This is a genomic window from Pseudomonas sp. UW4, from assembly GCF_000316175.1.
Classification (GTDB): Bacteria; Pseudomonadota; Gammaproteobacteria; order Pseudomonadales; family Pseudomonadaceae; genus Aquipseudomonas; species Aquipseudomonas laurylsulfatiphila.
Genome location: NC_019670.1, coordinates 3,429,273 through 3,486,072, shown reverse-complemented (window position 1 = coordinate 3,486,072; position 56,800 = coordinate 3,429,273). Strand labels below are relative to the sequence as shown.

The 56,800-nt window shown below is 61.3% G+C and carries 49 protein-coding genes and 1 pseudogene (1 of these 50 running past the window's edge); 28 read left to right on the top strand and 22 right to left on the bottom strand.

The window, feature by feature from the left end:
* The 3 genes in view from PPUTUW4_RS15070 to PPUTUW4_RS15060 are tightly spaced (at most 1 nt apart) and all read right to left on the bottom strand, a layout consistent with a single transcriptional unit that may run on beyond the window.
* Positions 1-1,221 carry the 5' portion of a dihydrolipoamide acetyltransferase family protein gene (locus PPUTUW4_RS15070; RefSeq protein ID WP_015095445.1) on the bottom strand. Its footprint begins 51 nt before the window's first position, so only the first 1,221 of its 1,272 coding nucleotides appear in the window; it begins with the start codon at positions 1,219-1,221; its stop codon lies off the left edge, out of view.
* Positions 1,222-2,280, bottom strand: a complete 1,059-nt coding sequence (locus PPUTUW4_RS15065; protein ID WP_015095444.1) for an alpha-ketoacid dehydrogenase subunit beta — start codon at positions 2,278-2,280, stop codon at positions 1,222-1,224. It lies immediately after the preceding gene.
* Between the two features lies 1 nt (position 2,281).
* Positions 2,282-3,517, bottom strand: coding sequence for a 3-methyl-2-oxobutanoate dehydrogenase (2-methylpropanoyl-transferring) subunit alpha (locus tag PPUTUW4_RS15060; RefSeq protein ID WP_007976592.1), 1,236 nt, complete (start codon positions 3,515-3,517; stop codon positions 2,282-2,284).
* Between the two features lie 185 nt (positions 3,518-3,702).
* Between PPUTUW4_RS15060 and bkdR the strand changes: the two genes are divergently transcribed.
* Positions 3,703-4,191: a Bkd operon transcriptional regulator BkdR gene (bkdR, locus tag PPUTUW4_RS15055; protein WP_007976593.1), complete on the top strand. Its 489-nt coding sequence runs from the start codon at positions 3,703-3,705 to the stop codon at positions 4,189-4,191.
* 117 nt (positions 4,192-4,308) lie between these two features.
* On the opposite strand, the gene PPUTUW4_RS15050 is transcribed toward bkdR, so the two are convergent.
* Positions 4,309-5,172, bottom strand: coding sequence for an MBL fold metallo-hydrolase (locus tag PPUTUW4_RS15050; RefSeq protein ID WP_015095443.1), 864 nt, complete (start codon positions 5,170-5,172; stop codon positions 4,309-4,311).
* Between the two features lie 96 nt (positions 5,173-5,268).
* Here PPUTUW4_RS15050 and PPUTUW4_RS15045 point away from each other — a divergent pair, with 96 nt between their 5' ends.
* The 6 genes from PPUTUW4_RS15045 (at position 5,269) to nahK (ending at position 13,315) form a co-directional block, all read left to right on the top strand.
* Entirely contained in the window at positions 5,269-5,610 is a 342-nt protein-coding gene (locus PPUTUW4_RS15045) for a metalloregulator ArsR/SmtB family transcription factor (protein ID WP_007976596.1), read from the top strand.
* Between the two features lie 165 nt (positions 5,611-5,775).
* Positions 5,776-7,020 (top strand): FAD/NAD(P)-binding oxidoreductase, encoded by a 1,245-nt coding sequence (locus PPUTUW4_RS15040; RefSeq protein WP_015095442.1) that lies wholly within the window; start codon positions 5,776-5,778, stop codon positions 7,018-7,020.
* A 9-nt stretch (positions 7,021-7,029) separates the two neighbouring features.
* Positions 7,030-7,836 (top strand): sulfite exporter TauE/SafE family protein, encoded by an 807-nt coding sequence (locus tag PPUTUW4_RS15035; protein ID WP_015095441.1) that lies wholly within the window; start codon positions 7,030-7,032, stop codon positions 7,834-7,836.
* Between the two features lie 209 nt (positions 7,837-8,045).
* Entirely contained in the window at positions 8,046-9,230 is a 1,185-nt protein-coding gene (locus tag PPUTUW4_RS15030; protein ID WP_015095440.1) for a porin, read from the top strand.
* A 364-nt stretch (positions 9,231-9,594) separates the two neighbouring features.
* Positions 9,595-10,752, top strand: a complete 1,158-nt coding sequence (gene nosP / locus PPUTUW4_RS15025) for a nitric oxide-sensing protein NosP (protein WP_007976600.1) — start codon at positions 9,595-9,597, stop codon at positions 10,750-10,752.
* Positions 10,721-13,315 carry a hybrid sensor histidine kinase/response regulator NahK/ErcS' gene (gene nahK / locus PPUTUW4_RS15020; protein ID WP_041474888.1) on the top strand — a complete coding sequence of 865 codons (2,595 nt, stop codon included), beginning with the start codon at positions 10,721-10,723 and terminating at the stop codon, positions 13,313-13,315. Before nosP ends, nahK begins: the two co-directional genes overlap by 32 nt.
* A gap of 108 nt (positions 13,316-13,423) precedes the next feature.
* Here the strand turns inward: nahK and PPUTUW4_RS15015 are convergent, their stop codons facing one another.
* The 6 genes from PPUTUW4_RS15015 to PPUTUW4_RS14990 form a co-directional block, all read right to left on the bottom strand.
* On the bottom strand, positions 13,424-14,089 hold the full coding sequence (locus PPUTUW4_RS15015) for a response regulator transcription factor (protein WP_007976602.1): 666 nt from the start codon (positions 14,087-14,089) through the stop codon (positions 13,424-13,426).
* 56 nt (positions 14,090-14,145) lie between these two features.
* Positions 14,146-14,703: a PQQ-dependent catabolism-associated CXXCW motif protein gene (locus tag PPUTUW4_RS15010; protein WP_015095438.1), complete on the bottom strand. Its 558-nt coding sequence runs from the start codon at positions 14,701-14,703 to the stop codon at positions 14,146-14,148.
* A gap of 220 nt (positions 14,704-14,923) precedes the next feature.
* Entirely contained in the window at positions 14,924-15,715 is a 792-nt protein-coding gene (locus tag PPUTUW4_RS15005; protein ID WP_015095437.1) for an ABC transporter permease, read from the bottom strand.
* On the bottom strand, positions 15,712-16,443 hold the full coding sequence (locus tag PPUTUW4_RS15000; protein WP_015095436.1) for an ABC transporter ATP-binding protein: 732 nt from the start codon (positions 16,441-16,443) through the stop codon (positions 15,712-15,714). Before PPUTUW4_RS15000 ends, PPUTUW4_RS15005 begins: the two co-directional genes overlap by 4 nt.
* Complete coding sequence (locus PPUTUW4_RS14995; protein WP_015095435.1) at positions 16,440-17,399, bottom strand: YVTN family beta-propeller repeat protein; 960 nt, start codon at positions 17,397-17,399, stop codon at positions 16,440-16,442. Before PPUTUW4_RS14995 ends, PPUTUW4_RS15000 begins: the two co-directional genes overlap by 4 nt.
* A 30-nt stretch (positions 17,400-17,429) precedes the next feature.
* The gene (locus tag PPUTUW4_RS14990; RefSeq protein WP_015095434.1) at positions 17,430-18,614 is read right to left on the bottom strand and encodes an ABC transporter substrate-binding protein; all 1,185 of its coding nucleotides are present in this window, start codon (positions 18,612-18,614) and stop codon (positions 17,430-17,432) included.
* A 157-nt stretch (positions 18,615-18,771) separates the two neighbouring features.
* On the opposite strand from PPUTUW4_RS14990, the gene PPUTUW4_RS30040 reads away from it, so the two are divergent.
* The 14 genes from PPUTUW4_RS30040 to PPUTUW4_RS14930 all read left to right on the top strand — a co-directional run bounded on the left by PPUTUW4_RS30040 (position 18,772) and on the right by PPUTUW4_RS14930 (position 32,563).
* On the top strand, positions 18,772-18,936 hold the full coding sequence (locus PPUTUW4_RS30040) for a hypothetical protein (RefSeq protein WP_177325098.1): 165 nt from the start codon (positions 18,772-18,774) through the stop codon (positions 18,934-18,936).
* Positions 18,937-18,992: 56 nt separating this feature from the next.
* Entirely contained in the window at positions 18,993-19,454 is a 462-nt protein-coding gene (pedF, locus tag PPUTUW4_RS14985; RefSeq protein WP_015095433.1) for a cytochrome c-550 PedF, read from the top strand.
* 3 nt (positions 19,455-19,457) lie between these two features.
* Positions 19,458-20,333, top strand: a complete 876-nt coding sequence (locus tag PPUTUW4_RS14980) for a transporter substrate-binding domain-containing protein (protein ID WP_015095432.1) — start codon at positions 19,458-19,460, stop codon at positions 20,331-20,333.
* Between the two features lie 10 nt (positions 20,334-20,343).
* On the top strand, positions 20,344-21,105 hold the full coding sequence (locus PPUTUW4_RS14975) for a quinoprotein dehydrogenase-associated SoxYZ-like carrier (protein WP_015095431.1): 762 nt from the start codon (positions 20,344-20,346) through the stop codon (positions 21,103-21,105).
* A gap of 16 nt (positions 21,106-21,121) precedes the next feature.
* Positions 21,122-22,057, top strand: coding sequence for a quinoprotein relay system zinc metallohydrolase 1 (locus PPUTUW4_RS14970; protein WP_015095430.1), 936 nt, complete (start codon positions 21,122-21,124; stop codon positions 22,055-22,057).
* 284 nt (positions 22,058-22,341) lie between these two features.
* Positions 22,342-24,117, top strand: coding sequence for a PQQ-dependent methanol/ethanol family dehydrogenase (locus tag PPUTUW4_RS14965; protein WP_015095429.1), 1,776 nt, complete (start codon positions 22,342-22,344; stop codon positions 24,115-24,117).
* Between the two features lie 241 nt (positions 24,118-24,358).
* Positions 24,359-25,879, top strand: coding sequence for an aldehyde dehydrogenase family protein (locus tag PPUTUW4_RS14960; RefSeq protein WP_015095428.1), 1,521 nt, complete (start codon positions 24,359-24,361; stop codon positions 25,877-25,879).
* 259 nt (positions 25,880-26,138) lie between these two features.
* Positions 26,139-26,210 carry a pyrroloquinoline quinone precursor peptide PqqA gene (gene pqqA / locus PPUTUW4_RS28175; RefSeq protein ID WP_003253598.1) on the top strand — a complete coding sequence of 24 codons (72 nt, stop codon included), beginning with the start codon at positions 26,139-26,141 and terminating at the stop codon, positions 26,208-26,210.
* 55 nt (positions 26,211-26,265) lie between these two features.
* A complete protein-coding gene (gene pqqB, locus PPUTUW4_RS14955) occupies positions 26,266-27,180 on the top strand; it encodes a pyrroloquinoline quinone biosynthesis protein PqqB (RefSeq protein ID WP_015095427.1) in 915 nt (304 codons plus the stop codon).
* A gap of 122 nt (positions 27,181-27,302) precedes the next feature.
* Positions 27,303-28,055, top strand: a complete 753-nt coding sequence (pqqC, locus tag PPUTUW4_RS14950; protein WP_015095426.1) for a pyrroloquinoline-quinone synthase PqqC — start codon at positions 27,303-27,305, stop codon at positions 28,053-28,055.
* Positions 28,052-28,324 (top strand): pyrroloquinoline quinone biosynthesis peptide chaperone PqqD, encoded by a 273-nt coding sequence (gene pqqD, locus PPUTUW4_RS14945; RefSeq protein WP_007972043.1) that lies wholly within the window; start codon positions 28,052-28,054, stop codon positions 28,322-28,324. Before pqqC ends, pqqD begins: the two co-directional genes overlap by 4 nt.
* Entirely contained in the window at positions 28,302-29,444 is a 1,143-nt protein-coding gene (gene pqqE / locus PPUTUW4_RS14940) for a pyrroloquinoline quinone biosynthesis protein PqqE (protein ID WP_015095425.1), read from the top strand. Before pqqD ends, pqqE begins: the two co-directional genes overlap by 23 nt.
* Positions 29,445-29,679: 235 nt before the next feature.
* Entirely contained in the window at positions 29,680-30,843 is a 1,164-nt protein-coding gene (gene ercA / locus PPUTUW4_RS14935) for an alcohol dehydrogenase-like regulatory protein ErcA (protein WP_007972176.1), read from the top strand.
* Positions 30,827-32,563 carry a NahK/ErcS family hybrid sensor histidine kinase/response regulator gene (locus PPUTUW4_RS14930; protein WP_015095424.1) on the top strand — a complete coding sequence of 579 codons (1,737 nt, stop codon included), beginning with the start codon at positions 30,827-30,829 and terminating at the stop codon, positions 32,561-32,563. Before ercA ends, PPUTUW4_RS14930 begins: the two co-directional genes overlap by 17 nt.
* Here the strand turns inward: PPUTUW4_RS14930 and PPUTUW4_RS14925 are convergent.
* From PPUTUW4_RS14925 to PPUTUW4_RS14910, 4 genes and pseudogenes are all read right to left on the bottom strand, one after another.
* Complete coding sequence (locus PPUTUW4_RS14925) at positions 32,539-33,429, bottom strand: aldose 1-epimerase (protein WP_015095423.1); 891 nt, start codon at positions 33,427-33,429, stop codon at positions 32,539-32,541. The two genes, PPUTUW4_RS14930 and PPUTUW4_RS14925, sit on opposite strands and share 25 nt — an antisense overlap.
* A 5-nt stretch (positions 33,430-33,434) precedes the next feature.
* Positions 33,435-34,324 (bottom strand): annotated as a pseudogene (locus tag PPUTUW4_RS14920) (SMP-30/gluconolactonase/LRE family protein).
* A 52-nt stretch (positions 34,325-34,376) separates the two neighbouring features.
* Positions 34,377-35,201 (bottom strand): NAD(P)-dependent oxidoreductase, encoded by an 825-nt coding sequence (locus PPUTUW4_RS14915; protein ID WP_015095421.1) that lies wholly within the window; start codon positions 35,199-35,201, stop codon positions 34,377-34,379.
* 258 nt (positions 35,202-35,459) lie between these two features.
* A complete protein-coding gene (locus tag PPUTUW4_RS14910; RefSeq protein ID WP_015095420.1) occupies positions 35,460-36,755 on the bottom strand; it encodes an OprD family porin in 1,296 nt (431 codons plus the stop codon).
* Between the two features lie 233 nt (positions 36,756-36,988).
* Between PPUTUW4_RS14910 and PPUTUW4_RS14905 the strand changes: the two genes are divergently transcribed.
* Complete coding sequence (locus tag PPUTUW4_RS14905; protein ID WP_015095419.1) at positions 36,989-37,609, top strand: TetR/AcrR family transcriptional regulator; 621 nt, start codon at positions 36,989-36,991, stop codon at positions 37,607-37,609.
* 124 nt (positions 37,610-37,733) lie between these two features.
* On the opposite strand, the gene preA is transcribed toward PPUTUW4_RS14905, so the two are convergent.
* The 3 genes from preA to hydA form a co-directional block, all read right to left on the bottom strand.
* Entirely contained in the window at positions 37,734-39,008 is a 1,275-nt protein-coding gene (gene preA / locus PPUTUW4_RS14900) for an NAD-dependent dihydropyrimidine dehydrogenase subunit PreA (RefSeq protein WP_007988216.1), read from the bottom strand.
* Positions 39,009-40,376 carry an NAD(P)-dependent oxidoreductase gene (locus tag PPUTUW4_RS14895; protein ID WP_015095418.1) on the bottom strand — a complete coding sequence of 456 codons (1,368 nt, stop codon included), beginning with the start codon at positions 40,374-40,376 and terminating at the stop codon, positions 39,009-39,011.
* A gap of 164 nt (positions 40,377-40,540) precedes the next feature.
* The gene (gene hydA, locus PPUTUW4_RS14890; RefSeq protein ID WP_015095417.1) at positions 40,541-41,980 is read right to left on the bottom strand and encodes a dihydropyrimidinase; all 1,440 of its coding nucleotides are present in this window, start codon (positions 41,978-41,980) and stop codon (positions 40,541-40,543) included.
* Positions 41,981-42,523: 543 nt separating this feature from the next.
* On the opposite strand from hydA, the gene PPUTUW4_RS14885 reads away from it, so the two are divergent.
* From PPUTUW4_RS14885 to PPUTUW4_RS14865, 5 genes are all read left to right on the top strand, one after another.
* On the top strand, positions 42,524-44,008 hold the full coding sequence (locus PPUTUW4_RS14885) for an NCS1 family nucleobase:cation symporter-1 (RefSeq protein ID WP_015095416.1): 1,485 nt from the start codon (positions 42,524-42,526) through the stop codon (positions 44,006-44,008).
* 148 nt (positions 44,009-44,156) lie between these two features.
* The gene (locus tag PPUTUW4_RS14880; protein WP_015095415.1) at positions 44,157-45,440 is read left to right on the top strand and encodes a Zn-dependent hydrolase; all 1,284 of its coding nucleotides are present in this window, start codon (positions 44,157-44,159) and stop codon (positions 45,438-45,440) included.
* Positions 45,441-45,633: 193 nt separating this feature from the next.
* Positions 45,634-47,130, top strand: coding sequence for a helix-turn-helix transcriptional regulator (locus PPUTUW4_RS14875; RefSeq protein WP_015095414.1), 1,497 nt, complete (start codon positions 45,634-45,636; stop codon positions 47,128-47,130).
* Positions 47,131-47,290: 160 nt separating this feature from the next.
* A complete protein-coding gene (locus PPUTUW4_RS14870) occupies positions 47,291-47,542 on the top strand; it encodes a DUF1652 domain-containing protein (protein ID WP_015095413.1) in 252 nt (83 codons plus the stop codon).
* Positions 47,543-48,224: 682 nt separating this feature from the next.
* Positions 48,225-50,192, top strand: a complete 1,968-nt coding sequence (locus tag PPUTUW4_RS14865; RefSeq protein WP_015095412.1) for a hypothetical protein — start codon at positions 48,225-48,227, stop codon at positions 50,190-50,192.
* Between the two features lie 203 nt (positions 50,193-50,395).
* Here PPUTUW4_RS14865 and PPUTUW4_RS14860 read toward each other — a convergent pair whose 3' ends face one another.
* The 5 genes from PPUTUW4_RS14860 to PPUTUW4_RS14840 form a co-directional block, all read right to left on the bottom strand.
* On the bottom strand, positions 50,396-51,163 hold the full coding sequence (locus PPUTUW4_RS14860) for an SDR family oxidoreductase (RefSeq protein ID WP_007976320.1): 768 nt from the start codon (positions 51,161-51,163) through the stop codon (positions 50,396-50,398).
* 132 nt (positions 51,164-51,295) lie between these two features.
* Positions 51,296-52,363 carry a phosphotransferase family protein gene (locus tag PPUTUW4_RS14855; protein ID WP_015095411.1) on the bottom strand — a complete coding sequence of 356 codons (1,068 nt, stop codon included), beginning with the start codon at positions 52,361-52,363 and terminating at the stop codon, positions 51,296-51,298.
* A gap of 144 nt (positions 52,364-52,507) precedes the next feature.
* Entirely contained in the window at positions 52,508-53,473 is a 966-nt protein-coding gene (locus PPUTUW4_RS14850) for a 2-hydroxyacid dehydrogenase (RefSeq protein WP_015095410.1), read from the bottom strand.
* Between the two features lie 596 nt (positions 53,474-54,069).
* Positions 54,070-54,678 (bottom strand): TetR/AcrR family transcriptional regulator, encoded by a 609-nt coding sequence (locus PPUTUW4_RS14845; protein ID WP_015095409.1) that lies wholly within the window; start codon positions 54,676-54,678, stop codon positions 54,070-54,072.
* 27 nt (positions 54,679-54,705) lie between these two features.
* On the bottom strand, positions 54,706-55,089 hold the full coding sequence (locus PPUTUW4_RS14840) for a tautomerase family protein (RefSeq protein WP_015095408.1): 384 nt from the start codon (positions 55,087-55,089) through the stop codon (positions 54,706-54,708).
* Between the two features lie 368 nt (positions 55,090-55,457).
* On the opposite strand from PPUTUW4_RS14840, the gene PPUTUW4_RS14835 reads away from it, so the two are divergent.
* A complete protein-coding gene (locus PPUTUW4_RS14835) occupies positions 55,458-56,738 on the top strand; it encodes a serine/threonine transporter (protein ID WP_015095407.1) in 1,281 nt (426 codons plus the stop codon).
* Positions 56,739-56,800 lie beyond the last annotated feature (62 nt).

Below are 56,800 nucleotides of genomic sequence, written 5' to 3'. Positions count from 1 at the left end.
GATGAAGAGCGCCGCGTCCATGCCGTCGACCACGCGGTGATCGAAGGAGCTGGAGAGGTTCATCATCTTGCGGACCACGATCTGGCCTTTGATCACCATTGGCCGTTCGACGATCTTGTTCACGCCGACAATCGCCACTTCCGGCAGGTTCAGCACCGGCGTGCTGACGATGCCGCCCAAGGCGCCGAGGCTGGTCAGGGTGATGCTCGAGCCGGACAGCTCATCGCGGCTGGCCTTGCCGTTGCGCGCGGCGGTGGCCAAACGCGAGATTTCCGCCGCGCTGTCCCACAGGCTGCGGGCTTCGGCGTGACGCACCACCGGCACCATCAGGCCAATATCGGCTTGCGTGGCAATACCGACATGCACGGCGCCGAGGCGGGTGATGACCTGGGCTTCGTCGTCGTAGCGGGCGTTGATCTGCGGGAAGTCGCGCAGGGCGACGACCATGGCGCGGACCAGGAACGGCAGCAAGGTCAGCTTGCCGCGAGTCGCACCGTGTTTTTCGTTGAGGTGCGCGCGCAGCTCTTCCACGGCGGTGACGTCGATTTCTTCGACGTAGCTGAAGTGGGCGGCGCGCTGGGTGGCGTCCTGCATGCGCTGGGCGATCTTGCGGCGCATGCCGATCACCGGGATCTGCTGTTCATCGGTACGCTGGGTGTAAGCGCTGCTGACTGTCGATGCATTCGACTGACCCTGAGCCAGGTAGGCATCCAGGTCTTCATGCAGCACGCGACCGGCCGGGCCGCTGCCACGCACCAGACGCAGCTGAATGCCCAGGTCCAGCGCATGCTTGCGCACGGCCGGGGAGGCCAGCGGACGTTCATCGGCCGCGCGAGCAACCATCGGGCCCTGGCATACAGCCGCTTTCGGCGCTGGGGCAGCGACCGGTTTGCTTTCAACCACGGCTTCAACTTTAGGTGCGACCACCGGGGCTTCTTTAACGGGAGCCGGTTGCGCCGACTCCTTAACGTTGCCCGCGCCTTCGACTTCAATGCTGATCAGCACACTGCCAACCGCCATGACTTCGCCCGGCTGGCCACCGAGGGCAATCACCTTGCCATGCACCGGCGACGGGATATCAACCATCGCCTTGTCGGTCATGACATCGGCCAGCACCTGATCTTCGACGACCATGTCGCCGACCTTGACGTGCCAGACCGACAATTCAACTTCTGCAATGCCTTCACCAATGTCCGGCATTTTAATGACGTGCGTGCCCATTCAGACCTCCATGACCCGTTTCAACGCCGCGCCCACTCGGGACGGCCCTGGGAAATACGCCCACTCTTGTGCGTGCGGGTAAGGGGTGTCCCAACCAGTGACGCGTTCGATCGGCGCTTCCAGGTGGTGGAAGCAATGTTCTTGCACCAGCGATACCAGTTCGGCACCAAAGCCGCAGGTACGGGTCGCTTCGTGCACCACCACGCAACGGCCGGTCTTTTTCACCGATTTGACGATGGTTTCCAGGTCCAGCGGCCACAGGCTGCGCAGGTCGATGACTTCGGCGTCAACGCCGCTTTCTTCAGCAGCGACTTGCGATACGTACACGGTGGTGCCGTAGGTCAGCACGGTGACGTCCTTGCCTGGACGGGTGATCGCAGCGACGTCCAGCGGCACGGTGTAGTAACCGTCCGGCACTTGCGCGGCAGGGTGTTTCGACCACGGGGTTACCGGGCGGTCGTGGTGGCCGTCGAACGGGCCGTTGTACAGGCGTTTTGGCTCGAGGAAGATCACCGGGTCATCGTTTTCGATGGAGGCGATCAACAGGCCCTTGGCGTCGTACGGGTTGGACGGCATCACCGTGCGCAAACCGCAGACCTGGGTGAACATCGCCTCGATGCTCTGGCTGTGGGTCTGGCCGCCGTAGATGCCCCCGCCGCACGGCATGCGTAGGGTCATCGGTGCGGTGAACTCGCCTGCCGAGCGATAACGCAGGCGGGCGGCTTCGGAAATGATCTGGTCGGAGGCCGGGTAGACGTAGTCGGCGAACTGGATCTCGGCCACCGGACGCAAGCCGTAGGCGCCCATGCCCACGGCGACACCGACGATGCCGCTTTCGGAAATCGGCGCGTCGAACACCCGGGAGGTGCCGTACTTGTTCTGCAGGCCTTCGGTGCAGCGGAACACGCCGCCGAAGTAGCCAACGTCCTGGCCGAAGACCACGACGTTGTCGTCACGTTCAAGCATCACATCCATGGCCGAGCGCAGGGCCTGGATCATGGTCATGGTGGTCGTGGTCATGGCGGTTTCCAGCTCGATATTGTTGTTGTGATCGTTCATGTCAGATCCCCAACTCTTGACGCTGGCGCTTCAAGTGCTCCGGCATCTCTTTGTAGACGTCTTCGAACATGGTCGCAGCGCTTGGAATCTGGCCGCCGGCGAGGGTGCCGTACTGTTCGGCTTCTTTCTGTGCGGCGATCACTTGGGCTTCCAGTTCGGCGCTGACCGCGGCGTGTTCCTCTTCGGACCACTGGCCGACCTTGATCAGGTGCTGCTTGAGGCGCGCAATCGGATCGCCGAGCGGGAAGTGGCTCCAGTCATCGGCAGGGCGGTATTTGGACGGATCATCGGAAGTCGAGTGCGGGCCGGCACGGTAGGTGACCCATTCGATCATGGTCGGGCCGAGGCCGCGGCGCGCACGTTCGGCGGCCCAGGCGGAGGCGGCGTACACGGCGTAGAAATCGTTGCCGTCGACCCGCAGGGAGGCAATGCCGCAACCAACGCCGCGACCGGCGAAGGTGGTGGCTTCACCACCGGCGATCGCCTGGAAGGTGGAGATCGCCCACTGATTGTTGACCACGTTGAGGATCACCGGCGCGCGGTACACGTGGGCGAAGGTCAGGGCGGTGTGGAAGTCCGACTCGGCGGTGGCGCCGTCGCCGATCCAGGCCGAAGCGATTTTGGTGTCGCCCTTGATCGCCGAGGCCATGCCCCAGCCCACGCCCTGGATGAACTGGGTGGCGAGGTTGCCGGAGATGGTGAAGAAACCGGACTCCTTGACCGAGTACATGATCGGCAATTGCCGGCCCTTGAGCGGATCGCGCTCGTTGGACAGCAACTGGCAGATCAGGTCGACCAGCGGTACGTCGCGGGCCATCAGGATGCTTTGCTGGCGGTAGGTCGGGAAGCACATGTCGTCGATGTTCAAGGCCAGGGCCTGGGCGCTGCCGATGGCTTCCTCGCCGAGGCTCTGCATGTAGAACGACATCTTTTTCTGACGCTGGGCGACCACCATGCGGTTGTCGTAGATACGTGTCTTGAGCATGGCGCGCATGCCCTTGCGCAGGATCTCCACCGGCACGTTTTCGGCCCACGGCCCAAGGGCATTGCCCTGGTCGTCGAGCACGCGAATCAGGCCACGGGCCAGGTCAGCCGTGTCAGCCGGTTCAACATCGATTGGGGGTTTGCGCACCGTGCCGGCATCGGTCAGATGCAGGTAGGAGAAGTCGGTTTTACAGCCGGGACGGCCCGAGGGTTCGGGGACGTGCAGGCGCAGCGGTTCATACGCTTGGGTCATGGCTTCTACGCTCGATCTTGTGAATTTCTTGTAGTGAGCTGACAGATTTCATTCGATAAATGAAATCTTGTCCTACAACAATCATAGGCCCGCCCAAGAAGAATATTTCTCTCTGTTTCGTTGCGCTAAAGATCATTTACAGATAAAAAACCTGCATAAACATAAAAAACAGGTGGTTTTGTCTCATGCGCAAACTGGACCGTACCGACATCGGCATTCTCAACAGCCTTCAGGAGAATGCACGCATCACCAACGCCGACCTCGCACGCTCGGTGAACCTGTCGCCGACGCCGTGTTTCAACCGGGTCAAGGCCATGGAAGAACTGGGGGTGATCCGCGAGCAAGTGACGCTGCTCGATGCCGACCTGCTGGGGTTGCATGTGAACGTGTTCATTCACGTCAGCCTGGAGAAGCAGGTGGAAGAGGCGTTGCAACATTTCGAAGAAGCGATTTCCGACCGCCCCGAGGTGATGGAGTGCTACCTGATGGCCGGCGACCCGGACTACCTGATCCGGGTGCTGGTGCCGACCATCCAGTCGCTGGAGCGTTTCATGATGGATTTTCTGACCAAGGTGCCGGGGGTGGCGAACATACGTTCGAGCTTTGCGCTCAAGCAGGTGAGGTACAAAACCGCGCTGCCGTTGCCGGCCAATGGCCTGACGTTGGGCAACTGAAATAACGATCACTCTGTAGGAGCGAGCTTGCTCGCGATGGAGGTTAACGATAACGCGAGTCTTCTGAATAAACGCGTTGCCCTCAAGTCCATCGCGAGCGAGCTCGCTCCTACAGGGTCAGAATTTGTTCAGGGGGATTTTCAGGTAGGTCACGCCGTTGTCCTCGGCCGGCGGCAAGTTCCCCGCCCGCACATTCACCTGGATCGCCGGCAGCAACAGTGTCGGCATGCCCAACCCCGAATCGCGGCGTGTGCGCATTTCCACGAAGGCGTTTTCGTCGATACCGTCGCGCACGTGAATGTTGTTTTTGCGCTGTTCACCGACGGTGGTCATGCATTCGGGAGCGCGTCCTTCCGGCGGATAGTCGTGGCACACGTACAGGCGCACGCTGGCGGGGAAGGCCAGCAGCTTGCGGATCGAGGCAAACATCTGGTTGGCATTGCCACCGGGGAAGTCACAACGGGCAGAGCCGACATCGGGCATGAACATCGTATCGCCCACCAGAATCACATCACCGTCGATCAGGTAGGCCATGTCCGCCGGTGTATGGCCGGGCACGTGCAGGGCGGTCGCCCTGAGGTTGCCGATCATGAACGATTCGTCAGGGGCGAACAGGTGGTCGAACTGCGAGCCGTCGACGCGAAATGTTGGCTCCAGATTGAACAGCGCCTTGAACACGTCCTGCACCTTGCTGATCGACTCGCCGATGGCGATTTTTCCGCCCAGCTGCTGGCGCAGATAAGGCGCGGCGGACAGGTGGTCGGCGTGGGCGTGGGTTTCCAGCAGCCATTGCACTTGCAGTGTGTGGGCTCGGACGAAGGCGATGATTTTGTCTGCCTGGGTGGTCGCGGTACGCCCGGCCGCACCGTCATAGTCGAGCACCGGGTCGACAATCGCACACTGCCCGCCATCGGCCTCGTAGACCACGTAGCTGTAGGTCGAGGAGGCGGGGTCGAGAAAAGCTTCAATCAGTGCGGGCATGGACACGAACCTGTGCAGGGGTGGAAAAGTCAGTTGCAACACTTTATGTAAAAACATAATGTTCGCAGCTTAAGTGACGTTGAAGGCATCCTGCAAATGCAATCCAGTCTGACCGAATGTGAAGTCGCCCAACTGCGCGCCTCGGCCTCCAAGGCCTGTGCGCTGCTCAAGGCCCTGGCCAATGAGGATCGCCTGTTGATCCTGTGCCAGCTGACCCAGGGCGAGCGCAACGTAGGCGAGCTGGAAAAAATGACCGGCGTGCGCCAACCGACCCTGTCCCAGCAACTGGGGATCCTGCGCGATGAAGGACTGGTCGCGACCCGTCGTGAAGGCAAGTACATTTTTTACGGTCTCGCCAGTCACGAAGTGATCCAGGTGATGAAAACCCTCTCCGGGCTGTATTGCGGGGCGGTGCTTAAAAGCTGGGTTCAACCTTGATCTTGTTCAACACACCGAACCTGTGGGAGCGGGCTTGCTCGCGAAGGCGGTGTGTCAGCCAACGTTTATGTCTACTGACACACCGCCTTCGCGAGCAAGCCCGCTCCCACAGTAGTTTTGTGTGTTGACTGGAAAAATCCTTGCGTGCAGCAAAAGGAACAAGCAATGAACGATCAACACTGGGGCCCATCCATCAGTGCAGATATCGTGGTGATCGGCGGCGGCACGGCGGGCATAGGCCTTGTCGCCAGCCTGCTCAAGCGTAGCCCGCAGCTGAACATCACCCTGATCGAACCCGACTCCCGGCATTTCTATCAACCGGCCTGGACGCTGGTCGGCGGTGGCGCCTACAACGTGGAAAACACCGTGCGGCCAATGGCGTCGGTGATGCCGCGCGGGGTCAACTGGTTGCAGGCTGCCGTGACCGGCATCGACCCCGAACATCGCCGGCTCATCCTCAGTGACGCGCGCACGGTCAGCTATCAGAACCTGGTGGTCTGCCCCGGCCTGCGCCTGGCCTGGGAGAAAATCGAAGGCCTGGAGGAGACCCTCGGCCAGCACGGCGTGACCTCCAACTACAGCTACCGGCACGCGACCTATACCTGGGACCAGGTGCAGAAACTGCGCGGCGGCAAGGTGCTGTTCACCCAGCCGGCCATGCCGATCAAATGTGCGGGAGCGCCTCAAAAAGCGCTGTACCTGTCCTGTGATCACTGGAACAGGAACGGTGTGCTGAACAACATTGACGTCGAGTTCAATCTCGCGGGCGCGGCGTTGTTCGGCGTGGCGACCTTTGTCCCGCCGCTGATGAATTACATCGAGAAGTACAACGCCCGGCTGGCATTCAATTCGAATCTGGTCAAGGTCGACGGCCCGGCGAAAACCGCGTGGTTCGAGGTCAAGGACGCCGAAGGCACTGTCACCCGCCAGGCAAAAACCTTTGATTTGCTGCATGTCGTACCGCCTCAGGTGGCCCCGGATTTCGTCGCCCGGAGTCCGCTGGCCGACGCCGCCGGCTGGTGTGAAGTCGATCCCCACAGCCTGCAGCATCCGCGTTATCCAGGCGTCTTCGCGCTGGGGGATATCTGCGGCACCAGCAATGCAAAAACCGCCGCGGCGGTGCGCAAGCAGATAGTGGTCGTGGCCGAAAACCTGCTGGCCTTGCGCAAGCAACAACCCTTGCCGCTGAAGTACGACGGCTATGGCTCCTGCCCGCTGACGGTGGAGAAGGGCAAGGTGATCCTTGCCGAGTTCGGTTATGCGGGCAAATTGCTGCCGACCTTTCCCCTTGACCCGACGACGCCGCGCCGCTCGGCGTGGTGGCTCAAGGCAACACTGCTACCGTGGTTCTATTGGAACGGTATGCTCAAGGGTCGCGAGTGGCTGACGCGTCTGTCCAGGGTCGACTGAGAACTCCCTATGTTGCTGGCAAGTCTGTTTGGCGTGGTAATGGGGTTGGTATTGGGGTTGACTGGAGCGGGCGGCGGGATTCTCGCGGTGCCGGCCCTGGTATTGGGATTGGGCTGGAGCATGACCCAGGCCGCTCCGGTGGCGTTGTTTGCGGTGGGCAGTGCGGCAGCGGTCGGCGCCATCGATGGATTGCGCCATGGCCTGGTGCGGTATCGCGCGGCGTTGCTGATCGCCGCGCTCGGTGCGGTGTTTTCGCCGGTGGGCATCTACTTCGCCCATCAGTTGCCGGAAAAAATCCTGATGATCCTGTTCAGCCTGCTGATGGTCATGGTGGCCTGGCGGATGTTGCGCCGTGAACGCAAGGACGAAGGCCCGAGCGACCACGGGCACGCCAACTGGGGCCAGAAAAACTGCATGCTCGATCAACAGACCGGGCGCTTTTCCTGGACCGCCAAATGCACCGCAACCCTCGCCGCGCTCGGAGCGGTCACGGGTGTGGTCTCGGGATTGCTGGGGGTGGGCGGCGGCTTCCTGATCGTCCCGGCGTTCAAGCAACTGACCGATGTGCAGATGCGCGGAATCATCGCTACTTCTCTGATGGTGATCAGCCTGATTTCGGCCATCGGCGTGATCGGCGCGTTCCATGCCGGCGTGCGCATCGACAGTGTGGGTGCCACCTTCATTGGTATGAGCATCATCGGCATGATCATCGGTCGCAAGCTGTGCGCCCGGGTGCCGGCGCGGGCGTTGCAGGTCGGGTTCGCCAGCATCTGCGTGATGGTCGCCGCCTACATGTTGCTCAAGGCCAACGCCTAGCCGGTACCGGTTCCTGTGGATGCCAGTCGGGTCCACAGGCCTACACCCTAAGTGGCGAGCCTCGCCGACGAGCGGTCTTACGCCATAGCGGTCACGCGCCGCCAGCCAATCCAAAGCACCTCAAAACCAGCCCCAAGGCAGCGTATGGCGCCGCCCGTCAGGTTTCGATAATCGCCTCCGACACTCAGTCCCCCGTTTCGGAGCGCGCCATGCACAACAATAAGAACGTCACGCATCGTTTTCTGCCAGCCTTTATCGCCAGCCTGTCTGCCCTGGGCCTGAGCCAGGTGGCTGAGGCGGATATCATGCTGTACGACAAGGACCAGACCACGTTCTCCACCGACGGCTATATCAACGCCTTCTATGTAAACAGCGATGTCGACCGCGCCGGCGATCAATACGACCGTCGGCAGTCACGGGTCAAGATGGGCTTTTTGCCCAACTACCTGGGGTTCAACATGGGCAAGCAGGTAGACGATCTCAAGCTCGGCGCCCGTGCTTCGTTCTGGGTCACCATCAACGACAGCGAAACCAACGGCACCGACACCGCCATCGATGTGCGGCAGTTCTTCGGCACCGTGGCCAACCCGGAGTGGGGCGAGGTGCTGATCGGCAAGGACTTCGGCTTGTTCGCCCGTTCCAACATCCTGCTCGACGAAATGCTCGCCGGTTACGGCCAGGTCAGCGATACGTTGGGGCTGGTGGATGGCGGCGGGGTGTCGTTCGGCAACATCGGCACCGGTTACCCGTACCCGTTTCCGACCTCGCAGATCACCTATCGCACCCCGGTGATGGACGGACTGCGCGTGGCGGTCGGCATCATGGACCCGGTGGACACCAACGACAGCAGCCCGACGGGCAAGGCCTATCAGGAAAACCCGCGTACCGAGAGTGAAGTCACCTATCAGTTCGACCTGGCCGGGGCAAAGATCTACAGCTGGGTCAACGGCAGCTACCAGACCTCGGACAACACCGATTCGACGGTCGAGACCGTCACCTCCAAGGGGGTCGGTTATGGCGTGCAGGCGAAGATGGGCGGCTTGTCCCTCACCGGGTCCGGTTTCCAGGCCAAGGGCATCAACCCGTTTTTCACCAACAATGCCGGCGAGCCGACCCTGCGCAACGTCGACAGTGACGGCTACCTGATGCAGGGCTCCTACAAACTGGGCAAGAACCGCCTGGCCTTGTCCTACGGCAAGACCAATGACGACGGCAACGGTGTGGTCGGCAGCGGCGCGGACTACGATACCCGCGGCATCGCGTTGTTCCATGACGTGAACGACAACCTCAAGCTGGTGGCTGAGTACAACCAGTTTGAAATCAACGGTCACGACACCGACGAGCAGAACGAAGACACCGACACCTTTGCCGTGGGCGCGGTGCTGACCTGGTAGCAGGCTGGAATACAAATAATTGTGGGAGCGAGCTTGCTCGCGATGGCTGGGTGTCAGGCGACATGGATGTTGGCTGTGATGGCCCCATCGCGAGCAAGCTCGCTCCCACAGGGTTACCGGGTGTACGCAACACCTGCGGATGACCAAAACTAGTGTGGGAGCGAGCTTGCTCGCGATGAGGCCGGCCCATTCAACATCAATATCACCTGACACTCAGCCATCGCGAGCAAGCTCGCTCCCACAGGTATGAGCTTTATTTGTCTCATCCCATCGAAGCGGCTACCCGCTACCCAAGTAGCATTCGTCGCACCCCACAGACTTCGTACACTCGTGCCTCATACACACGCACCTGCGGGAGGTAAGGATGCAGCAGAGCGAAGGCGTCGTCAGTGCAATGTCCCAGGCCACCGATGCCCGACAGGTCGCGCAGGAACTGGCACGACAGTTGTTGCACCCGCACCTGGGGTTCGTGCTGTTCTTCTGTTCCGCCGAATACGACTTGCAGGCGCTGGGCCAGGCCTTGCAGCAAAGCTTCGGTGGCATTCGCCTGGCGGGCTGCACCAGCGCCGGGGAAATCACCCCGCTGGGCTACGGGCGCAATTGCGTGACGGCGGTGGGTTTCGACCACCGGCACTTTTCCATCTCGATCGAGCTGATCGACCAGATGGAGCACTTCAGCCTGATCGACGCCCAGCAAATGGTCGAGCGCCTGGTCAGTGGCTGTCGCAGCAACACCCTGGCCCCGATCAAGGGCAACAGCTTTGCCCTGACCCTGCTTGATGGCCTGTCCAGCCGTGAAGAAATGGTCCTGGCAGCCTTGAGTGCGGCCTTGGGCGACATTCCGCATTTCGGCGGTTCGGCCGGCGACGATAACTACCTGACCCATACCCATGTGTACTTCGATGGCGAGTTCCACAGCGGCGCGGCCGTGGTGGTGCTGGTCAATACCTGGCTGGATTTCGAAGTGTTCACCACCCACCACGTACTGCCCCGCGCCGAAAAGCTGGTGGTCACCGGGGCCGACAGCACCTTGCGCCGGGTCTTCGAGCTCAATGCCGAGCCGGCCGCCGAGGAGTACGCCCGGCACATCGGCGTACCGGTGGCGCAGCTCGATCACCGGGTCTTCGCCGCGCACCCGTTGGCGGTGCGGATCAACCAGCAGTACTACGTGCGGGCCATCCAGCAGGTGCATCCGGACCTGAGCCTGAGTTTCTACTGCGCCGTGGAAAACGGCATCGTGCTCACCGCGATGACCCCGGGGCCGATGCTGCCGAACCTGCAGAGTCTGTTCGAGGGGTTGCAGGAGCGCTTGGGCGATTTGCTGCTGACCATCGGTTGCGACTGTTTCCTGCGGCGTCTGGAACTCGAAGACGACGGCAGTCTTGATCAGATCGGCGGCTTTTTGCGTGAGCAACGGGTGATGGGTTTCAACACCTATGGAGAACAGTTCAATGGCATGCACATCAACCAGACCTTCACCGGCGTTGCCATTGCCCGTGGCCGTGCCCCAGGACATCGCTGAGCTGCAGGCCGAGCTGGCCGGGCTGCGCCTGGAAAACCACAAACTGCAGCGCATCAATGGCGCGCTGATCGAGCGGGTCGAGTCCGGGGGAACCCGCGGCAACGATCCGTACGCGGCATTCCAGCATTCGGTGGTGCTGGCCGAGCAAGTGCGCGAACGCACCGATGCCCTGAACCAGGCCATGGCCGAACTCAAGGCCGGCAATCATTTGCTCAGCGAAGCTCGCCTGCGTGCGGAAACGGCGCACCAACACCTGATCGATGCCATCGAAAGCATTTCCGACGCCTTCGTGCTGTTCGACGCCGACCAGCGCATCGTGTTGTTCAACAGTCGCTTCAAGGCGTTCTGGAGCAACAGCCGGGTGCGGATCAACGCCGGCATGCGCCTGACCGAGGTCAAGCGGCTGATGATGAACAACGCCCTGTTCACTGAAGAGCCGCGCGGGCATGCCGACGAAAACCTGCTTTACCGCCTGCAGAACGGGCGCTGGCTGCAAGTCAGCGAGCGGCCGACCCAGGAAGGAGGGCGGGTGATCCTGTTCACCGACATTACTGACGTCAAACTCAGCGAAACCGTACGCCGTGAGCAGGCGGTGGCGCAGAAGTCGCATCTGTTGCAACGGGCGGTCGACAACCTGTCCCAAGGGGTGGCGATGGTCAGCGCCGAGGGCATCCTGGAGTTGTGGAACCGGCGGTTCCTGGAGTTGAGCGGCCTGGCGCCGGTGGCGGCCCATCGCCCGTTTGCCGAGGTGATCGCCGACAGCGAACTGAACCTGCTGACCCCGGCCAGTCGCGATGGCAACGGACGACCGGTGCGCGAATGCGAGCAGCGCCTGTACGATGGCCGGGTCCTGGAAATCCGCACCCATCCGTTGCCCACCGGCGGTTTCGTCAACACCTTCACCGACATCACCGAGCGCTACCAGCACGCCGAGGCGCTGAGTGAAAGCGAACACTGGATTCGCCTGATCACCGATCACGTCCCGGCATTGATTGCCTACCTCAATGCCGACCTGGTCTACGAGTTCACCAACAAGGTCTACGAAGAGTGGTACTGCTGGCCCCGCGGCGTGATGCTCGGCCAGAGCCTGCGCGAAGTGCACAGCGAGCAGCATTACCAGCGGCTGGAGCCCTACGTGGCCAGGGCATTGGCCGGCGAGAGCGTGACATTCGAGTTCGCCGAAACCAACGTCAACAACCAGGAGCGCTACATGCTGCGCTCTTATGTGCCCAACCGTCTGGCCAGTGGCGAGGTGGTGGGGATTTTCGTGCTGATCCGCGACATCACCGAACGCCGCCGCACCGCCGAGGCGCTGCATCAGGCGTATCAGAACCTGGAGCTGCGGGTACGCGAGCGCACGGCGGAATTGACCACCCTCAACGACCAGCTGCTGCGCGAGATCGATGAGCGACGCCTGGTCGAGTCACGCTTGCGCGAGGCCAAGCAGGAAGCCGAGCAGGCCAACCTGTCGAAGACCAAGTTTCTCGCCGCCGTCAGCCATGACCTGCTGCAACCGTTGAATGCCGCGCGCCTGTTTACCAGTGCCTTGCTGGAACGCCGCGAGCCGATGTCCAGCGAGATTCTGGTGCGCAACGTGAGCAATTCCCTGGAAGACGTGGAGAACCTGCTCGGCACCCTGGTGGATATTTCCAAGCTCGATGCGGGGGTGATCAAGGCCGACATTGCGCCGTTCGCCCTCAGTGAACTGCTGGACAACCTGGCCGCCGAATACACCCAGGTGGCGCGCAGTGAAGGCCTGCAACTGCACTTCATCGGTTGTTCGGCGCTGGTGCGCAGTGACATCCAGCTGCTGGCGCGGATTCTGCGCAACCTGCTGAGCAATGCGATTCGCTACACCTACAGTGGTCGCGTAGTGCTCGGTTGCCGGCGGCATCATCAGTGCCTGACGATCGAAGTCTGGGACAGCGGCATGGGCATTGCCGAGCATCGTCTGGAGGAGATTTTCCAGGAGTTCAAGCGTGGTGATGTGCAGCGCCCCGATCAGGATCGCGGCCTGGGCCTGGGCCTGGCGATCGTAGAGAAGATTGCCGGCATCCTCGGGCATCCCATCCATGTGCGCTCATGGCCGGGCCGGGGCTCGATGTTTTCGGTTGAAGTGCCGTTGAGCGCCACCGCGCCGAAACCGCAGCCTGCGTTGCAGATGAGCGAGCCGATGCTCGAGCGCCTGCGGGGGGCGCGGATATGGGTGCTGGACAACGACGCGACCATCTGTGCCGGCATGCGCACCTTGCTGGAAGGGTGGGGGTGTCGGGTGGTGACGGCGCTGTCGGAGGAGGATCTGGCGCGGCAAGTGGACAATTTCCACGCCGAGGCCGACCTGCTGATTGCCGATTACCACCTGGACAACGATCGCAACGGTGTCGACGCCGTGGCGCGCATCAATGCCCGGCGCGCGTCACCGCTCCCGGCGATGATGATCACGGCCAACTACAGCAATGAACTCAAGCAGCAGATCCGCGAACTGGGCCACACCCTGATGCACAAGCCGGTGCGGCCGATGAAGCTGAAGACGGCGATGAGTCATTTGCTTGGCCGGCCTTGAGAACCTGGCGTTTCTGCCACCGCTATCGCGAGCAAGCTCGCTCCCACAGGGACTGCATCGTACCTGTGGGAGCGAGCTTGCTCGCGATGAGAGCGACGCGGTCTTGACTCAACGCCGCAGATAAGACCCGAAATCAATATCTCCGGCACTCAGGATCGCCTGCACCCGGTTGTGCACGTTGAGCTTGCGCAGGATCGCCGAGACGTGGGCCTTGACCGTGGTCTCGGCGATTTCCAGGGTGTAGGCGATCTGTTTGTTCGATTCGCCCTTGGTCATGCGTTCCAATACCTGCAACTGCTTGCGGGTCAGGGCCTGGAGCAGTTCGGGCGGGAAGCTCGGGGTGTCGTTCATCCGCCGGTGGGTGCTGCTTTTGGCGGTGCGGATGATGTCCGGGGGCAGGTAGACATTGCCATTGAGAATCTGCTGGATGGCATCGGTCATCTGGGCGCGGGGTGAAGACTTGGTGATGAAACCCACCGCGCCGTAGGTGATGGCTTGCAGCACGATCTGCTTGTCCTGTTCGGCGGAGACAATCACCACCGGAATGGTTGGCGCTTCGTTACGCAGGTTGATCAGGCCATTGAGCCCGTGCATGCCGGGCATGTTCAGGTCGAGCAGGATCAGGTCCAGGTCATCGTGTTCCTGGGTCAGGGCCAGGGCGCTGTCCAGATCGGCGGTTTCCATCACTTCGCTGCCGGCAAAACCGTCGCTGATGACGTTGTGGATGGCTTCGCGAAACAGCGGGTGATCGTCGGCAATCAGAATTTTGTACATGGCCTTTCACCTCATTATTTTGATTATGGTGTGGCAACAACACGCACGCGTAAAGCTCAGGGAAAGGGTTCGGGCCTGGCTGGCGAAACCGGCAGATTGGCCGCTTGCCAGGCGTCCAGGCCATCGCGATACCAGTACAGGGTCTTATAGCCCATGGTGGCTGCGCGCTTGACCGCATTCCAGCTCAACCAGCAGTCGGAGCGGCAATAGAAGACCAGCGGTTGCGTCGGGTCGCCGGCGGTCAGCTTTTTCAGGTTGGCGGCGAAATAGTCCTGCCATTGCGGCGTCAGCTCACCGTCACCGGTATTGGCCAGCCAATGGCTGCCGGGCAGGTTTTCATGGGGCTGGTCTTCGATGAATTGCCCCTGCAGCCACTGGCGGCGGTAGACATCGATCAGCAGCGGGCGCGGGGTTTGGCCGAGCAGGGCTTGCAGGGCGGGGGTATCGACGATGGTTGCGCCTTGCAGCTGGTCGGGCGTCGGGCTGCGGTACAGGCCGATGCGATAGCCGTCGCTGGAGAACAGCGCAGTGTCGGCCTGGGCGGTGCTTAGCAGCAGGCCCAGCGACAGGGCGGCGAGAGCAGGGCGCAACAGGCAACGTCGGGCACGTGGCATGGGGTCGGTCCTTATAGTTATGGACCTATTACATGCCAGTCGGGGGGCGTTGGGAATGCGACGATAGACAGGGAAACCAGTACTAAAGTAGTAATTTCACCCTGCTTAATGAAGAACCCCTTTGGGAGCGAGCTTGCTCGCGATAGCGTTATGTCAGTCAATTCATTTATTGAATGTGCCGCCGCTATCGCGAGCAAGCTCGCTCCCACAGGGGATGTATTTACCCGGATTTACGCAAGGCCGCGTGCTGCGGGTTGAAGGTCAGTACGGCGAGCAATGCGAACAGCAGCGTCAACCCCGCGCACACCGCCAGCGCCAGCGGATTGAGGCGTTCATACAGGGCAAAGCGCACCAGCTCCACCGCATGGGTGAACGGATTCACCGCGCACAGCCAGTACAGCCATTCGCTGGCCTCGCGCATCTTCCACAGCGGATACAGCGCCGATGACAGGAAAAACAGCGGAAAGATCACGAAATTCATCACCCCGGCAAAGTTCTCCAGCTGGCGGATCGCGTTCGACAGCAACAGGCCTAGTGCGCTGAGCATCAACGCCACCAGCAGCAGCGCCGGCAACGCCAGCAACAGGCCCATGGCCGGTGGCCGCACGCCGTAGGCCCAGGCAATCGCCAGGAACGCATACACCTGCAACAGCGAAATCAGTGACGTGGCCACCAGTTTGCTGCACAGCAGGAAGGTTCGGGGCAGAGGGCTGGTCAGCAGCACGCGCATGCTGCCCATCTCGCGGTCGTAGACCATCGACAGAGACCCCTGCATGCCATTGAACAGCAGGATCATGCAGGCCAGGCCGGGAATGATGTAGACCTCGTACGGAATGTAGGTGTCGTAGGGCTCGATGATCGCGATCCCCAGCGCTGCGCGAAAACCGGCGGCGAACACCAGCAACCACAGCAACGGCCGCACCAGGGCGCTGAGAAACCGCGTGCGTTGCAGCACAAAGCGCAGCCACTCGCGCAGCACGATACCGCTGAAACATTGCCAGTAAGCGTTCATTGGGTAGCTCCCGATGTAGTCAGGCGGGTGAAGGCCGAACCGAGGTCACCGCCGTGCTCCAGGCTCAGCGCATAGGCCTGTCCGCTGGCCACCAGCCGGCCTTGATGCAGGATCAGCAAGTCATCGCTGGGTTGCACTTCGTCGAGCAGGTGGGTGGTCCAGAGCACGCTGATGTGCTCCTCGCGACACAGGCTGCGGATGTGCTGGTTGAGCGCCAGGCGACTCGCCGGGTCGAGGCCGACACTGGCTTCATCGAGCAGCAAAAGGCGCGGCTCATGCAACAGGGCGCGGGCAATTTCCACCCGGCGACGATGGCCGCCATTGAGCTCACGCACCCGTTCGCGGCGGCGCTCGGTCAGGGCCTGACGGGCCAGTTCGGCGTCGACCCGAAGGTCGGTCTGGCGCCGGGACAGGCCATGCAATGCCGCGTGATATCGCAGGTTCTGCTCGACGCTGAGATCCAGGTCCAGGGTGCTTTGCTGGAACACCACGCCCAATTGCCTGAGCGCCGGGCGTGCCGCGCTGCGCAATGAACAGCCACCGACGCGGATCTCGCCGTGCTGCAGATCATAGAGCCGAGTCAGCAGGGCAATCAGGGTCGACTTGCCGGCGCCGTTGGGTCCCAGCAGCGCGGCAAAACGCCCGGGCTCCAGGCTGAAACTCACTTTGCGCAAGGCCTCCCGGGCGCCGTAGGCAAAGCTCAGGTCACTGACTTCAAGGGCGTTCATGGCGTCACCACCACGCCCCAGGGATAGCGCCCGACCTTCACCGATTTGCTGACCTTGAGGCTGTCGACATCGATCACCGAGACATCGCCGCTGACGCCGTTGGTGGTCAGCAACTGTTTCTGATCCGGAGTGAACGCCATCTGCCAGACCCGTCGACCCACCAGCAGGTAATCAAGAATCTCGAAGGTCCTGGCATCGATCACCGCCACATGATTGGCCGGGCCGAGGGCGACGAAGCCGTACTTGCCATCGGCGCTGAGCTTGATGCCGACGGGCTGGACCTTGTCCGGGTGCACGCCCTTGATCTGGAAGTTCAGGGTCTGGAGCACGGTGCGGCTGGCTACATCGAGAATGGTCACGGTGCCGCCGATTTCCGCCGAGGCCCAGAGCCTGGCGCCATCGGGGGAGAACTCGACGAAGCGCGGACGCTGGTCCACCAGAGTGCTGTCGGCCAGGGTCTGGGTGCTGGTGTCGATCCAGTGCAGCATGTTGGTGGTTTCGCTGGTGTTGACCGCCCACTGGCCGTCAGGGCTGACGGCCATGCCCTCGGGCTCGACGCCGACTTCGATCTGGCCGAGGACGTTGGAGGTCTCGGTGTCGATCACCGTGACCAGCGCATCGTCTTCGTTGGAGACGTACAACCAGCGGTTGTTCGGGTGCAGGGCGAATTGCTCGGGGTCTTTACCCGAGGGCAGTTCCTTGATGATCTTGCGTGTGGCCACGTCCATCACCTGGACCCGGTCCGAGTCGCTGGCGCAGATGTACAACAGCTTGTTGTCATGGGACAGCAGCAGGCCCCGGGGGCGCTGGCCGACGGGCAGGGTATCGGTGACTTGCAGGGTCTGCATGTCGATCAGGCTCAGGCTGTTGTCCTTTTCGTTGGAGACCCAGGCAGTGCTGGCAACGGCATGGCCAGCGGCGAGCAGCAAGGTGCACGAGAGCAGGGTGCGGCGCATGGCGGATTCCTTGTTGTTGTGATGTTCGGATCAGGGAAAGCGGCAGCTGACCTCGGGTTTGTCGTAGCCCAGGCTGTCCATCTCGTTGAACGGGTGCAGAAAGCCCTCCTGGGGCGAGGTGCTGACCAGCGCCCGGGGCTGGACGATGGGAATCGGCTGGCGCAACTGGCCGTTCCATGGCCGGTAGCTGAGCTTGCGACCCTTGAAACCGTCGAGGGGCAACTGGTCGCTGATTTCAAGCGTGCGGATCGCCATCGGCTCGGCCTGACGCAATTTGCTCACGGCACTGGCGATACTGCGCACGGCCATCCATGCGGCGAAATCGCGGTCATTCATCCAGCGCCCGGTCAGGGCTTCAAAGCGTTTTTGCAGCTGCGCGGCACCGTAGGTTTCCACGGTCTTGTGCCAGCCCACCGGGGTCAGGCCCTGGGTGCCGGCGACCGGGCGTGGGTACCAGGTCTGGTAGGGCACGTATTCACCGAAGTCGCCGCGTTCATCGGCCACCAGTACCACGTCGTACTCGGCGGTCTGGGTGAACAGCGGCATGTCGGCCTGGGCGCTGCGGCGTTGGTCGTTATCGAAGCTCCAGGTTTTTTCCGCCACCAGTTGCAAGCCGAAACGCTTGGCCCCGCGGCGCAGGGCGGCGGCATAGGCTTGATCGTCGGGCGTCGGGCCGACAATCAGCAGCGCCCGCTGCCATTTGCGCAACACCAGAAACTGCGCCAGCGCATCGGCGAGCATCGCCCGGCTCGGCAAGGTGTGCAGTACGTTCGGCAGGCAAGCGGTGGTGCGCAGGCTGTCATCGGCACTGCCGGCGTTGAACACCAAACTGTCGGGCAGTGCCGCACTCAATTGGCGCAGGCTGGTCGCGGGGGCATTCACCACAAACAGGCGCAGGCCTTGTTCATGCTGAGCCTTCGCCGCTTCGAGCAAGGCTTCGGGGCTGTCGACGCTGGCGCTGACCAGGCTGTAGCCGTGGTTGAGAAAACGCCCGGTGCTGTTGCTGTCGGTGATCGCCAGTTCGGCGCCGCGCAGCCCGGCATCGGTGGGTTCGGGGATGACGTTGGACAGCAACGGGCCGGGGTCGGGGCGATAGCCCAGGTAGCCGATCCGCACCTGCAAGGGCGCATCGGCGGCCTGGCTTTGGGTGGCCAGGCCGGCGGCGCAGGCAATCGCCAGCAGGTAGATCAGGGCGTAAGGGGCAAGCTGGCGCATAAGGCTCTCCATGACCGTTAGCGCCAGCATAGGAAGCCTGGGGGGCGGTGAAAATATGCAGAAAGTACCGAAGGGCCAGTACCAAGGTAGTAGCCCGCCACACACGGCGCGGTTCTAGCATGGGCAACCACGGCCACTGATCTGGAGGGGATTGACCATGCGTATCGTCAAAGCACTGCTCCTGCCGTTTCTGCTGATCCTGACCCTGATCGGCGTCGACCGGCTCCAGGGCCCGCGTCCGGTGTCCAACGATCGCCTTACGACCAAGGGAGTAGGTGGCGACCACCAAAGCAGCATGGGGTCTGAGCGCAGGGCTTTCTAAGATGGCTGCCATAGCCTCTGCCAAGAGGTTTTGCGTGCAATCCAGAGGGCATGACAATGACAACAAAACGCAACGCCTTGCTCGTGACCGGTCTATTGGCCAGTTTGATCAGCGCAGGTTCGGTCTGGGCCCACGGCAACGTGGTGCCACAGGCTGTCGCCACCCAGGGCCTGACCCCGATAAAAGATGCCGGTGTGCAGCTCGATGCCGATGGCTGGGCCGCGGTGAACCCGTATCGCACCGCCCCGGAACACGACAAGGCAGTGGAAATCGGCGCTTCGGCCTATACCCAGAACTGCGCGGCCTGTCATGGCCTGGAGGCCAAGTCCGGCGGTATCGCCCCCGACCTGCGCATGCTCGATGTCGGCGAGGCGGGCGATGAATGGTTCGCCGAACGGGTGCGCCATGGCGCGGTACGCGACGGTCGCGTGTACATGCCGAAGATGGCCGACTACCTGAGCCAGGAAGCCCTGTGGGCGGTGCGCACTTATCTGGACACTGTGCACGTCGAGGAGTGACCCATGCGCCTGTTCGCGGTGTTGATCAGCGCTCTGTGGCTGTGCTGCCAGGCGGCGCAGGCGCAGGTTCGCAACTACGACGAAATGATCGCCGCCAGGGAGCTGAAGGTGGCGGTCTACAAGGACTTCGCCCCCTACAGCTTTGAGCGGGCCGGCAAACCCCAGGGTGTCGATGTCGAGCTGGCCGAAGCCCTGGCCAAGGCGCTCGGCGTGCGCCTGACGCTGATCTGGGCGCCGGCCGGGGAAAAGCTCGATGACGACCTGCGCGATTACATCTGGCGTGCCAGTGCCTTGCACAACCAGCAACTGGCCGACCTGATGATGCGCGTGCCCTACGACCACGACTACGCGCAGAGGCGCAACGAAGTCGGTGAGCTGGTCAACGGCCATGTGGTGATGTTCGGTCCGTACCAGAACGAACAATGGCAGGTGGCCTATGACCGCCGAAGGCTGGACAAGGTCGCCAGCGTCGCGGTGTTCGAGCAGCACCCGATTGGTGTCGAAGTCGACAGCGTGCCGTCGTTCTACCTGACCTCGGTGTTCAACGGCATGCTCGCCGGCAAGACCCATCACTACCCCGGCGTGCCCCAGGCGTTTGCCGCGATGAAGGCCGGCGAGGTCGACGCGGTGATGGCCATGCGCGGCGAAATCGACTGGCAAGTGCACGAAGCGACCGACCCGCAGCTGGCGCTGGCAGAAAATGCCTACCCGAACATGGGCAAGCAGCTCTGGGAAATCGGCATGGCGGTGCACGAAAGCAACCGGCAACTGGCCTATGCCGTGGAAGAGGCGCTCGAAGGCCTGATCCGCGAGGGTTCGGTGAAGACCATCTACGGCCGTTACGGCCTGCAATACGACGTGCCCGAGATGTATCAATAAGGAGCAGGCGATGAAATGGCGAGGGAGTTGTCTGTTGGCCTGCTGGCTGAGCCTGGCGGCACAGGCTGGCGCTATCGATCCTGGCAAAGACCCGGTGCCATCGGTGATGTGGGCTTTCTATCACCAGCAGTTTCTGGGCAATGCGCCGTTCGTTTTCGATGAACGGGTCAAGCTGCTGGCGCCGCCGTTTGCCGAAGATGCCCGGCAGGTGCCGCTGGAAATCGACGCCCGGGCGTTCAAGGGCGAGGTGGTAAGAATCCTCGCCTGGGCAGAACTGAATCCGTTGCCGAAAATCGTCGACTTCCAGCCGCTGGATTCGGTTTTGCCCTGGCTGTCGTTGCGCATTCGCATCGAACAGGCCACGCCCCTGCGCGCGGCGGTGTTGACCCGCGACGGGCTGTGGCATGTCGGCTCGACCCTGATTGACGCCGCAGGTGGCGGTTGCACCGCGCCGAGCCTGGTGCGCACCCAGCCGGGCTGGGAGGAACACATCGGCGAAGTGCTCGGCGGGCGCTATCCCCGGGACGGGTTCAGTCGTTTGCGTTTGCAGGTGGCTCATCCCATGGACAACGGCATGGTCAGCGGCATTCCGGAATTCTTCATCAACCATGCCGAACTGCGCGACCACAACCAGCACGTGCTGGCCCGGCTGGAGCTGTTCCCCGCAGTCAGCGAAAACCCCAACCTGGCCTTCGACATCGAGGGGGCAGGGAAAACACGCCTGTTGCTACGGGACAACAGTGGCAATGAGTTCGATGCGTCGATCCCCTGACCCCAAGGAGCGTGGCATGCGCTGGATCCTGTTGATGGTGTTAAGCGTCAGTCTGCCGGCCCTGGCCGATCTCGACTACTCACTCAAGCCCCGGCAGATCGCCCGGGACACCTGGCTGCTGGAAGGCAGCACCGATAATTTCGCCAAGGCCAACGGCGGCAACATCGTCAACACCGCGTTTATCGTCACTGAACGCGGTGTGGTGGTGATCGACACCGGGCCGTCCCGGCGTTACGGCGAAGCGATGCGCAAGGCCATTGCCGCCACCACCGACAAGCCGGTGATCGAGGTCTTGCTGACCCATCACCACCCGGACCATGTACTGGGCAATCAAGCCTTCACCGACGTGCCGATCGGCGCCCTGGCCGGCACCACCGAGCTGTTGCACCGGCAAGGCGACGCCATGGCCGAGAATATGTACCGAATGGTCGGCGACTGGATGCGTGGCACCGAAGTGGTGCTGCCGACGCAGACGCTGACACCCGGCGTGAAAAGTTTTGGGAATCACGATCTGCGCTTGCTGAGCCTGGGTGGGCATACGGGCTCGGATCTGGCTATTCTCGACCAGCAAACCGGGGTGCTGTATGCCGGGGACCTGGTGTTTTATCAGCGGGCGCTGACCACGCCCAACAGTCCGGGGCTGTCAGTGTGGCTGGCGGACATCGCGACCCTGCAAGGCTTGCCCTGGACGCAGGTTGTGCCGGGCCATGGCCCGGTGGCGAGCGATCGACAACCCTTCGAGCAGATGCGCGATTACCTGAGCTGGCTCGATCAGCTCATGCGCGACGGCGCGGCCAATGGCAGTGATATGGCCGAGATGCTGCGCAGCCCCATCCCCGAACGCTTCGCCGGGATCAGCCTGAGCCGTTATGAACTGATCCGCAGCGTCAGTCATCTGTACCCGCGCTACGAGCGCGAGCGGATGATGCGGGTGGATTCTGCCAGCAAATAGGCGACCACAGATCCCCTGTAGGAGCGAGCCTGCTCGCGATGGACGTTAACGATAACGCTGGCAGCCTGACACCCTGCGGTGTCCTTGAGTCCATCGCGAGCAAGCTCGCTCCTACAGGGGGCCGGTGCTGTTAAAAAAATCTCGTGTCCATCTCCTCCCACCCTGTACCAAGGAACTAGCAATCTCCTCATTGCGGGCAATTGTTGTCAGGGCGGCGGCGCCCAAGAATCTGCACCAGACCGGAAAATTTCCGGACATAACAAAAATCCGCAGAGGAAGCCGTCATGACTCAACCCGCACGTCGCCAGCCCTTCGTCCTGAGCTTGCTGCTCAGTGCCATGCTGTTGTCCGGCCAGGCATTGGCCGGGGTTTCCGACCAGGACATTCTCCAGGACCCGAAGAACCCGGAACAGGTGGTGACCAACGGCCTCGGCGTTCAAGGGCAGCGCTACAGCCCGCTGGATATTCTCAACGTCGACAACGTCAAGGAGCTGCGCCCGGCCTGGGCGTTTTCCTTCGGCGGTGAAAAACAGCGTGGCCAGCAAGCGCAGCCGATGGTCAAGGACGGCGTGATGTACATGACCGGTTCCTACTCCCGGGTCTTCGCCGTGGATGCGCGCACCGGCAAGAAACTCTGGCAATACGATGCGCGCCTGCCCGATGACATCCGCCCTTGCTGCGACGTGATCAACCGTGGCGTCGCGCTGTATGGCGACCTGGTGATCTTCGGCACCCTCGACGCCAAGCTCGTGGCGCTGAACAAGGACACCGGCAAGGTGGTGTGGAGCAAGAAAGTCGCCGACCACAAGGAAGGCTACTCGATCAGCGCCGCGCCGCTGGTGATCAACGGCAAGCTGATTACCGGCGTGGCCGGTGGCGAGTTCGGCGTGGTGGGCAAGATCGAGGCCTACGATCCGAAAAACGGTGATCTGCTGTGGACCCGGCCGACGGTCGAAGGCCATATGGGCTACGTCTACAAGGACGGCAAAGCCGTGGAGAACGGCATCTCCGGCGGCGAGGCGGGCAAGACCTGGCCGGGCGATCTGTGGAAAACCGGCGGTGCGGCCCCTTGGCTTGGCGGTTATTACGATCCGGAAACCAACCTGCTGCTGTTCGGTACCGGCAACCCGGCGCCGTGGAACTCGCACCTGCGCCCTGGCGACAACCTCTACTCCTCATCGCGCCTGGCGCTCAACCCGGACGACGGCACCATCAAGTGGCACTTCCAGAGCACGCCCCACGACGGTTGGGACTACGACGGCGTGAACGAGCTGGTGTCGTTCAACTACAGCGAAGGCGGCAAGGAGATCAAGGCGGCGGCCACGGCCGACCGTAACGGTTTTTTCTACGTGCTGGATCGTACCAACGGCAAATTCATCCGTGGCTTCCCGTTCGTGGACAAGATCACCTGGGCCACCGGCCTGGATAAGGACGGCCGGCCGATCTACAACGAAGCCAGCCGTCCCGGCGCCCCGGGTTCGGAAGTCAAGGGCAGCTCGGTTTTCGTAGCGCCGGCGTTCCTCGGTGCGAAAAACTGGATGCCGATGGCCTACAACCGGGACACCGGGTTGTTCTATGTGCCATCCAACGAATGGGGCATGGACATCTGGAACGAAGGCATTGCCTACAAGAAAGGCGCGGCGTTCCTCGGCGCCGGCTTCACCATCAAGCCGTTGAACGAAGACTACATCGGCGTGCTGCGGGCCATCGATCCGAAAACCGGCAAGGAAGTCTGGCGTCACAAGAATTACGCGCCGCTGTGGGGCGGGGTGCTGACCACCAGGGGCAACCTGGTGTTCACCGGCACGCCTGAAGGTTTCCTGCAGGCGTTCAACGCCAAGACCGGCGAAAAGGTCTGGGAATTCCAGACCGGCTCCGGCGTGCTCGGCTCGCCCATCACCTGGGAAATGGACGGCGAACAGTACGTCTCGGTGCTCTCCGGCTGGGGCGGCGCGGTACCGCTGTGGGGTGGTGAAGTGGCCAAGCGGGTGAAGGACTTCAACCAGGGCGGCATGCTCTGGACGTTCAAGCTGCCCAAGGACCTTGTGGCCAAGCACTGATCCCTTGTGGGAGCGAGCTTGCTCGCGATGTTCGTCAACGATAACGCTGGAAACCTGATACCCCGCGGCGTTCTCGGGTTCATCGCGAGCAGGCTCGCTCCTACAGTGATCTGTGTGAAACCTACGACCAAATAACGAGAGCCCCTCCTGCCAACGACGCATTCGTCTGGTACGCGGGGCTCTCTAGTATCGGCTCATCGCCTGTCAGTACGACAGGCATCGACCCAGACAGAGGCCCACCATGATCTACGCACAACCCGGAACCCCAGGCGCCGTCATTACCTTCAAGCCGCGCTACGGCAACTTCATCGGTGGCGAGTTCGTTGCCCCGATCAATGGCGAGTACTTCACCAACACCTCGCCGGTCAACGGTGAAGTGATCGCCGAATTCCCGCGTTCCAGCGCCGCCGACATCGACAAGGCCCTCGACGCCGCCCATGCCGCTGCCGACGCCTGGGGCAAGACCTCGGCCCAGGACCGCTCCCTGGTGCTGCTGAAGATCGCCGACCGCATCGAGCAGAACCTTGAGGTCCTGGCCGTCACCGAAACCTGGGACAACGGCAAGGCCGTGCGCGAAACCCTGAACGCCGACGTACCGCTGGCGGCCGACCACTTCCGTTACTTCGCCGGCTGCATCCGTGCCCAGGAAGGCGGGGCTGCCGAGATCAACGAGCTGACCACGGCCTATCACTTCCATGAGCCCCTGGGCGTGGTCGGGCAGATCATTCCGTGGAACTTCCCGCTGCTGATGGCCGCCTGGAAACTCGCACCGGCGCTCGCCGCCGGCAACTGCATCGTGCTCAAGCCTGCCGAGCAAACACCGCTGTCGATCATGGTGTTCGCCGAGCTGATCGCTGACCTGCTGCCAGCGGGCGTGCTGAACATCGTCCAGGGCTTCGGTCGCGAAGCCGGCGAGGCCCTGGCCACCAGCAAGCGCATCGCCAAGATCGCCTTCACCGGTTCGACCCCGGTGGGTGCGCACATCATGCATTGCGCCGCCGAGAACATCATCCCGAGCACCGTCGAACTGGGTGGCAAGTCGCCGAACATCTTCTTCGAGGACATCATGAACGCGGAACCGGCGTTCATCGAAAAAGCCGCCGAAGGCCTGGTGCTGGCGTTCTTCAACCAGGGCGAAGTCTGCACCTGCCCGTCCCGGGCGCTGGTGCAGGAGTCGATCTACGAGCCGTTCATGGCCGAGGTGATGAAGAAGATCGCCAGGATCAAGCGCGGCAACCCGCTGGACACCGAGACCATGGTCGGCGCCCAGGCGTCCGAGCAGCAATACGACAAGATCCTCTCGTACCTGACCATTGCCCAGGAAGAGGGCGCCGAACTGCTCACCGGCGGCGCGGCCGAGCGTCTGGAGGGCGACCTGTCCAGCGGTTACTACATCCAGCCGACCCTGCTCAAGGGCCACAACAAGATGCGCGTGTTCCAGGAAGAAATCTTCGGCCCGGTGGTGGGTGTCACCACCTTCAAGGACGAAGCCGAAGCCCTGGCGATTGCCAACGACAGCGAGTTCGGACTCGGCGCCGGTCTGTGGACCCGCGACATCAACCGCGCCTACCGCATGGGCCGGGCGATCAAGGCCGGACGGGTGTGGACCAACTGCTACCACCTGTACCCGGCGCATGCGGCGTTCGGCGGGTACAAGAAGTCCGGCGTCGGCCGGGAAAACCACAAGATGATGCTCGACCACTATCAGCAGACCAAAAACCTGCTGGTGAGCTACGACATCAATCCGCTGGGGTTCTTCTGATCACTCAAGAACACTGAAAAACCTGTGGGAGCGAGCTTGCTCGCGATGAGGCCAGCACATTCAACATCTCGGTTGACTGTTGCTCCGTCATCGCGAGCAAGCTCGCTCCCACATGGGTAGGTGGGGGGGGCTGGAAATTTGCGCAACACCCCCTACCAAATCACCCCGCCAACTCCTTCGAAAGTAGCATTCGGGCGCCCGATGCCCCGTGCATTAATGGCTCTACCGGAATCACCCGGCACAAGAAGAGGAATGACCCATGTGGACTAAACCCGCGTTTACCGATCTGCGCATTGGCTTCGAAGTGACGATGTATTTCGCCAACCGTTGATTGATCACCCGGCCAGCCGATGGGTTGGCCGGGCCTGCCTTCCGGAGCATCTGCCATGCACATCCGCGTTCTCGGTTCCGCCGCTGGCGGTGGTTTTCCGCAATGGAACTGCAACTGCCGCCAGTGCGCCGGTGTGCGCAATGGCAGCCTGCGGGCCCAGCGCCGTACGCAGTCGTCGATTGCCCTGAGTGACGACGGTGTGGAGTGGGTGCTGTGCAACGCGTCACCGGACATTCGCGCGCAACTCGAGAGTTTTGCGCCTCTGCAACCGGCGCGGCGCCTGCGTGACAGCGCCATCGCCGGCATCGTGCTGCTGGACAGCCAGATCGACCATTGCACCGGTTTGCTCAGCTTGCGCGAAGGCTGCCCCCATGACGTCTGGTGCACCGAGCGTGTGCATCAGGACCTGAGCAGCGGTTTCCCGTTGTTCAACATGCTCGGACACTGGAACGGCGGACTGCAATGGCAACCGGTCGGCCTCGATCGCCAGCCGTTCGGCATAGCGGCCTGCGGGCATTTGCAATTTCGCGCGATTCCCCTGGTGAGTAACGCGCCGCCGTATTCGCCCAATCGCGGCAACCCGCAACCAGGCGACACCATTGGCCTGTTCATCGAAGACCTGCGCAGCGGTGCCTCGCTGTTCTATGCGCCGGGCCTTGGCCGAATCGACGATGAAGTGCTGGGCTGGATGCAGCGTGCCGATTGCCTGCTGCTGGACGGCACCCTGTGGCGCGACGACGAGATGCGTATCTGCGAAGTCGGCCAGAGCCTGGGCAGCGAAATGGGGCACCTCCCACAAAGCGGCCCCGGCGGGATGCTGGACGTGCTGGCGGGTTTCAACCGCCAGCGCAAGGTGCTGATCCACATCAACAACACCAATCCCATTCTCGATGAAGACTCGGCCGAGCGGGCTTTGCTGGAGCGGCGGGGGATCGAAGTGGCTTATGACGGCATGAGTATTGAGCTGTAGCGGCTGGCCCCTTCGCGAGCAGGCTCGCTCCCACAGGGGGGAGCACCGCCTGTTCAATGTGGGAGCGAGCCTGCTCGCGAAGAGGCCTGACCAGGCACCGCAGAGCTTCCCGGAGAACCGCAATGACTGACAACGCAATGACCCCCAGCGAATTCGAAGCCGCCCTGCGCGCCAAGGGCGCCTACTACCACATCCACCATCCTTTCCATCAAGCCATGTACGCCGGCCGCGCCAGCCGCGAGCAGATCCAGGGCTGGGTCGCCAATCGCTTCTACTATCAGATCAACATTCCCCTGAAGGACGCCGCGATTCTCGCCAACTGCCCGGACCGCGACGTGCGCCGGGAGTGGCTGCAACGGATTCTCGACCACGATGGCGTCCCCGGCAGCGAGGGTGGAATCGAAGCCTGGCTGCGCCTGGGCGAGGCTGTGGGCCTGGATCGCGAGCAGATCCTCTCCCAGGAACTGGTGCTGCCCGGCGTGCGTTTCGCCGTGGACGCCTACGTCAATTTCGCCCGTCGCGCCTGCTGGCAGGAAGCGGCCAGCAGTTCGCTGACCGAACTCTTTGCCCCACAGATCCATCAGTCGCGACTCGATGCCTGGCCGACCCATTACCCGTGGATCGACGTCGCCGGCTACGACTATTTCCGCACGCGCCTGAGTCAGGCACGGCGCGATGTCGAGCATGGGTTGCGCATCACTCTCGCGCACTACGTGACCGCCGAAGGCCAGCAACGCATGCTGCAGATCCTGCAGTTCAAACTCGACGTGCTGTGGAGCATGCTCGATGCCATGAGCATGGCCTACGAACTTGCGCGCCCGCCGTATCACACGGTTACCGGCGACAACGTCTGGCATCGGGGGATCGCCCTGTGAGCCTGATCGATCGCCAGCAGTCACCGGCCTTGCGTCGCGGTTTTCGTCTGCAATGGGAGCCCCGTCAGGACTGCCATGTGCTGCTGTACCCCGAAGGCATGATCAAGCTCAACGCCAGTGCCGGGCAGATTCTCGACCTGGTGGATGGCCAGCGCAGCGTGGCGGCGATCATTGAGCGATTGAGCGCGAATTTCCCCGGCGTACCCGGGATCGACGAAGACGTGCTGGCGTTTCTGGAGGTAGCCCATGCGCAATTCTGGATCGAGTGAGATGCTGCCCGGACCGCCGTTGTGGCTGCTCGCCGAGCTGACATACCGCTGTCCGTTGCAGTGCCCCTATTGCTCCAATCCGTTGGACTTTGCCCGGCACGGCGAGGAACTGAGCACGCAAGAATGGATTCGCGTATTTCGCGAGGCGCGGGACATGGGCGCCGCGCAATTGGGCTTTTCCGGTGGTGAGCCGCTGGTGCGCCAGGACCTCGCCGAACTGATCAAGGCCGCCCGGGACATGGGCTATTACACCAATCTGATCACCTCCGGCATCGGCCTGACCGAGCAGAAGGTGCGCGACTTCAAGGTGGCCGGGCTGGATCATATCCAGATCAGCTTCCAGGCCGCCGACGAAGCGGTGAACAACATGCTCGCCGGTTCGCGCAAGGCCTTTGCCCAGAAACTCGCCATGGCCCGTGCGGTGAAAGCCCAGGGCTATCCGATGGTGCTGAACTTCGTCACCCATCGGCACAACATCGACCGGATCGCGCAGATCATCGAGCTGTGCCTGGAGCTGGAGGCGGACTTTGTCGAATTGGCCACCTGCCAGTTCTACGGCTGGGCTGAACTCAACCGCGTCGGCCTGCTGCCCACCCGCCAGCAATTGCAGCGCGCCGAGCGCATCACTAACCAATACCGCGAACGCCTTGAAGCCCAGGGCCACCCGTGCAAGCTGATCTTCGTCACCCCGGACTACTACGAGGAACGTCCCAAGACCTGCATGAACGGCTGGGCCAACCTGTTTCTCGACATCACCCCCGACGGCACCGCCTTGCCTTGCCACAGCGCCCGGCAGTTGCCGGTAGCGTTTCCCAACGTGCGCGAGCACAGCCTCTCGCACATCTGGAACGATTCGTTCGGCTTCAATCGTTTTCGCGGCGACGACTGGATGAAGGAGCCGTGCCGCTCCTGCGACGAAAAACACAAGGACCTGGGCGGGTGCCGCTGCCAGGCGTTCATGCTGACTGGTGATGCCGCCAATGCCGACCCGGTGTGCAGCAAGTCGCCCCATCACGGGGTGATCCTCAAGGCCCGCGAGGAAGCCGAGGCGCCGGGGTTGGGGATGGAGCATCTGACGCTGCGCAACGCGAAGGCTTCGCAGCTGATCTACCGCGGCTAGTCCAGTGACACAGATCCCTGTGGGAGCGAGCTTGCTCGCGATGAGGGCGGCACATTCAACATTGATGTCGACTGTGAGGCAGCTATCGCGGGCAAGCCCGCTCCCACAGGGGATCTGCGGTGAATACAGAATGTGAGCACACCCCAGGCAGTGCTACCCATTGGTCTGATTGCATTCACAGCTGGATGGTTTAGTGTGGTTTCTACCTTCCAAAACAATAAAAACAGGCTTTCCAATGAGCCAGAGTCTCAACCAGTTGCGCAAGTTCGTTTCCCCCGAAATCATCTTCGGTGCCGGTAGCCGGCACAGTGTCGGCAATTACGCCAAGACCTTTGGCGCACGCAAGGTCCTGGTGGTCAGTGACCCCGGCGTGATCGCCGCCGGTTGGGTCGCCGATGTCGAGGCCAGCCTGCAGGCGCTGGGCATCGAGTACTGCCTGTACAGCGATGTCTCGCCGAACCCGCGGGTTGAAGAAGTGATGCTCGGTGCCGAGATGTACCGGGAAAACCACTGCGACGTGATCGTCGCCGTGGGTGGCGGCAGCCCGATGGACTGCGGCAAAGGCATCGGCATTGTCGTCGCCCATGGCCGCAGCATTCTCGATTTCGAGGGCGTGGATACCATCCGCGTGCCCAGCCCGCCGCTGATCCTGATTCCGACCACCGCCGGCACCTCGGCCGATGTCTCGCAATTCGTGATCATTTCCAATCAGCAGGAGCGCATGAAGTTCTCCATCGTCAGCAAGGCCGTGGTGCCGGATGTTTCGCTGATCGACCCGGAAACCACACTGAGCATGGATCCGTTCCTGTCGGCCTGCACCGGCATCGACGCCTTGGTGCATGCCATCGAAGCCTTCGTGTCCACCGGCCACGGACCGTTGACCGATCCTCATGCGCTGGAGGCGATGCGCCTGATCAATGGCAACCTGGTGCAGATGATCGCCAACCCGAGCGACATCGCCCTGCGTGAGAAGATCATGCTCGGCAGCATGCAGGCCGGGCTGGCGTTCTCCAACGCCATCCTGGGCGCGGTGCATGCCATGTCCCACAGCCTCGGCGGCTTTCTCGACCTGCCCCACGGCCTGTGCAACGCGGTGCTCGTCGAGCATGTGGTGGCCTTCAATTACAACTCGGCACCAGAGCGTTTCAAGGTGATCGCCGAGACGTTCGGCATCGACTGCCGGGGCCTGAATCACCGGCAGATCTGCGGGCGCCTGGTCGAACACCTGATCGCCCTCAAGCACGCCATCGGTTTTCACGAAACCCTCGGCTTGCATGGCGTCAGGACCTCGGACATTCCGTTCCTGTCGCAACATGCGATGCACGATCCGTGCATCCTGACCAACCCGCGCGAATCCAGCCAGCGTGATGTCGAGGTCGTCTATGGCGAAGCCCTCTGACGAGCAACAACGGGCCCTGACCGGGCTGCTGGGGCTGGGCAGCCATTCTGCGCGCAAGAGTCATTACCCGGAACTGGCCGCGCGCCTGGATGATCTGGAAGCCGAGCGCAACCGCTACAAGTGGCTGTTCGAAAACGCGGTGCACGGGATCTTCCAGGCCAGCCTGCACGATGGCATGCGCGCCGCCAACCCGGCGCTGGCACACATGCTCGGCTACCAGGACCCGCAGGAGGTGCTGTTCTCCCTGACCGACCTGGGCAGCACCCTGTTCGTCGACGGCGCGCAGGAACTGGAAGCCATCGGCGAAATTCTCAGGCACCAGCGCAGCCTGCACGGCTATGAAACCCGCTTGCGGCGCAAGGACGGCAGTCACCTGGATGTGTTGATGAACCTGCTGCTCAAGCCCGGCCAGGAAGGCCTGGTGGAAGGGTTCGTCTCCGATATCACCGAGCGCAAGCTGGCCCAGCGACGCCTGCAGCAACTCAATGACGAACTGGAGCAGCGCGTCGTCGCGCGCACCGATGAATTGCTCGAAGCCAACCGTAACCTTCAGCAGCAGATCACCCAGCGTAAACAGATTGCCAAGGCCTTGCGCGATGCCCGCGATGCCGCCGAGGCCGCCAACCACAGCAAGGACAAATACCTCGCCGCCGCCAGCCACGACCTGCTGCAACCGCTGAACGCCGCGCGGTTGCTGATTTCGACCTTGCGCGAACGCAAGTTGCCGCAAGCTGAACAGGTGCTGGTGGAGCGCACTCACCAGGCCCTGGAAGGTGCCGAAGACCTGCTGACGGATTTGCTGGACATTTCCCGGCTCGATCAGGCCGCGGTCAAGCCGGACGTTGCGTTGTACCGCCTCGACGAACTGCTGGGGCCTCTGGTGTCGGAGTTCCAGTCCGTCGCCCAGGCGGCTGGCTTGAACCTGCGGGTGCACATGGCCGATTACGCCATCAGCACCGACTTGCGCCTGATGACGCGGATCCTGCGCAACTTCCTCAGCAATGCCTGCCGCTACACCGATGAAGGCAGCATCCTGCTGGCGGCAAGGCGTCGGGGCGAGATGTTGCGCCTGGAGGTCTGGGACACCGGGCGTGGCATCGCCGCCGACCGGCTCGATTCGATCTTCCTCGAGTTCAACCAACTGGACGTCGGCCGCGCCGCCGACCGCAAGGGCGTGGGCCTGGGGTTGGCGATTGTCGAGCGCATCGCCAAGATCCTTGGCTGCAGGATTGGCGTTCACTCGTTGCCGGGGCGGGGTTCGATGTTCAGCATCGAGGTGCCGTTATCCGACGAGGTTCCATTGCCCGTGAGCCAGGCGGTGCCACAGCCGGGCACCGGCAACCCGTTGCCGGGACGCCGTTTACTGGTGATCGACAACGAAGTGAGCATTCTCCAGAGCATGGGCGCGTTGCTCGGGCAGTGGGGCTGCGACGTTCTGGTCGCCACCGATGAAGCGGCTGCGCTGGAGGCATTAGGCGGGCAGGCGCCGGAACTGATTCTCGCGGACTACCACCTCGATCACGGGGTGGTCGGCTGTGATGTGGTGCGACATTTGCGCGAGCATTTCCACCAGGACATTCCCGCGGTGATCATTACTGCCGACCGCACCGACCATTGTCGGCGTGCATTGCAGCGGCTCAACGCCCCCTTGCTGAACAAACCGGTGAAGCCCGGCAAGTTGCGAGCGGTGTTGAGTCAACTGTTGGGGGCATCTGCCTGATACGACCGATACTGCAGGGTCAAACCCAGTTCGATGGCTTGACCTTGCTCCAGCAAACGCAACCCCGGCCGACCGGGCAGGTGGTGCGCGTTGACCGGGTGGCTCACCGGTTCGATGCAGAAAAATTCCAGGCCCACGGGGCAGTAGAGCAGGTAGTAATCGCTACCGGTGGCCTGGCAGTCCAGTTCGTATCCGAGGTCGGGCTGGCGGATCAGGCAGTGGCCGTTCCATTCGCAGAAGCCGTTGTCCACGAGCGATTCGGGCAATGGCTTGAGCTGCTGAAAATCCCACTCGACCGGCAATGCGCTGAGTTGCGTCGGTAGTTTTTTCTCGTTGCACAACCATACCTCGCGAGCCGCGGCCTGCAGTCGGGTGTTGGCGGTGCGCGGCAGATACGGATGCAGGCCCAGACCATGCCAGGCGGCAGGTTCAGCCAGATGGGTGACGCTCAGTTCGATGCTCAGCTTGCCCTGGCTCAGATGGAAACGCTGGCGGGCGCGATAGGCGAAAGGGGTTGTGCTGTCGAGTTGCAGGACCACTTCATTTTCCGACCGGGAAACCACATCCCACGCCTGCTGCCAGGCGCTGCCATGGATCGGCAGGGGATCGGTGAGGCTGTTGGGCGCCAGTGCCAGCCAGCCATCGGGGCAATCGAAACCGCCTTCGGCAATGCGGTTGGACCAGGGGATCAAGGGAAAGCAGCCGAGCTTGCCGGGCAGGCCGGTGTTCAGGGCGTGCTCATCGGCGTGGCGCAGCAAGGGCTGTCCGCTGCTGCGCACGGTCCAGTTGACGATGCTGGCGCCGAGTTCGGGGGCGAGTGTCAGCTGAGTGTATTCGTCTTCGAGCTCGAGAAGTGCGGGCGTCATCGTCATCACTGATCCTGAAATCGCGGTTCCGGCAATCCCTTCACGCCAGGATCGAGCGCGAACACCCCCCGGCCAGTGACTGCGGGTCATGGTCGTCGCCGGGGCGGATCGAGGTCACGAAGAGCGTGTCCAGTCGAGGGCCACCGAAGGCGCACATGGTGGGTTTTTTCACCGGTACGGCCAGAGAAAGGTCTAGCCGGCCGTCGGGGGTAAAACGGTGGATCAAGCCGGCGTCGTTGGCGCAAATCCAGTAGCAGCCATCGGCGTCCACCGCCGCACCGTCGGGTCGACCTTCGTGCCGGTTCATGTCAACGAACACGCGGCGGTTGGAAGGGGTGCCGGTTTCGGTGTCGTAGTCGAAGGCCCAGATCTGCTGGATCTGCGGATGGGAGTCGGACAGGTACATCGTGCGCCCGTCCGGGCTGAAACCCAGGCCGTTGGGCACGATGAACCCGCTCAGCCGGGAATCGAGCGGCCCGCGTTGCCCGGCGCTGTAGCGGTACAACGTGCCGTTGGCGGCGTTGGCGCCCATGTTCAGCACCATGCTGCCGGCCCAGAAGCGTCCTTGGCGATCGCAGCGGCCGTCGTTCAGGCGCATGTCGGCGCGGGCATGGTTGACGTGGGCCAAGGGTTCACTGTCGAGGCTGCCGTCGTTGCGCGGATGCACACGGAAGAACCCGCTTTCCATGCCGGTGACCCAGCCGCCGTCGGCATGAGGCGCGATGCAAGCGAGCATCTGCGGGGTTTTCCAGGTAGTCACCTGCCCGGTGTCGGCACTCCAGCGCTGTAAACCGCCGGCGGGAATATCGACCCAGTACAGAGCGCTTTCCTCAGGCACCCAGACCGGGCTTTCACCGACTGCGTTACGGGCGTCGACAATCAATTCAGCTTGCATGGCAACTCATTCCCTTGGTTTTTGTTGTGGGGATCAAGCGGGGCGCGAAGGTTCAGTCACCGAACGGGCCGGCTACGCAAAAGGCGCCGCCCTGGTACAGCCGCGCCGGATCATCGGCGGCAGGCATCGGCTGGGCTTCGATTTTTTCGCGGAACTGTTCGGAGCTGTCCTGCGCGACAAAACCCAGGGCTGTAGCGTAGCGGTTGTCCCACCAGACGTCCTTGTTGTCGGACACGCCGTAGACCACGGTGTGGCCGACGTTCGGGGTGTACAAGGCGCGTTCGAGCAGTTGCGTCAGGTCGCCGAAACTCAGCCAGGTGCTCATCATCCGCCGGTTGTGCGGCTCGGGGAACGAGGAGCCGATGCGCACGCTGACGGTCTCGATGCCATAGCGGTCGAAGTAGAACGTGGCCATGTCCTCGCCATAGGACTTGGACAGACCGTAGTAGCTGTCGGGGCGGCGAGGGGAGTGGGCGTCGATGACTTCGTTCTGCCGGTAGAAGCCGATCACATGGTTGGAACTGGCGAAGATCACCCGCTTCACCCCATGGCGGCGCGCGGCTTCGTAGATGTGGAACACGCCGCAGATGTTGGCGCCGAGGATCTCTTCGAACGAGTGCTCGGTCGACACGCCGCCGAAGTGCAGGATCGCGTCCACGCCTTCGACCAGTTGATGCACCGCTTGCTTGTCGGCGAGGTCGCACGGCATCACTTCTTCGCGATCATCGATGGCGGGCGCAATGTCTGCGATGTCCGACAGGCGAATGACATTGGCGTAAGGGCGCAGGCTTTCGCGCAAGACTTTGCCGAGGCCACCGGCGGCGCCGGTCAGCAGCAGGCGGTTGAAAGGGGGGCGGGCGGTTGCTGTGGTCGTCATGGGAATCCTGGGTGCGCGGTTGTTGTTATTGATTTGTTGTAGGTTGTCGTATGACTTGGTTGAAGTATCGTTAGGTTTTCCGCTGCTTGTCAACGCGGCATGGGTGGAAATTGACGGAGGGTCGGCTTGTTCGTCCTGTAGGAGCGAGCCTGCTCGCGATGAACCTGAGAACGCCACGGGGTATCAGGTTTCCAGCGTTATCGTTGACGACCATCGCGAGCAAGCTCGCTCCTACAGGGGGGTATTTGATCCCGGGAGTTACAACAACGAAATCGGATAGCTGATGAAAATGCGGTTTTCATCGAATTCGTTGGTGCTGAAACTCTTGCGGATACTCGCGTTACGCCATTTCACGTTGAGGTTTTTCAGCGCACCGCTCTGCACCGTGTAGGCCAGTTCGGATTCGCGGCCCCATTCCTTGCCGTCGGTGATCGCGCCGGTGTGCACGTTGTCACCGCTGATGTAGCGGTTCATCAGGGTCAGGCCGGGAATGCCGAGGGCGACGAAGTTGTAGTCGTGGCGTACCTGCCAGGATCTCTCCCGGGCGTTGTCATAGCTGGAGTTGTAGCTGTCGTTGGCCAGGGTGCCGCCGCTGGTGCCGTTGACCCGCATCCACACGTCGTCGCCGGTGAGTTTTTGCAGGCCGACATAGAAGGTGTTGCCGCCATATTTGGCCGAGAGCAGGGCAAACGCGGTCTTGTTGTCGAGATCACCGGCCTTGGCGCTGCCGTCTTCCTTGCCGATGAAGTAGCCCAGGTTGGCGCCCAGGGTCCAGTCACCGACGGGCTGACTGTGGGTCAGGTTGAAGTATTGCTGCTGGTAAATGTCGCTGAGCTCCGAGTACCAGACGCCGACCTGCGTGCGCTTTTCATTGAACGCGTATTCACCGCCGCCGAAGTTGAAACGGTCGGAGGTGAACGCGGTTTTTCCGTTCATGAACATGTCTTCCATGCTCGCGTCATTGCGCGGGCTGTTTTTCTGGAATTGACCGCCATACAGCGTCAGGCCGCTGATTTCGGTGGACGTCACCTGGGCGCCCTGGAAGGTCTGCGGCAGTGAGCGGCCATCGTCGGAACGCAGGATCGGCAGCACCGGCATCCATTCGCCGACCTTCAACTCGGTTTTCGAAATCTTGCCTTTAAGCGCCACGCCCAGGCGGCCGAAATTGTCGGCGGGGCGGCCGTCGTCGTGGATCGGCAACAGCTGCGTGCCGCCAGTGCCCTTGCCGCCATCGAGCTTCTGCGAATACAGGCCCAGTACATCGACACCGAAACCCACGGTGCCCTGGGTGAACCCGGACCTGGCATCGAGGATGAAGTTTTGCGTCCACTCTTCAGCCTTGCCCTGGGGGTAGGCCGGGTTGGTGTAGTTGCGGTTGATGTAGGCGTTACGCAGGTTCAGCGTGGCCTTGGCGTCGTCGGTGAAACCTGCGGCTTGGCCTGTGATGGGCAAGGCGAGGGCCAGCCCGCTGCAGCCGATCAGGCTCAGGGTATGACGACGAGAAAGGTATGCACGCGAAGAACGGGCGGACGAATTGCGGACGAGCTTGCTCATGGTGACGCTCCCTTGTTTCTTGTTTTTATAGTTGTCATACGTCGTCGTACAACATTGCGGGCGATATTTGCGGGATTTTTGTGGGTTGTCAATCGGAAGTTATACGATGACTTGTGGCGGGGTGGATTAGACTCTCAGCTTTCTGACTGCGGCTGTACGGAGATTCGTTTTCCCCTGTCGCCGCAGTCCAGAGCGGATGCTAGTCTTGCTCAACGCTGTTGTCGGGGACCCGCATGGGCAATCACAAGATCGAGATTCGTCGCAGTAACGTCGAAAAAATCCTGCTGGGGGCGGAAAAGGTCTTCGCTGAAAAGGGCTTCGGCAGCACGGCCATGGCCGACATCGCCGCGCAAGTGCAACTGCCGCGTTCCAACCTGCATTACTACTTCAGCACCAAGACCGAACTGTACAGCGCAGTGCTGTTCGATTTGCTGGAAGTCTGGAAGCAGGACGCGCTGTGCTTCGAGATGTTCGACGACCCGCGCGTGGTGCTCAGCAGCTACATCCGCGCCAAGATGAACCATTCCCGCAGCCGGCCTTATGGGTCGAAAGTCTGGGCCAACGAAATCATCCACGGCGCGCCGACCCTCGGCGCAGCGCTGGATGCGAGCCTGTACGACTGGGCCAAGATGAAGGAAGCGAAAATCCGCCAGTGGGTGGACGACAAACGCATCCTGCCGGTGGAGCCGTCGAGCCTGCTGTACATGATCTGGGCCTCGACCCAGCACTATGCCGACTTCGATCACCAGGTGAATATTCTCAACGACCACCAGCCGCTGTCGGACATGCAATTTGAAAAAGCAGTGCAGACGGTGACCAGTGTGATTTTGCGGGGGATCGGGTTGGAGCCTTGAGATTTTTGTTGTAGCTGCCGACGCCATCGCGAGCAAGCTCGCTCCCACAGGGGATCTCAGTGTTAATACGATCCCTGTGGGAGCGAGCTTGCTCGCGATGGCGTCAGCTCAGGCGCCGCTAATATCAAGGGCTGACGTGATACGGATTCCTCGGATCATGATTCCAGTCCAGGAACGGTTTGCCGGTCTCCACCGGCACCATCTCGATACAGTCCTGCACCGGGCAGGTGATCTGGCACAGGTTGCAGCCCACGCACTCCTCATCGATCACCTGGTACTTGTGCGTGCCATCCGCTTGCTTGAGGCTGGCTACGGCCTGGTGCGAGGTGTCCTCACAGGCAATGTGGCAACGACCACAGCCGATGCACGCCTCCTGGTCGATTTTCGCGATCACCTGGTAGTTGATGTCCAGGTACTTCCAGTCCGTGGTGTTGCCCACCGCGCGCCCGGAAAATTCCGCGACACTGGCGTAGCCCTGACTGTCCATCCAGCGTGACAAACCGTCCTTCATGTCTTCGACAATCCGGAAGCCATGCAGCATCGCCGCCGTGCACACCTGCACCGCGCCGCTGCCCAACGCGATGAATTCCGCAGCGTCGCGCCAGTTGCCGATGCCGCCGATGCCGCTGATTGGCAAGCCTTGGGTCTGCGGGTCACGGGCGATTTCGGCGACCATGTTCAAGGCAATCGGCTTGACGGCCGAGCCACAGTAACCGCCGTGGGTGCTCTGGCTGCCGACCATGGGATTGGCGACCATGCGCTCGAGGTTGACGCTGGTGATCGAGTTGATGGTGTTGATCAGCGACACCGCGTCGGCACCGCCACGATGGGCCGCGCGGGCGGCGACGCGGATGTCGGTGATGTTCGGCGTGAGCTTGACGATCACCGGCAGCGAGCAATAGGTCTTGCACCAGCGGGTGACCTGTTCCACATATTCCGGCACCTGGCCGACCGCGGCGCCCATGCCGCGTTCCGGCATGCCGTGGGGGCAACCGAAGTTCAGTTCGATGCCGTCGGCGCCAGTGGCTTCCACCAGCGGCAGGATGTGTTTCCAGGATTCCTCGACGCAGGGCACCATCAAGGACACGATCAGCGCGCGGTCCGGCCAGTCCTTTTTGACCTGGGTGATTTCCCGCAGGTTGATCTCCAGCGAGCGGTCGGTGATCAGCTCGATGTTGTTAAAGCCAAGCACCTCCCTGTTCGCCCCGAAGTGCGCCGAGTAGCGCGACGACACGTTCACCGCCGCCGGATCTTCCCCCAGGGTTTTCCAGACCACGCCGCCCCATCCGGCCTCGAAGGCGCGGACCACGTTATAGGCCTTGTCGGTGGGTGGCGCGGAGGCCAGCCAGAAAGGATTGGGTGCCTTGATGCCGGCGAAGACAATCGACAGATCGGCCATTTACGCAGCCTCCACGTTGAGCATCAGTTGAGTGTTGATCGCCTCGGCGGCGCGCTTGCCATGTTGCACCGCTTGCACGGTGAGGTCTTGATCGAGGCTGGTGCAGTCGCCGCCGGCATACACGCCGGGGATGCTGGTGCGCAGCTGTTCATCGACTGCGATGCGCTCGCCCTGGCGCTTGAGTTCGCACGCCAGCGGATCGGCGAGGGCGTCGCTGTCGAAGGCCTGGCCGATGGCCTTGAAGATCGCGTCGGCGGCCAGTTCGAAGGTTTCACCGGTGGTTTGCAGGCGACCTTCGACCAGATGGGTGCGGGCGAAACGCATGCCGCGCACCCGGCCGTGGTCATCGAGCAGCACTTCTTCAGGTTGTGCCCAGGTCATCAGCCTCACCTGATTGGCCTTGGCAATCTCCTGTTCGTGATGGGTGGCGCCCATGTCTTCGACGCCGCGCCGGTACACCAGGTTCACGTCACGGGCGCCGAGACGGGCCATTTGCACGGCCATGTCGATGGCGGTGTTGCCCGCGCCGAGGACGATGCAATGATCGGCCAGGGGCAATTGGCTCAGGTCATCGGCCTGGCGCAGTTCGCGGATGTAGTCGGTGGCGGCGAGCAGGCCGGGCGCGTCTTCGTGGGCCAGGCCCAGTTGCTTGCTGGCGTTGAGCCCGAGGCCGAGGAACACCGCATCGAACTGTTGATGCAGTTCGCTGAGGGTCAGGTTGTCCCCGAGTTTTTTCCCGTGGCGGATTTCGATTCCGCCGATTTCCAGCAGGAACTCAAGCTCCCGTTGCGCGTAGTCGTCCACCAGTTTGTATTTGGCGATCCCGTATTCATTGAGGCCGCCAGCTTTTTCCCGCGCCTCGAAGATCACCACGTCATGCCCGTGCATGGCGCTGCGGTGGGCGCAGGACAATCCGGCTGGACCTGCGCCCACCACGGCGATGCGTTTGCCGGTGGCGGCAGCACGCTGGAACGGGTGAGTGCTGAAGTGGGCGTTGTCCACGGCGTAGCGCTGCAACAGGCCGATCATGACCGGCGCGCATTCGTGGGCGTTGTTGCGCACGCAGGCTTGCTGGCAAAGGATTTCCGTCGGGCACACCCGGGCGCAACTACCGCCGAGGATGTTGGCCGAGAGGATCTTCTGCGCGGCGCCTTGCACGTTGTCCTGCTGGATGTTGCGGATGAACGAGGGAATGTCGATTTCGCTCGGACAGGCATTCACGCAGGGCGCGTCGTAGCAATACAGGCAGCGCGAGGCTTCCAGGTGCGCCTGTCGCTCGTTGAGCGGCGGCGCCAGATCGGTGAAATGGCCGGCGAGGGCGGCCGCATTCTCAACGGGATGCGGAAGGTGGTCCAGGGTCTTGATCACGGTGTTGGCCTCACGGTTATTTGAGGTGCTGCCTCTGAATGGGCATTGTTTTTTGTGTTGTCTGTGCGGGCCTCATCGCGAGCAAGCTCGCTCCCACAGGGATTTGTGAACACTGAAGATCCACTGTGGGAGCGAGCTTGCTCGCGATAGGCCGAAGGCCGCTCTCAGCGTTCAACAGCTACAGGCTTGTGCAGCTCGGCCCGCTTGCTCAGCAAATCAAACACCGCCGGGTACGCCGGCCGTTCGATGTAGCGCCCGGCGCCACGCTCGGCCCGCAGGTCACCGTCGGCCCAGACCACCCGGCCTTGGCTGATGGTGTGGCTGGGCACGCCGCGCACGGTCTTGCCTTCGAAGATGTTGAAGTCCACCTGCTGATGGTGGGTCTTGGCGGAAATGGTCCGCGTGCCTTGCGGGTCCCACAGCACCAGGTCGGCATCGGCGCCGACGCGAATCGCGCCTTTGCGTGGGTAGAGGTTGAAGATCTTCGCGGTGTTGGTGGACGTCAGCGCGACGAATTGCTGCATCGAAAAGCGTCCGCTGTTCACCCCTTCATCCCACAACACCGCCATGCGGTCTTCGATGCCGGCGGTGCCGTTGGGGATCTTGCTGAAGTCGTCGCGGCCTGCGGCTTTTTGCTCGGCGCAGAAGCAGCAGTGGTCGGTGGCGGTGGTGTGTAGGTTGCCCGATTGCAGGCCATGCCAGAGCGCCTCTTGATGACCGCGAGGGCGAAACGGCGGGCTCATCACATAACCGGCGGCGGTTTGCCAGTCCGGGTGGCGGTAGACACTGTCGTCCAGCAGCAGGTGCCCGGCCAGCACTTCGCCGTAGACCGGCTGGCCCTTGCCGCGGGCGTAGGTGATTTCGTCGAGGGCTTCCTTGGTCGAGACGTGCACCAGGTACAGCGGCGTACCCAGGGTTTCGGCGATGCGGATCGCCCGGCTCGCGGCCTCGCCTTCAACCTGTGATGGCCGCGATAGCGGATGCGCTTCCGGCCCGGTGATGCCCTGGGCCATCAGCTTGCGTTGCAGGTGATAGACCAGTTCGCCGTTTTCCGCATGCACGGTCGGCACCGCGCCCAGTTCTAGGCAGCGCTCGAAGCTCGCCACCAGGGTGTCATCGGCGGCCATGATCGCGTTCTTGTAGGCCATGAAGTGCTTGAAGCTGTTGACGCCGTGCTGGCTGACCAGTTCGGCCATTTCCTCGCGGACCTGTTCGCTCCACCAGGTGATGGCGACGTGAAAGCCGTAGTCCGACGCCGACTTCTCGGCCCAGCCGCGCCATTGATGGAAGGCTTCGAGCAAGGATTGCTGCGGATTGGGAATCACGAAGTCGATGATCGAGGTGGTGCCGCCAGCCAGTCCTGCCGCCGTGCCACTGTAGAAGTCTTCGCTGGCCACGGTGCCCATGAACGGCAGTTGCATGTGGGTGTGCGGGTCGATGCCGCCGGGCATCAGGTATTGGCCGCTGCCGTCGAGCACTTCGGCGCCTGCAGGGACATCGAGGTTTTCGCCGATGGCCTTGATCACGCCGTCTGCGCAATACACATCGGCGCGATAACTTTCATCATGGGTAATAACGGTGGCGCCACGGATCAACAGAGACATTCCGAGTTCCTCGCAGGCAATGACCGGCTTGTGCCGGCTCTAGATGTTTTATGTGACGCCAGCGTCAACAGGTGTATTCCTGTCAGTGCTGTCAGGATTAAACGCTAGCTGCAGTTAATCGAATCGGCAAGAATATTTTTTATAAGCTTATGCAGTTATTAACTGATTGATATTTAACGATTAAATACAATAATCACCAAAATGGTGAGCGACCTCACCATTTTGACGCACTTGACAGGATCGAAAAATAGTCAAGATTTCTTATGTGAAATCAGCTGTTTGAGTATGGTCTATGGTTGATGCGCAGCCATTGAAAAAAAGATCAACGCACCAGTTTGAGTCCTGACTGTCCGGACAACTTGCCTGGCATTCGGCCTGAGTGGCCTGACAAATAGTCGAGTCAGCGAATAAAACTGATAAACATCAGTTGGTTGCAATGTGTTTATGGAACTGCCCGATGCGTAATCGGGGTACCCGGCACGTTTATTGATGCCGCCAGCCCCCGATGAGCAAAAAAATAATTCAAAGAACAGTGGAGCGGCCATGCAACAGATCAGATCGCAAGTGACCGAGCGCGACGGCTTGTTCGAGCTGGAAGCCGGCAGCGATGTCCTCGACAGTCCCCGTTACAACCACGACATTGCACCGACCAAGGTGCGCGAACGCACCTGGAACAAATGGCACATCACCGCGTTATGGGTGGGCATGGCGATCTGCGTGCCGACCTACACCCTCGGTGGCGTGCTGACCGCGTACTTCGGCCTGACCGTTGGAGAAGCGCTGCTGGCGATTCTGTTAGCCAACGTCATCGTGCTGATTCCCCTGACCCTGAACGCCTTTCCCGGCACCAAGTACGGCATTCCCTTTCCGGTGTTGCTGCGCTCGTCCTTCGGCGTGCTCGGTTCCAACATTCCGTGCCTGATCCGCGCCCTGGTGGCGTGCGGCTGGTTCGGCATCCAGACCATGTTCGGCGGGTTGGCGATTCACCTCTTCCTCGGTTCGGTGTTCGAGGGCTGGAAGTCCCTGGGCGGCACCGGCGAGGTCATCGGCTTCATGGTGTTCTGGGCGCTGAACCTGTGGGTGGTAATACGCGGCGCCGAGTCGATCAAATGGCTGGAAACCCTGTCTGCACCGCTGTTGGTTTTGGTGGGTGTAGGGCTGCTGGTCTGGGCCATGCCGAACGTGTCGATGACCGAGTTGCTGGCGATTCCGGCCAAGCGTCCCGAAGGCGCCGGGGTAGCCAGTTACTTCGCCGCCGGGCTGACCGCGATGGTCGGCTTCTGGGCCACGCTGTCACTGAACATTCCGGACTTCAGCCGCTACGCGAAAAGCCAGAAGGATCAGATTGTCGGGCAGATCATCGGCCTGCCGTTGACCATGTTCCTGTTTGCTTCCCTGGGTGTGGTGATGACCGCGGCCTCGGTGAAGCTGGTGGGCGTGACGGTTTCCGATCCGGTGACCCTGATCGGTCATATCCAGAGCCCGGTGTGGGTCGCACTGGCCATGGCGCTGATCATCATCGCCACGCTGTCGACCAATACCGCAGCCAATATCGTGTCGCCGACCAATGACTTCCAGAACATCGCCCCCAAGGTGATCAACCGCACCAACGCCGTGCTACTGACGGGCTTCGTCGGCTTGGCGTTGATGGCCCATGAGTTGTTGAAAAAACTCGGCCTGATCGTTTCCGACCTCAGCCTGGAAACCGTCTATTCCAACTGGTTGCTCGGCTATTCCAGCCTGCTCGGGCCGATCGCCGGGATCATGGTGGTGGACTATTTCCTGATCAAGAAACAGCAGCTGGACCTTGCCGGCCTGTACCGCGATGACGTGTATCCGGCGTGGAACTGGAGCGGTTTCATGGCCTTCGGTGTGCCGGTGGTGTTGACGCTGCTGTCGCTTGGCAGCGATGCGTTCAGCTGGTTCTACAGCTACGGCTGGTTCACCGGTTCGATTTTGGGAGGGGTGATTTATTACGGGTTGAGTGTGATGCGGTCCAGCCCATCTGTCGCGAAATCTGCGGTGTAGCGGCTGGCCTCTTCGCGAGCAGGCTCGCTCCCACAGGTTTTGTGAACACCCGAGAACCCTGTGGGAGCGAGCCTGCTCGCGAAGGCGGCCGCACAATCACCAACGAATTGCCTGAAGAAACACACAAGAACAGCCAGAGGAGATCATCATGAACGCGGCCGTCGACGTTCTGCAGTCCAGCCATCAACACATCAACCGCGACCGCCTGTGGCAGTCGCTCATGGAGCTGGCCAAACTCGGCGCCACGGTCAAGGGGGGCGTGTGTCGCCTGGCCCTGACCGATCTCGATCGCCAGGCTCGGGACATCTTCGTCAAATGGTGTGTCGATGCCGGCTGCACGGTCAGCATCGACGCCGTCGGCAACATCTTCGCCCGTCGCCCCGGGCGCAATCCCGACCTGCCACCGGTGATGACCGGCAGTCACATCGACACCCAGCCCACGGGCGGCAAGTTCGATGGCTGCTTCGGTGTCTTGGCAGGCGTCGAGGTCCTGCGCACCCTCAATGACCTGAACATCGAAACAGAAGCACCGCTGGAGGTGGTGGTCTGGACCAACGAAGAAGGCTCGCGCTTTGCCCCGTGCATGATGGGCTCCGGTGTGTTCGCGGAAAAATTCACCCTCGAAGAAACCCTGGCCAAGGTCGATGCCGATGGCGTGACCGTGGGTGACGCGTTGAATGCCATTGGCTACGCCGGCCCGCGTAAAGTCAGCGGCCACAAAGTCGGGGCCTATTTCGAAGCCCATATCGAGCAAGGCCCGATACTTGAAGACGAACGCAAGACCATAGGCGTGGTCATGGGCGCGCTCGGGCAGAAGTGGTTCGACCTGAAACTGCGTGGCGTCGAAGCCCACGCCGGCCCGACCCCGATGCACCTGCGCAAGGACGCCCTGGTCGGCGCCGCGGTGATCGTCGGTGCACTCAACCGCGCCGCCCTCAGCCATCAACCCCATGCCTGTGGCACTGTCGGTTGTCTGCAAGCCTATCCCGGCTCGCGCAACGTCATCCCCGGTGAAGTGCGCATGACCCTGGATTTCCGCCACCTGGAACCGGAACGCCTGGACTCGATGATCGCCGAAGTGCGCGAAGTCATCGAAACCACCTGCGACGAACACGGCCTGACCTTCGAACTCACCCCGACCGCCGACTTCCCGCCGCTTTACTTCGACAAGGGCTGCGTCGAGGCGGTGCGCGGTGCTGCCCAAAGCCTGGGCCTGTCGCACATGGACATCGTCAGCGGAGCAGGGCACGACGCGATCTTCCTCGCCGAACTCGGTCCGGCGGGGATGATCTTTGTGCCGTGCGAGGGCGGTATCAGCCACAACGAAATCGAAAACGCTGCACCGGATGATCTGGCGGCCGGGTGTGCGGTGTTGTTGCGGGCGATGCTGGCGGCTTCTGAGGCCATCGCGAAGGGGAAACTGGCGGCTTGAAGATCAAAAGATCGCAACTCCCAACCGGTTCATCATGCGTAATCCGGAAAAATTGGCAGGGCTGGAGGCATCGTTGAATCTGTACTAGTCAAACGGCCGCCCGGAGCAGGCTCGCTCCCACAAGGTTTCTTTGCACTATTGCAAGCCCGGGCGGTCGTATTCTTCACAGGGTCGCCATTCTTGTGGAGATGCGATGAGCCAGGACGTCCTGAGCACGGAAACCAATCGCCGCCAGTTGCAGCAGATCATCGCCGGTCTGTCCGACGGGGTTATTCTGCTCGATCCCGACCAGAGCATCCTGTGGGCCAACGAGGCGGCGCTGGCCATGCACGGTGTTTCGCAAGTCAGCGACCTGGGTGCCACTGCCGCGGCGTATGCCAAACGCTTCGCCTTGCGCTATCGCAACAAGCACGGGTTGGCAGTTGACAGCTACCCGATCAGCCGGGTCGCGCGCGGCGAGACGTTCAGCGATGTGTTGGTGGAAGTGACGCCGGCGGCGGACGAAGCGCGTACCTGGGTCCATCGCGTGCGCAGCCTGGTATTGGCCGACAGCCGTGGCGATCCGGAATCTCTGGTGTTGATCATGGACGATGTCACCGAGTGGGCCAGCGCCGAGCAGCGTTTTGAAAAAACCTTCACGGCCAATCCGGCACCGGCGGTGATTTGTCGGCTCAGTGACTTGCGCTACATCAAGGTTAACCCGGGGTTCCTCGAAATGACCGGTTACTCCCGTGACCAGGTGATCGGCACTTCGACCTATGAGCTGGACGTGCTGGACCAGGCCGAGCACAAAGAACTGGCCAGGCAGCGTCTATGCGAAGGGACGACCATTCCCCAGATGCAGGCCGAGTTGCGCCTGGCCGACGGTGGTCGCAAGCAAGTAATCGTGGCCGGTCAGCCGCTGGAGCTCAACGACGAAGCCTGCATGCTGTTTTCCTTTGTCGACATGGAGCCCCGGCACAAGGCTGAAATCGCCCTGCGCCAAAGCGAAGAACGTTTCGCCAAGGCCTTTCGCCTGTCGCCGGTGCCGATACTGGTATGCCGCGCGGCGGATCAGTTGGTGCTGGATGTCAACGAAGCCTTCCTTGATACCCTGGGTTATCCCGGTGAAGAGGTGCGTGGGATCGGCATAACGCAGATCGACTTCTTCGAAGACCGGCACGCACGCATCCAGCTGTTCGCCGCCCTGGAGAAAACCGGCAGCCTGGACCGCATCGATGTGCGTGTGCGTAGAAAAGACGCCGGGCTGATCGATTGCACGGTGTCGGCGGACACCGTGAACATTCAGGGCACACCCTGTTATCTGCTGGTGTTGATGGACATCACCGAGCGCAAGCGCACCGAGCTGGAGCTGGTGGCGGCCATCGAGGAAGTGATGAAGGACGCCTCCTGGTTCAGCCGCACGCTGATCGAAAAACTGGCCAACGTGAAGAGTGTGAATTCTGCGCAGTTGCCCAACCTGTCCTTCACTGACCTGACCGCCCGTGAGCGCGATGTGCTGGGCTTGATTTGCGAAGGCCTGGCCGACAAGGAAATCGCCGCGCGCCTGAAGCTGGCGCCGAACACGGTGCGCAACCATGCGGCTGCGGTGTATTCCAAGCTCGACATACACAGTCGCAGCGAGGCGATTGTCTGGGCGCGGGAGCGGGGGCTGTTCTCCAGCGAGTGGCGGCCCAAGGGGCAGCGTTAAGGTGCAATTGCACTAAGGCGCTGGGTGCAAATGCATGTGTCGACCTGCCGTGGTGGCTCTTAGGCTGGGGATGCAGCTGTGCGCCCCCTGAGTAAACCGCCAACAGGAATAGCCCCATGAGCCCGTTACACCCCCCATCAAGCCACCAGGGCCCGTCGCAATGATTACGCTCGTGCAGTTGAGGATGCTGATCGAGCACAGTTTTTCACCCCTGGCCTGTGAATGCAGTATCACCGGCGAACACTGGCTGACCGTCAAGCTCTATCACCCGGTGTCGGGTCAGGTGGACCTGGTGGTCAGTGGCCTGAACATGAGCACGCTGCAAACAGCAGAGTCGGTCGCTTCGCTGATCGAAGAATTGCGCTATGAACTGCAGTGCAATTCCCTGCAACGTCCTGACCCGGTGATGTAAGAACTGCCAGCTTTTTGCTGGTATTGGCCACTGGCTGGGCTATAAGTGATTCGCAGATATTTATTTTTGTGACAGGTGTATGGATTTTGCGCGCCGGTTTTGTTGTCACAAAAATGTGTCGATCACTTATCGCGGGTCAACCTATGAAAACTCTTGGGAAACGCGTTATCTCACCCTTGTCGCTGGCATTGTGCGTAGCGATTCTCGGCGGCTGTTCCAGCCCGCCACCACCTCCAGCGGTCACGCCACCCCCTCCTGTACGCACCTGCCAGGCCATGGATAAAACCGATGTACTGGGCGATGTGCGCGCTGAAAATGGCGAAGTGACCCGAGTCACCACCACGACTCGCTGCGTTACGCAGTAAACCCGGGCGCGATGTGCAGCAACCTCGACCTGCTCGGGGTGATGGTGATTGCTTTCATCGTCGCCCTGGGTAGAGCGGGACCCGAGATCTGCTGATTGGCGTCACGCCTGCCAATGCCGTGGCCGACTCGATGCATTTCTGGCGACGTGCGGCACCGACCCGGTCACCTTGAAAAACGTGAACGACTTGTATGCCATCTGCGGTTTGTATCGCAGCTTGGTCTAGTAGCCCTGTCAGTTATGGCAGTTTTCGGTATATCGATTTTTCCTGATAGTGAATGGACTGTTTTTGTCCAACGCTAAAAAGGAAACGTCGTCATGACCGACGAATTAAAAGCTGCAACCGTTGCACCAAGCCCTTGGGACCAAGCCACGTTGTCGATCAACGGTAATAAAGTGGAAAGGGGTACGGCACCTGTTTTGCTCCGTGGGCAGGAGAACGTTGTGACGGTGGAGGCCCCGCCCGCAATCGCCAGGGCGCTGAATCTGGGGCTGCCTGAGGATGGCGGTTTGAGCATCGCGGCATCGCCGGATTTTGGCAATTGGGTGGCTCCCGTCGATGGCAAGTTCACTTGGAAGATAACGCCGGGCACTGGCAAGAGCGGTCGTATCGCCCTGGTGTTTTTCAGCAGGGAAGTGCTGGAGTCGTGGGAGCATCGAAGCCTGGTGATTTCGAGCAACCTGGCGGATGAGGCAGACGTGAAGATCGGCGGCGTCGCCGTACCTGCCGGGGGTAATTGGTTTTACCGGGGCAAGGTGCAAACGGTGACGTTGACTCCCAAATCAGGCAGCCCGCTGGCCGGCCTTCCGGTCACGTTGACCTGTGCAATCAAAAGTGGCCTGGATGTCGCCAACGTGGTGAGTGCACCGGCTTTCGGCAGTGAGCAACCCACGTATAGTTGGAGAGTGACGGGGTATACCAAAAGCGGTACTTTCGAGCTGAAGCTGTCGGGAAAGGGCATGACTACGCCTATTACCCTGCCAATCAGTAAGTTGCTGTCGAACCATTTAGCTGACGAAGCTGTTGTCAACATTGGCGGCGTCGCTGTACCGGACGGAGGTAATTGGTTTATCCGTAATCAAGCCCAGATCGTCACACTGAGACCAAAGTCAGATAGTCCATTGGCAGGCTTACCGGTCACGTTGACCTGCACAATAAAAAGCAACCTTAATCCTGCCAACGTGGTGAGTGCACCAGGCTTTGGCTCTGAGCAAACTATGCATAGTTGGAGGGTGACGGGGAATACCAACAGCGGTACTTTTGAACTGAAGCTCTCAGGGCAGGGCATGATTACACCAATTACCTTGCCAATCAGCAAGTTGCTGTCCAACAACCTGGCGGATGAGGCTAATGTCAAGATTGATGGTGTAGCGGTGCCCGCGGAGGGCAATTGGTTTTTCCGGGATAAACCGAAAACTGTCACGTTGACTCCAAAACCCGGCAGTCTACTCGCTGGCCTTCCGGTCAGTTTGACCTTTGCAATCAAAGGTGGGCTCAGTCCCGCCAATTTAGCCAGTTCGCCTGCATTTGGCAGTGAGCAAACTGGCTATCGGTGGGACGTAGTGGGGAACACCAAAAGCGGTGCTTTTGAATTGAAGTTGTTGGGTAAGGGCATGACTACGCCTATTACTCTTCCAATCAGCAAGTTGTTGTCGAATAATCTGGCTGACGAAGTAAATGTTTTGATGGACGGTAAGGAGATTTCCAATGTAGACATCCCGAACCTGAGGAGAGAATGGCATACATTTACATTGGTCCCGAAGTTGTATAGCCCGTTGGCCGGGTACCCGTTGAGGCTACAATGGATCAAAGGAGATGGAATTGAGTCGGGGGATCTGGAATTTCGGCCGCAAATAAACACAGAGTCTGCTGTCTATAGTTGGCAGGTTACTGGTTCTTTCACGAAGTCGGGGAGTTATGAACTCGGATTCAGTGGGGCAGGATTCAGTGAAATGCTGGTGTTGCCTGTTATTAGGCAGATAGTTCCCAAGTACTATGTGAATGGAAAGGAGCTTCTTGATCTTACCGATTTTATTTTACCTGATAGGCCGTATTCTTTAAGTGTGGAGGTTTCAGCTGGAGTGTCGAACATATATGTCAAAAATAGCCCTAATGAGTTCATCTTTAATCCTCCTTTGAATCGGTCGTTTCCTGTAATTAATGGAAGGGTGGAGTGGACCTTTTCATCTCCAGCTGTCGGTTATGTTTTAGATACGCTAACTTTTGATTATTCATCTGTATATACGGCGCGGGAAGATGTTTTGCTTTTTGGTCGACCGTCTTAATTTGCTCGCTAAACAATTATTGCGCATAGTTAAAAAACGGCAGTGTCATGAGCCCACTGCATAACAGGGGCTTCTGTTATGCAGTGCTGAAATCTGGGCGACGCTCCCGTTCGCAAGGCAGCCAATCGGCTGCCTTTTTTCATATTCTGGATCAGCAAGAAGCCAGCACGGGTTGCCTTTCCTGTTTCATTCGCTGACTCGCATCAGGACAGGAAACCACCATCGACATTCAACGAAACCCCAGTGGTATAGCTCGAAGCATCGCTGGCGAGGTAAAGCACCGCCCCCGCCATTTCACTCGGATCCGCCACACGCTTGAGCGGAATCTGCTGCAAGGCGGTGTTCAGAATGGCTTCGTTTTTCACCAGTGCCGAGGCGAATTTAGTATCGGTCAGACCCGGCAACAGGGCATTGCAACGGATCCCGAACTGCGCGCACTCCTTGGCAAACACCTTGGTCATGTTGATCACCGCCGCCTTGGTCACCGAGTAGATGCCCTGGAAGATCCCCGGCGAAACGCCGTTGATCGAAGCAACGTTGATGATGCTGCCGCCGCCGTTTTCGCGCATCAGCTTGCCGGCTTCGACCGACATGAAGAAGTAGCCGCGAATGTTCACGTCGACTGTTTTCTGGAAGGCGCTGAGGTCGGTGTCCAGGACGTTGCAGAACTGCGGGTTGGTCGCGGCGTTGTTGACCAGGATGTCGAGGCGGCCGAACTGTTCCTTGATGCCGGCGAAGACCTGGCTGATCTGTTCCATTTCGCCGATGTGGCAGGCGATGGCGGTGGCCTTGCCGCCGGCGGCGATGATCGCGTCGGCGACGTGTTGGCAGCCTTCAAGCTTGCGGCTGGAGACGATCACGTGGGCGCCTTGCTGGGCCAGCAGTTTGGCGATGGCTTCACCGATGCCACGGCTGGCGCCGGAGACGAAAGCGATCTTGCCGTCGAGGTCGAACAACTGAGTCTTGGACATGGGATTCCCTTATGAAAAGTCTTGTTATCGAGTCAAATGCCGGGTTGCGGCCAATGCTGTTGAGGCCAGTCAGTGCGCGTTATCGTTCACGATCATCGCGAGCGGGCTCGCTCCTACAGGGATCGCGTACGGTCAAAGGCTGGATTTCTGGATCACCTGCAAGCTCATCTGCTCCAGCAGCTTGTTCATGTGAATGAACTGGGCGAAGCGTTTGTCCTGGGTCTGGCCGTGGTAGAAGCGGTAGTAGATCTGCTGCACGATGCCGGCCAGGCGGAACAGGCCGTAGGTGTAGTAGAAGTCGAAATTGTCGATCTGGATGCCCGAGCGTTGGGCGTAGTAATCGACGAACTCGCGGCGGGTCAACATGCCCGGCGCGTGGCTTGGCTGGCGGCGCATCATCTGCACCGGTGCCGGATCATCGGCTTCGATCCAGTAGGCGAGGGTGTTGCCCAGGTCCATCAGCGGATCGCCCAGGGTGGTCAGTTCCCAGTCGAGCACGCCGATGATCTGCATCGGGTTGTTCGGGTCGAGGATGACGTTGTCGAAGCGGTAGTCGTTGTGCACGATGCTGGAGGTCGGATGGTCGGCCGGCATCTTGTCGTTGAGCCAGGCTTTAACCGTTTGCCATTGTGGCGCATCGGGGGTCAGGGCCTTCTCGTAGCGATCGCTCCAGCCTTTGATCTGGCGCGCCACGTAGCCTTCGGGCTTGCCGAGGTCACCCAGGCCGTAGGCGTTGTAGTCGACCTGGTGCAGTTCGACGAACTTGTCGATGAAGCTCTTGCACAGGGCTTCGGTTTTCGCCGAGTCCAGCCCCAGATCCGGCGGCAGGTCGGAGCGCAGGATGATGCCGTTGACCCGTTCCATCACGTAGAACTCGGCACCGATTACCGATTCGTCGGTGCAGTGCACGTAGGCTTTCGGGCAGTACGGAAATCCGTCGCGAAGTTGATTGAGGATGCGGAATTCACGGCCCATGTCGTGAGCCGACTTGGCCTTGTGGCCAAAGGGCGGTCGACGCAGGACGAATTCCTGCTCGGGGTATTCCAGCAAGTAAGTGAGGTTCGACGCTCCGCCCGGGAACTGGCTGATCTTCGGCAAACCGCTGAGCCCCGGAATATGGGCCTTGAGGTATGGATCGATCAGGCTGGCATCGAGCTCTTCGCCGGTGCGGATACGGGTGGACTGGTCAGTAAGCGCCATGCTTATCCCTTCTGCTTATTCTGGAGGCCTGAAACTATTGGCTAATCTAATGCGCACACCCCGCACCCACAACCGCGATCGGCTCTTATAGGTGAGCGTGTTGCCGGCCAATCATTGCTTTTGATACAGCTGTTTGAATTGCGTTCAATGAACGACCCGGCTCATGGCCGGCGGCAAGTCGATCGGCGTCAGCACCGGTTGGCTGGAGAAAAACGCCACGAGGTTCTTGCCCACCAGCTCGACGGTGCCCTGGGTGGCTTCCGGGGACAGTCCGGCGACATGGGGTGTGAGGATCACGTTGCTCAGGGTCTTGAGCGCATCCGGCACCTTCGGTTCGGCGTCGAACACATCCAGCGCGGCGCCGGCGATCCGGCGTTGCTCCAGGGCGGTGATCAGGTCGGCGGTGGCAATCACGCTGGCCCGGGCGATGTTGACGATAAAACCCTTGGGGCCCAAGGCGTCGAGGACCTGGCGATTGATCAGGTGTTTGGTGCCCAGCCCGCCCGGCGTGGCGACGATCAGGAAGTCCGAGGCGCGCGCCAGTTCGGTCGGGGTCGAGCAGAACGTGTAGGGCACATCGCGGCGACGTTGGCGATTGTGGTAGCAGATGCTCATGTCGAAGCCGGCACTGGCACGTTTGGCGATGGCCATGCCGACCGCGCCGAGGCCGAGGATGCCCAGGCGCTTGCCGGCGAGGGAAGGGCGCATGATTTTCGGCCACTCGCCGCGCCGAACGGCGGCGTCACAGCGGGGCACGTCACGTACCAGCGACAGCAGCAGCGCCATGGCATGGTCGGCGACGGACGAGGCGTTGACCCCGGCACCATTGGTGACGGTGATGCCCCGGTCGGCGGCGGCCTGCAGGTCGACGTGTTCATAACCGGCGCCGATCACGCAGATGATCTTGAGTCTGGGCAGCGCGGCGATTTCATCGGCATACAGCCCCAATGGCCCACGGGTCAGGACGGCGTCGATCTGCCCGGCGTGGCGGGCGATGGCTTCGGCACGCTCGGCGGGCGTCGGGGCCAGTATCAGGTGGAAGCCCTGATGTTCGAGGATAGGCAGGTAATCATTGATGGTTTCAACCAGTACCAGAACGGTTACAGGCATGCTTGGCTCCCTGTGGGCATCGGAAAAACGGCTCGAACGTCGCTTGAGATTGCTGATTTCAGGATAGCTTGGCAACCGCCGGCGATCGCGGCCTGCGCCATTTCATGCGGAACTGCGTGTGTAGGAGCTGGCTTGCCAGCGATGGTCGTTAACGATAACGCGCGTGAACTGGATTAACGCGGCGCACTGGAGCCCATCGCCAGCAGGCTGGCTCCTACAGTTTTAGCGTGGGCGCGGTCCCCTGTGGGAGCTGGCTTGCCAGCGATGGTCGTTAACGATAACGCGTATGACCTGGATGAACGCGGCGCACTGGCGTCCATCGCCAGCAGGCTGGCTCCTACAGTTTCAGCGTGGGCACGGTCTTTTGTGGGAGCTGGCCTGCCAGCGATGGTCGTTAACGATAACGCGTGTAAGCTGGATTAACGCGGTGCGCTTGAGTCCATCGCCAGCAATCGAGCGTCGACCGGCTGTTCCTAAAGTTTTAGCGTGGGCGCGGTCCTTTGTGGGAGCTGGCTTGCCAGCGATGGTCGTCAACGATTACGCGGGCGAACTGGATGATCGCGGCGCACTGGAGTCCATCGCCAGCAGGCTGGCTCCTACAGTTTCCCGGGAATGCTTAAAGACGACGCCGAGAGTGCTGCCCGGGCAGCCTCGAGAATTTCATCCGACAGTGGATCGCCGCGGGTCGCCCGGGACAACATCAGCGCGCCGAACATCAGCGAATACTGCACCAGCGCCTGCTGCCGTTTGTCGGCTTCGTCCTCGGTGTCGAGCAGTGAGCCCAGGGAGTCGAGCAGGTTGTTCAGGCCCTGCAGGTAGGTTTGACGCAAACCGCTCTCGGCGGCCTCGTGGCACATGTCCCCGGCAAAGGCCACTACCGGGCAGCTGTCACCCGGATTGTCCCGGCTTTCTCTGGACAGGTACGTTTCGACCACGGCGCGGCGGGCGGTGTCCTTGCTCTCCTGATCGGCCACCCGTGCTTGCCAGCGTTGCGCGGCCTGCTCGAAAGCCCGGCCACTGGCCTCTTGCGCCAGGGCTTCGCGGGATTCGAAGTGCCCGTAGAAGCCGCCGTGGGTCAAACCCGCGGCGGCCATCACATCGACCACGCTGATTCCGTGCAAACCGCGTTCGCGGAACAGCCGCGTGGCGGCATCGACGATGGTCTCGCGGTTGAGGTCGGCTTGTTTGCGGGAAACGCGGGGCATGGGTCTTTCTCGATTTCAGGTTGAATATCAGAGGGCGTATTGGGCAATTCCGTTGCCGAACGACCAGTTCTCTTTTTTGACTTCCACCAGATTGATGAAAACGTCCTCCAGACGCACGCCCAGTTCTGTGTGAAGGCTTTCGGCGATGGTTTTGTAGAGGCGTTTTTTCTGCTCGACGGTTCGCCCCTCGCTCATGGTGATCTGGATCACCACCAACTGGTCCGTGCGGTCGATACCCAGATAACCGGGATCAAAGATGAAATGCTGCTCATCGTGTTCGGCGAGTATCTGAAAATTATCGTTCTCCGGCACGCCGATGGTGCTGTGCATGGCGGCGTAGATCAGTTGGCCGATGCGTTTGGCGTGTGTGGGGTCCTGATGTTTTTTGATGTCGACGCGAACCAGTGGCATGGGAAGACTCCAGGAGGAATGCAGGTTGTTTAAAAATACATGATGGTGGACCTTTATCAAGTGGCAAGCGCCATCTTGCGAAGAAGCACAAGATCTGAAAACCGTACAAATCCCTGTGGGAGCGGGCTTGCTCGCGAAGGCGGTGGCACATTCAGCATTGATGTGTCTGACACACCGCTTTCGCGAGCAAGCCCGCTCCCACAGGGGGACTTTCGTCAATCTGGTACCACCGTTCCTCACCTAAGTCTTTGCTTCTGTTCACTAATCCTCCAGAATCGCGCCCCTGTTCCGGTCAGGACGCTGCCTGTCGGGTATTCCGACGCGTTCTGACCGGGTGGCAAGTGACCGGAATGTGGAGATCCCACCGGATGAATGATCAGGCCAATAGCGTCAACAAACGCTATGTAGCAGCAACACCCGCAACGCTTTCGAGCTGGAATCGCCAGGACACCACGTGGATGCTGGGCCTGTTTGGCACGGCGATTGGTGCGGGCACCCTGTTTTTGCCGATCAATGCGGGCCTCGGCGGTTTCTGGCCGCTGCTGATCCTCGCGTTGCTGGCGTTCCCGATGACGTTCTACGCGCACCGCGGGCTGACCCGTTTTGTGTTGTCCGGTCGCGAAGGCGCCGACATCACTGAAGTGGTGGAAGAGCATTTCGGTATCAAGGCCGGCGCGCTGATCACCTTGCTGTACTTTTTCGCCATTTTCCCGATCCTGCTGATCTACAGCGTGGCCCTGACCAACACCGTGGGCAGCTTCCTCGAGCATCAACTGCACATCACGCCGCCGCCGCGCGCCGTGCTGTCGCTGGTGCTGATCCTCGGCCTGCTGGCGGTGGTGCGTTGCGGTGAGCAACTGATCGTCAAGGCCATGAGCCTGATGGTCTACCCGTTCATCGTTGCCCTGCTGTTCCTGGCGGTGTACCTGGTTCCGCACTGGAACGGCGGCATCCTGACCACCGCCAGCAGCGTGCCGGCACCGTCGGCGCTGTTGCACACCCTGTGGCTGGCGATTCCGGTGATGGTGTTCTCGTTCAACCATTCGCCGATCATCTCGGCCTTCGCCGTGGACCAGAAGCGTCGCTACGGCGATCACGCCGAGGAGCGCAGCTCGCAGATCCTGTCCCGGGCGCACCTGTTGATGGTGGTGATGGTGCTGTTCTTCGTCTTCAGTTGCGTGCTGACCCTGTCGCCAGCGCAACTGGCTGAAGCCAAGGCACAGAACCTGTCGATCCTGTCGTACCTGGCCAACCACTTCAGCAACCCGACCATTGCCTTCGCGGCGCCGTTGATTGCCTTCGTGGCCATTTCCAAGTCGTTCCTGGGGCACTACATCGGCGCCAGCGAAGGTCTCAAGGGGCTGATCGTCAAGAGCGGCCAGCGTCCGTCCGCCAAGGCCCTGGACCGCATGACCGCCGCGTTCATGCTGGTGGTGTGCTGGATCGTCGCCACACTGAACCCGAGCATCCTGGGCATGATCGAAACCCTCGGTGGCCCGGTGATCGCGGCGATCCTGTTCCTGATGCCGATGTACGCCATCCGCAAGGTGCCGGCGATGGCACGCTATCGCGGTCAGGCGTCCAACGTCTTCGTGACGGCGGTGGGTCTGGTGGCGATCACGGCGTTGATTTATTCGTTGAGCGCATAAGTCAAAGATCAAGAGATCGCAGGCTGCGATCCTTTGATTTTCAGCTACAGTGGCCGCTGCAC

Excerpts from the sequence above, each read along its gene's own strand:
- PPUTUW4_RS15065 (WP_015095444.1), bottom strand. The coding sequence starts at position 2,280 with ATGAACGATCACAACAACAATATCGAGCTGGAAACCGCCATGACCACG.
- PPUTUW4_RS15060 (WP_007976592.1), bottom strand. The coding sequence starts at position 3,517 with ATGACCCAAGCGTATGAACCGCTGCGCCTGCACGTCCCCGAACCCTCG.
- bkdR (WP_007976593.1), top strand. The coding sequence starts at position 3,703 with ATGCGCAAACTGGACCGTACCGACATCGGCATTCTCAACAGCCTTCAG.
- PPUTUW4_RS15050 (WP_015095443.1), bottom strand. The coding sequence starts at position 5,172 with ATGCCCGCACTGATTGAAGCTTTTCTCGACCCCGCCTCCTCGACCTAC.
- PPUTUW4_RS15045 (WP_007976596.1), top strand. The coding sequence starts at position 5,269 with ATGCAATCCAGTCTGACCGAATGTGAAGTCGCCCAACTGCGCGCCTCG.
- PPUTUW4_RS15040 (WP_015095442.1), top strand. The coding sequence starts at position 5,776 with ATGAACGATCAACACTGGGGCCCATCCATCAGTGCAGATATCGTGGTG.
- PPUTUW4_RS15035 (WP_015095441.1), top strand. The coding sequence starts at position 7,030 with ATGTTGCTGGCAAGTCTGTTTGGCGTGGTAATGGGGTTGGTATTGGGG.
- PPUTUW4_RS15030 (WP_015095440.1), top strand. The coding sequence starts at position 8,046 with ATGCACAACAATAAGAACGTCACGCATCGTTTTCTGCCAGCCTTTATC.
- nosP (WP_007976600.1), top strand. The coding sequence starts at position 9,595 with ATGCAGCAGAGCGAAGGCGTCGTCAGTGCAATGTCCCAGGCCACCGAT.
- PPUTUW4_RS15015 (WP_007976602.1), bottom strand. The coding sequence starts at position 14,089 with ATGTACAAAATTCTGATTGCCGACGATCACCCGCTGTTTCGCGAAGCC.
- PPUTUW4_RS15010 (WP_015095438.1), bottom strand. The coding sequence starts at position 14,703 with ATGCCACGTGCCCGACGTTGCCTGTTGCGCCCTGCTCTCGCCGCCCTG.
- PPUTUW4_RS15005 (WP_015095437.1), bottom strand. The coding sequence starts at position 15,715 with ATGAACGCTTACTGGCAATGTTTCAGCGGTATCGTGCTGCGCGAGTGG.
- PPUTUW4_RS15000 (WP_015095436.1), bottom strand. The coding sequence starts at position 16,443 with ATGAACGCCCTTGAAGTCAGTGACCTGAGCTTTGCCTACGGCGCCCGG.
- PPUTUW4_RS14995 (WP_015095435.1), bottom strand. The coding sequence starts at position 17,399 with ATGCGCCGCACCCTGCTCTCGTGCACCTTGCTGCTCGCCGCTGGCCAT.
- PPUTUW4_RS14990 (WP_015095434.1), bottom strand. The coding sequence starts at position 18,614 with ATGCGCCAGCTTGCCCCTTACGCCCTGATCTACCTGCTGGCGATTGCC.
- PPUTUW4_RS30040 (WP_177325098.1), top strand. The coding sequence starts at position 18,772 with ATGCGTATCGTCAAAGCACTGCTCCTGCCGTTTCTGCTGATCCTGACC.
- pedF (WP_015095433.1), top strand. The coding sequence starts at position 18,993 with ATGACAACAAAACGCAACGCCTTGCTCGTGACCGGTCTATTGGCCAGT.
- PPUTUW4_RS14980 (WP_015095432.1), top strand. The coding sequence starts at position 19,458 with ATGCGCCTGTTCGCGGTGTTGATCAGCGCTCTGTGGCTGTGCTGCCAG.
- PPUTUW4_RS14975 (WP_015095431.1), top strand. The coding sequence starts at position 20,344 with ATGAAATGGCGAGGGAGTTGTCTGTTGGCCTGCTGGCTGAGCCTGGCG.
- PPUTUW4_RS14970 (WP_015095430.1), top strand. The coding sequence starts at position 21,122 with ATGCGCTGGATCCTGTTGATGGTGTTAAGCGTCAGTCTGCCGGCCCTG.
- PPUTUW4_RS14965 (WP_015095429.1), top strand. The coding sequence starts at position 22,342 with ATGACTCAACCCGCACGTCGCCAGCCCTTCGTCCTGAGCTTGCTGCTC.
- PPUTUW4_RS14960 (WP_015095428.1), top strand. The coding sequence starts at position 24,359 with ATGATCTACGCACAACCCGGAACCCCAGGCGCCGTCATTACCTTCAAG.
- pqqB (WP_015095427.1), top strand. The coding sequence starts at position 26,266 with ATGCACATCCGCGTTCTCGGTTCCGCCGCTGGCGGTGGTTTTCCGCAA.
- pqqC (WP_015095426.1), top strand. The coding sequence starts at position 27,303 with ATGACTGACAACGCAATGACCCCCAGCGAATTCGAAGCCGCCCTGCGC.
- pqqE (WP_015095425.1), top strand. The coding sequence starts at position 28,302 with ATGCGCAATTCTGGATCGAGTGAGATGCTGCCCGGACCGCCGTTGTGG.
- ercA (WP_007972176.1), top strand. The coding sequence starts at position 29,680 with ATGAGCCAGAGTCTCAACCAGTTGCGCAAGTTCGTTTCCCCCGAAATC.
- PPUTUW4_RS14930 (WP_015095424.1), top strand. The coding sequence starts at position 30,827 with ATGGCGAAGCCCTCTGACGAGCAACAACGGGCCCTGACCGGGCTGCTG.
- PPUTUW4_RS14925 (WP_015095423.1), bottom strand. The coding sequence starts at position 33,429 with ATGACGCCCGCACTTCTCGAGCTCGAAGACGAATACACTCAGCTGACA.
- PPUTUW4_RS14915 (WP_015095421.1), bottom strand. The coding sequence starts at position 35,201 with ATGACGACCACAGCAACCGCCCGCCCCCCTTTCAACCGCCTGCTGCTG.
- PPUTUW4_RS14910 (WP_015095420.1), bottom strand. The coding sequence starts at position 36,755 with ATGAGCAAGCTCGTCCGCAATTCGTCCGCCCGTTCTTCGCGTGCATAC.
- PPUTUW4_RS14905 (WP_015095419.1), top strand. The coding sequence starts at position 36,989 with ATGGGCAATCACAAGATCGAGATTCGTCGCAGTAACGTCGAAAAAATC.
- preA (WP_007988216.1), bottom strand. The coding sequence starts at position 39,008 with ATGGCCGATCTGTCGATTGTCTTCGCCGGCATCAAGGCACCCAATCCT.
- hydA (WP_015095417.1), bottom strand. The coding sequence starts at position 41,980 with ATGTCTCTGTTGATCCGTGGCGCCACCGTTATTACCCATGATGAAAGT.
- PPUTUW4_RS14885 (WP_015095416.1), top strand. The coding sequence starts at position 42,524 with ATGCAACAGATCAGATCGCAAGTGACCGAGCGCGACGGCTTGTTCGAG.
- PPUTUW4_RS14880 (WP_015095415.1), top strand. The coding sequence starts at position 44,157 with ATGAACGCGGCCGTCGACGTTCTGCAGTCCAGCCATCAACACATCAAC.
- PPUTUW4_RS14875 (WP_015095414.1), top strand. The coding sequence starts at position 45,634 with ATGAGCCAGGACGTCCTGAGCACGGAAACCAATCGCCGCCAGTTGCAG.
- PPUTUW4_RS14870 (WP_015095413.1), top strand. The coding sequence starts at position 47,291 with ATGATTACGCTCGTGCAGTTGAGGATGCTGATCGAGCACAGTTTTTCA.
- PPUTUW4_RS14865 (WP_015095412.1), top strand. The coding sequence starts at position 48,225 with ATGACCGACGAATTAAAAGCTGCAACCGTTGCACCAAGCCCTTGGGAC.
- PPUTUW4_RS14860 (WP_007976320.1), bottom strand. The coding sequence starts at position 51,163 with ATGTCCAAGACTCAGTTGTTCGACCTCGACGGCAAGATCGCTTTCGTC.
- PPUTUW4_RS14855 (WP_015095411.1), bottom strand. The coding sequence starts at position 52,363 with ATGGCGCTTACTGACCAGTCCACCCGTATCCGCACCGGCGAAGAGCTC.
- PPUTUW4_RS14850 (WP_015095410.1), bottom strand. The coding sequence starts at position 53,473 with ATGCCTGTAACCGTTCTGGTACTGGTTGAAACCATCAATGATTACCTG.
- PPUTUW4_RS14845 (WP_015095409.1), bottom strand. The coding sequence starts at position 54,678 with ATGCCCCGCGTTTCCCGCAAACAAGCCGACCTCAACCGCGAGACCATC.
- PPUTUW4_RS14840 (WP_015095408.1), bottom strand. The coding sequence starts at position 55,089 with ATGCCACTGGTTCGCGTCGACATCAAAAAACATCAGGACCCCACACAC.
- PPUTUW4_RS14835 (WP_015095407.1), top strand. The coding sequence starts at position 55,458 with ATGAATGATCAGGCCAATAGCGTCAACAAACGCTATGTAGCAGCAACA.